The following is a 57,671-nucleotide window of genomic DNA, read 5'->3' on the forward strand; positions in this document are numbered from 1 at the left end:
ACGGTGTAACAGGTGTGACAGGAGTGGCAGGAGCAACAGGCGCGACAGGAGTAGCAGGAGCAACGGGTGTAACGGGCTCCACAGGAGCAACAGGAGCCGACGGTGTAACAGGTGYGACAGGAACTGCTGGRGCAACAGGYGCGACAGGAGTAGCAGGAGCAACGGGTGTAACGGGCTCTACAGGAGCAACAGGAGCCGACGGTGTAACTGGAGCGACAGGAACGACTGGGGCAACAGGCGCGACAGGAGTAGCAGGAGCAACGGGTGTAACGGGCTCCACAGGAGCAACAGGAGCCGACGGTGTAACTGGAGCGACAGGAACGGCTGGGGCAACAGGTGCGACAGGAGTAGCAGGAGCAACGGGTGTAACGGGCTCTACAGGAGCAATAGGAGCCGACGGTGTAACTGGAGCGACAGGAACGGCTGGGGCAACAGGCGCGACAGGAGTAGCAGGAGGAACGGGTGTAACGGGCTCCACAGGAGCAACAGGAGCCGACGGTGTAACAGGTGCGACAGGAACGGCTGGGGCAACAGGCGCGACAGGAACAGCAGGAGCAACGGGTGTAACGGGCTCCACAGGAGCAACAGGAGCCGACGGTGTAACTGGTGTGACAGGAACGGCTGGGGTAACAGGCGCGACAGGAACAGCAGGAGCAACGGGTGTAACGGGCTCTACAGGAGTAACAGGAGCCGACGGTGTAACTGGAGCGACAGGAACGGCTGGGGCAACAGGCGCGACAGGAGTAGCAGGAGCAACGGGTGTAACGGGCTCCACAGGAGCAACAGGAGCCGACGGTGTAACTGGAGCGACAGGAGTGGCAGGAGCAACGGGTGTAACAGGCTCCACAGGAGCAACAGGAGTAGCAGGAGCAACGGGTGCAACAGGCTCCACAGGAGCAACAGGAGCCGACGGTGTAACTGGTGCGACAGGAGTGGCAGGAGCAACGGGTGTAACGGGCTCCACAGGAGCAACAGGAGCCGACGGTGTAACAGGTGCGACAGGAGCAACAGGAGCAACGGGTGCCACTGGAACGAATGGCGTAACAGGAGCTACCGGTGCCACAGGAGCAACAGGAGCAACAGGAGCAACTGGAACTACGGGAGCCACAGGTGTAACAGGTGCTGAACCAACGGCTGATTCGAGTTATGCTGGCAATACGACGGGTGCACTTATCGCTGTTGTGCTCGGAGGAACGAATGTACCACTCCCGAGCTCACAAAACCTAAGCCCAAATATTACCGTAAACGGAGCTAATGATACCTTTACAGTTGTTAATGCAGGCAGATATTATATCACTTATCAGATCAACATCACGGCTGCCTTACTTCTCAGTACTCGTCTTCTAATTAATGGTGCAGCGAATCTTCCTTCTACGATTGCTCCAGTTCTAAGCGTATCAAGCTTTAATAATGATGTTATTGTTACTTTGACAGCAGGCAGTACCATAACGCTTCAAATGTTTGGATTATTAGGAGCAGCAACGCTGTTAGGCGGCGGAGCGGGTGCGGCTTTGACCATCATTCGGGTTAGTTAATAAAGCAGAAGTAACAGGACAATGGCATGAGAATATGATGTATCAATCTAATCGACTCGCGGGAGTGTGGTTTTGTTGATTTCCATCAGCTTGTGCCTCATTGTCAAAAATGAAGAGAAAACGCTCGGTCGATGTCTAGCTTCCATGAAGGATATCGCTGATGAGATTATTATTGTGGATACGGGTTCTACGGATTTAACGAAGCAGGTTGCGAGCGAGTTTACCAATCGCATCGAACATTTTACATGGATCGATGATTTTGCGGCAGCTCGCAACTATGCTTTTTCTTTAGCAACCAAATCCCATATTATGTGGCTGGATGCAGATGATATTTTGAAGGAAATCGATCAGCAGAAACTGCTGGAGCTAAAACAAAATGTAGATCCTGCCGTCGACTCCATTTCTATGGAATACCACTTGGCGTTTGATGAATTCGGTAATGTAACTTCAAAACTAAGACGAAACCGAATTGTAAAAAAATCGCGTGCTTTCAAATGGATTGGTCCGGTGCATGAATACCTTGAAGTTTATGGGGATATATTGAGCAGCGATATCGCCGTAACCCATAGCAGTATACATCATGACAGTGATCGCAATTTGAACATTTATGAGAAACGACTGGCTAAAGGGGAAATCTTTTCTCCGCGCGATTTATTCTATTATGCCAATGAACTTAAGGACCATGGGAAATATGAGGCTGCTATAAGATACTACGAAAAATTTCTTGCGACGGGCAAAGGATGGATTGAGGATAACATTGCTTCCTGCGGCAGGCTTGCGGATTGTTACAGCGAGCTTAATGAAGTACGCAATGTGGTCGATTCGATCTTCCGCTCTTTCCATTACGACAAGCCTCGTCCGGAATTTTGTTGCCGCCTCGGTTATTATTTCTTACAGCGTCAAGAGTATAAGCTGGCAATTTATTGGTATAAATTGGCGCTGAGCACAGAGAAGCCGGAGCAGAACTGGGGCTTTGAGAATTTAGCTTGTTCTACATGGCTGCCGCAGCTTCAGCTATGCGTTTGTTACGATGGCATAGGTGATTACGAAGCCGCATACGATCATAATGAGAAAGCAGCACAATTTAGGCCGACAGATGAGCGCATTTTGGCAAATCGTGATTATTTGAACAAACGGTTAGGAAAGAAAACAATCGAGATTAGTCTAGAACCCTCAACTTAATGGGTAACAGAGCGAATTTCTAAGATCGAATGAGGATTCCTATTTAAACTGAATATAATTAAACAACAAGATTTCTTCCCTTCAGTTTGGGAGGAAATCTTTTTTTGTTAGTTCAGCATATTTCACTTCGCACTATTGACATCGCCTATGAGCGAGTGTATATTATATTTTATAAAATTATATTGTATAAAATACAAAATCTTCACTGCACCAAATTGCATGAGGAGAATAGAGAAGGCTCTCTTTGGCAATAAGAAAACAAGATGTTATTTCAAGTAACGGAGGTTAAATAAAAGGCCATTGTCGATAAGGTGCTTTTTCATGAGGAGCTTCAAGGTCTAGAGCTTGCAAAGTAACGTACTAAAATAAAAACTAAAATGGAGGAATTAATGATGCAAAACTTATATACAGCTACGGTAACGGCAACAGGTGGAAGAGATGGCAAGCTTGTTTCAAGCGATAATATTTTGAATGTAGATGTGAGAGCCCCTAAAGAGCTTGGAGGAGTGGGTGGCGCAACGAACCCGGAGCAATTGTTTGCAGGAGGTTACGCAGCTTGCTTCGAGAGTGCTCTTAACGTTGTATGCCGGATGAAGAAAATTAAAGTGGAGAAAACCGAAGTAACCGCTCATGTTACGCTTGGCAAGGATGCAGATGGCGGATATGAGCTGGCTGTGAAGCTGGATATTGCGCTTGAGGGCGTTGAAGCAGACGTAGCGAAGGAATTGGTCGAAGCCGCTCATCAGGTATGTCCGTATTCTAGAGCCACTAGAGGCAACATTAATGTAGAACTCAATCTTCTTTAATCTAAAATAGTACAAGCCCAAAGCACAAAAAAAATCCGGAGAATGATCTCCGGATTTTTTGTGATGTTCTTATTTCGCGATGGTTTGTTTGCCCGACAGCTCAATAGATCTTTGTACAAGCACCGTCATTGCATCTACACAAAAGGCTGCGACGTCTTTTTGGATCGGTATGCAGGATAATTCAGTGCATGCGATGATCACACAGTGGCACTCATCCTGCACGAGCAAGTGGTTAATGATGCCTTCAAACTCGGAAGGCTCAACAGGCAAATTGCGTTTGACCTTGTTGTATATAATGTCCATCACATGCTCCTGAATGACTTCTTCAGGCTCGTGAAGGTGCATATTATACTGATTGCAGCCATGACGATACACGCCGCTGCTAACCGTTCCATTTGTAGCTAAAATACCAATCTTACAGTGTTCTCCAAAGGTGTCATGGATCTTTTTCAGCGTCTCATCCACCATGTTGATTATATTTATGCTTGTCATTTGCTGCATATCATTATAGAAATAATGCGACGTATTGCAAGGAATCGCAATATTAGATACGCCTGCTGCCTCAAGGATTTTGAAATCTTTAGCAACCGCTTTGAGAAACAACTCGCCTTTGTTTTCTAATATGACACCTGTTCGATCTGGCAAAGTGGCATGATTGAGAATGACGATATCAATATGCTCTTGATCACGGTCTGCTGCCGTTTGCTCGATAATCATATCGAAAAATACGGATGTTGCTTTTGGGCCCATCCCGCCTATGATGCCTAAGCTTTTAGCTTCCATTGCCTCAACCTACTTTTGATGAAGTGTTTAATTGAAATGATTTAGTTATTCAACGATCATAGCATGGCTTCCCATTGCGTCATAGCTGTTAAAAAAAGTGTCTGCATCGTAAGTAACTTGTCCTTTTAACGGATTCATTACATGTACTTTACCATCTTCATATCCATTTAGGACAACCACGTGCAAATTAATAGGRGCTGAATAATATTCACCAGTATCACTGAAATACCAAGCGTAATTCATTTTTGGCGGCGTGAGATCAAGCGTAATCCAAGTTACGACAGGGATCCCATTATTAAGCTGCTCGATAATTTCCTCTCGCGTGCTGCCGCTAATATCTGAAGTACTGTTGCTGCGCCCTGCGACATCAAAATACAAGTTAGCCGCCTCCACGATAGGAGGAGCAAAACTGAAAAATCCGCCCTTTAACGACCTAGGTTCGCCAGCGTATGATTTATAGGGATCAGGCCCATACAATTTATTGTTTTTGGTGATAAAAGCTTGCTTCGGCAAATAATTATCCGACATTTCTGTTTTGGTAACGTCATATCCGTAATAATTGAGTACCGCGGTTAATGAAGTAATTTCACAGCCGTTAGGCAGCTCAGGCTTCTGCATGATGGTATCGACATCGATATAAACCTTCTTAATAGTTATGGAGCCATCAGCTGCCCGCTCATAATCCTTCACATATTCAAACGTTTTGTTGGTGGTTGTCAGCTCTTGTGCAGGGCCTTTAACCGCTATTTGATGCTCTTCCTCCGACAGCTGATAAGGCCTGCCGACCTTCTGTTGTTTTATCTTATAGCTGGTACCGTAATCGAGCAAAATAGATGTTGCTTTACCCATTTCGTCTGTTGTCATGGTGCCGATAACCGATCCGCTATTAGCAGCGGTTATTGTATATACAGCATCTTTAATCGGCTGCTGCGTTGCTTCGTCTTTGCTTATTATTGTAATTGTTCCTTGCTCTATTTCTGGAGTAGGGGCAGTCGTTTGTGTAGAATCGACTTTCTCATTGAATACAGGTTTTGCATCTTCTTTCGTAAACAATGTATAAATAAAAAATATAATACCCAATAACACCAGGAGCTTGATCATTCTCTTCATGTTGGTGGCTCCTTCACTTTATAGCCGTAATAGTTATGCGACAGTGTGTAACGAGCAGGCAGCCGGTGGCTGCCCCATGCCTGTTACGCTTGCTCGAAGAACGTCTTATGCCATATAAGGAACACATACACTGTCCAAATGTATCTAGCGTAGTTCTGCTTGCCTGAATAATGCGAATCCAGATATTTCATCAGCTCATCGGTATGAAAGAACAGCTTCGCTCGGTCCGAGAGAAACATGTCCTTAACGAGCTTATAATATTTCTCTTGTCTTAGCCAGTGCCTAATAGGTACAGGAAAACCAACCTTTGGTCGATTCGCCCATTCATCGGGAAGTACTTCCTTCGCAGCTGTACGCAGTGCATACTTCGTATTGCTTGGATGTACACGAAGATCAGTAGGCAGCTTGGAAGCCAGATCCATAACCACTTTGTCTAAAAATGGAACTCTCAGCTCAATGGAATGGGCGAGGCTCATTTTGTCTGCCTTAAGAAGAATATCTCCCGGAAGCCAAAGCTTCAGATCGAGATATTGCATTTTGGTTATATCATCTTTGCCCCGCACTTGATCATATACAGTCTTCGTAATGCTTTGTACGGATGGTCCTTGCTTATATTCGTCCTTCAATACGGCTAAGGCATCAGCTTCTTCAAACACCTGCGCTTGACCGATAAAACGTTCCTCAACCCGCTGTCCGCCTTTTACGACAAAGGAGGTGATTCTGTTTTTGGACAGCTTGCCGCTTAATAATGATAACGGCCGCCTGATTGCAAACGGAAGCTTCTTGTATTTTTTCATCGCTGGTGTCGTATCGTACCAATCATAACCGCCAAAAATTTCGTCTGCGCCTTCTCCAGAGAGCACCACGGTCACATGCTTGCTCGCAAGCTCTGCTAGGAAATAGAGGGGCACGGAGGATGGGTTGGACTGCGGTTCGTCCATATGATACTGAATCGTTGGCAGCATCTTGAAGCACTCATCCGCTGAAACCAGTCGTTTATAGTTTTCGATGTTTAAAATTTCTGACAAATCCTCTGCGAGGTTCGTCTCATTAAAGTTGCCTTCATAATCCTCAAAGCCGACGGAAAATGTTTTGTTTGGTTTTAGCAAAGCGGTAATATAACTGGAATCAATGCCTCCGGACAAAAAAGACCCGACCGGCACATCGCTAATTTGGTGATAGGCGACTGATTCTTTTACTGTGCTTTTAATTTGGTTTACGTAATGGGACAGACTGTTCGGTTCTTCTGCAAAGTTAACGTCCCAATAAGGCTTCACTTCTAGCTTGCCTTGTTTGTAAAGCATATAGTGACCAGGCTTCAGCTTGTACACGCCTTTAAAAAACGTTTCATCAAGCACGGAGTATTGAAAGGTCAGGTAAGGCTTGAGCGCATCCTTGTTCAACTCTTTGCGAAAGGCAGGCTGCTTTAAGAAAGCTTTGATTTCAGAGCTGAATAGGAAGGAATTATCCGTTGTGTTTTGTGTATAATACAACGGCTTTATGCCAAAGAAATCCCTGGCGAGAAACATCGTTTCCGTATTCGTATCCCATATCGCAAAAGCAAACATGCCTCTTAGCTTCTGGAGCAGCAAGGTTCCATACTCTTCATAAGCATGAATGATAACCTCGCTGTCCGTATGGCTAACAAAGGTATGCCCGCACTGAATCAACTCTTCGCGCAGCTCTTGATAATTGTAGATTTCTCCATTAAATACAAGAACACAGCTTTTATCCTCGTTGTAAATCGGTTGGCTGGCTTCTTCAGACATATCTATAATTTTGAGGCGTCTAAACCCTAAAGTTACTTCCTCATCTGAATAGATACCGCCACTATCGGGACCTCTATGAACGATCATATCCATCATGTCTTTAATAATGGCTACTTGATCAACGTCGGGACGACTATCTGCAAAACCTACAAAACCGCACATGTGGAATACCTTTCATTAACTATATTGTTTTAAGCGCAGTCACATCGTTTTTAATTTGATTTCCCTGACGATTTCCGATTCATTAAATGGGATTTCCGTTTTCCCAATAATTTGCGACGTTTCATGACCTTTGCCGGCTATGAGAATGACATCGTCTTTTCTGCTGATATCAATGGCAAAAGCAATAGCGTCTCTCCTGTCGATAACGGCCTCATAAGCTCCGTTATAAGCTTCGACTCCTTCAATAATTTCCCTAATAATCAGGTTATTATCCTGCTCCTTGGGATTATCAGAGGTGATTACGGAAAAATCAGCAAATGTAGCGGCTACCTTAGCCATCGCTCTACGTTTCTCTGTGCCTGATTCCCCATCAGATGCGTAAACGCCGAACACGAGAATGATTTTGCCTTTGGTAAAAGGCCTGATTGTTTTTAATGCCTTCTCTAGGCTGTCCTCGGTATGAGCAAAATCGACGATGATCTTCGTATCCTCATCTTGATAGACAACTTCCAGCCGGCCTTTAATACCCTCAACAGCCAAAATGCCGTCTGCGATTTGCTGTAGAGTAAATTGATTGCAATAAGCCGTTGCAATAGCGGCTAGACTATTATATACGTAGATCGTCCCAGGCAGGTTTACTTTAATTGCGATGCTGCCCTTTGGCGTATTTACATTATAAGTCGTATAGTCGGCATAATAAGTAATATCCGTCGCGTAAATGTCAGCTTCCTGCTCAATGCCATAAGTAACCAGCTTTGGACCTTTATGCTGCAAGCGGTCAATGAGAATACGGCCAAATTTATCATCTGCATTAATAATGTTAAAGTCCGTCGTCATGTCGAACAGCAAAGCCTTCGCTTCGAAATATTCCTCCATCGTATGGTGAAGCTCCAAATGATCCGGCGTTAGATTTGTGAAAATGCCAGTTTTGAAGCTGGAATGAGCAACGCGTTTCAAATTGAGCGCATGCGAAGAAACCTCCATGACGCAATGCTTCATATGTGATTCGATCATATCGGCGAAGATTCGTTGCAAATACAGCGATTCCGGCGTCGTATTTTTATTTTGAATCAGCTTGTCGCCGATAACTGTGCCGATCGTGCCGATAATTCCGAGGGCTGTCCCCGTTTGCTCGAATATAGATTTTAGAAAATATGTGGTCGATGTCTTCCCGTTTGTTCCAGTGATGCCGAGAAGATTCATTTGCTCAGTCGGGCGATGATAGAAGTTTGCAGATACCAGGGCGAGCGCCTCACGCGTGTCGTTAACTTGCAGCACCGTTATTCCTGCTGGCACATGAACATCCTTCTCGACAATAACGACGGTCGCACCAAGTGCGATTGCTTTTTCGATGAAATGGTGTCCATCAACCGAAAAGCCCGTTATCGCGACAAATACGCCATTGGCTGAAGCTTCCCTCGAATCAAAGGCAATGGAGCTTACTTCAATATGCAAATCGCCTTTCACGAGCGTGTAATCCAGATCTTTCAGTAAGGAGGTCAATAACATACGATCAGCTCCATTCTATTACCTATTACTATTTTTGCAGGCTATCTTCTTAGAAGCTTTTTCGTAAGCTTGCCACCGATGATAGCCGCATAGGAAAAGGCTGGTTTCGGGTCCTTCCAATCCCAGATCGCATAAGCTTTCGGTTTAAACAAGGATACGAATACTTGCTTCCAAGTCAATTGACCCGTCTTGATGTAATCGCGAACAGCAAGCATGTCCTCATATCCGTACCAGAAAACACGGTTCGTATTCTCTTTGACGGCTTTGGGAGGCACAAGGTTGCCGCCAGTTAACTCTTGGTAAGTAATCCATGGAATATTTACCCCAACTCGGTACAGCAGGTTGTTCAGGTTGGTAATCCGGCAATTGACTTCGATTAAATAAAAACGGCCAGTTTCGGCGTCTTTTTTGAATTCAATTTCCGCGAAGCCTTTCCATTTCATCTTCTCTAGAAAAGGAGCTCCGATATCGAACAGCTCTTGTACGTATCTCTGCCCTGTATACACCGATGCGCCGAAGTTAATCGGATATTGGCGGAATTTTTGACAAGTGACCCAGTGAGTGACCTTTGAATCTTGGTTTAAATACGCGTCGAACGTATACATATGATCGTCGAAACCTGGGATGATACGCTGTACGATGACTTCCAAGCTCGCTTCCTTCGCTTTGGCCAGCGCTTGTTCGAGCTCAGCGCGGCTATGTACCTTAAAGAGCTTGCGTCTAAACTTGGCAACGAAGGATGGAGAATCTGTTGGTTTGACGATACAAGGATATTTAATGATTTCGTCGATCTTCTCAAAAAAACGATCTTCGTCTACACGGACCGTTTCGGGAACAGCTACACCATTTTCTAGAGAAAGGCGCTGCAGCACCTCTTTATTCATCATATCCGAGTATATGCCCGGAATGTCTTGTGGTATGAGATAGTGTTCTCTAAGCTCTTCCAAATGCTCATCGATAACCTCAAGATAAGAATCGTGGCATGGAATAAGGACAGGAGGAGCGCTTTGCTTGAGGGCATATTCCTTCAAGAAACGAATGAACGCTGCCGTGTCTTCTTTATAATGAGGAGAGATTAGTCTCTCAGAAGTATATTTTGAATCGGCGCCATAGGTATCTTTAGTCGAATAATCTACGGCAACCGTATGTACACCGTTAATGCCTAGGCAACGAATGGTGCTTAAACCTATATAATAATTACAACCCAAAATTACTGCTTTATTATTCACAAAGGCACATCCCGACATCCTAATTTATGTTCATTTCCCTGTATTACGACTAATGTTTTAAATAATTTTACTTCATACTTTCTTATAATACAAATGGATTTATCCTCATAATAGCTACAAAGATGTGGAGGATTTGAACCAAATCCGAGGTGCATGCTGCCGCTTAAAACAGCTTCTTTAACAGCCGTTTTTTCTGGCATTCGACACCATTACCCGTAAATCGCTGAAACCATTTATCGGAATTTTTAACATTAAAGCACTTGATGAGCGTTATTAGCATATTTGTGATTTTATTAACATTTTTCAATTATTCATATATATGTATATTTTACTATTCTATATTTAACGCAAGTAACTTTTTCCATATATTGATCGATTTTACTAGTTAAAAAGAACTAGAAATTGGATAAAATAGCTTCATTTTGTCGAATAATGCCCGAAAATTGTCTACGTTCGTCGACAAGTTTTTACAAACTCCTTATTGCTCTACGAGTATAATAGAAGCATTACCACACGAGTGCTAGATAAGGAGCGTGCCCCGAAGCGAGCTATGGACAAAAAACACTTGCTTAAACAATTGCAGTCGTTGCGGCTAAAGCTTCATGAAATAGCCGAAGCGCGCGGCAGTCTGACAGATCCGGATGTTCTAGCGATTAGCGAAGAGGCCGATCAACTAATTGTTGCGTTACAGCATATACAAAGAAACGAGCTAACACATATTACGATACGCCGCGACGATATGTAGAGAATATTATCTCTCTCGAAGCCGTCGGAAAAATTGAGTCAACAGGTTTGAGCATTCAGGCTGTAAAATACCACTAGTGAGCTCCGTTTCATGGTTGAAACGGGGCTCTTGCAGTAAATTCATGAGCGTCCCAGCACATCCAGCCTTCGGGTCGGTTGTTCCATAAACGACACGTTTAACCCGAGATTGAACAATGGCGCCGGCGCACATTGGACAAGGCTCCAACGTGACATACAATGTACAATCTAATAATCTCCATGCGCCGATGCGATCGCAGGCGTCACGAATAGCTACCATTTCGGCATGAGCGGTTGGATCAAACCTCGTCTCACGCAAATTGTAGCCTCTTCCGATGATTTCATTGTTTCTGACGATAACAGCCCCGATAGGAACCTCTCCAATTTGCTCGGCTTTTTTGGCTTCTTCAATAGCTTCCAGCATCCATTTCTGATCTTCTTGCTCTCTTGTCATATACAATAACTCCTTTACTATTTATTCATTATACAACGAACAAATATTCCGTTGTTAACATGTCGTGGATAACATTGTGGATAACTATCATGATATACACATAAATACTCACAATTTATTCAGAGCTGTGCACAGTAATTGTGGATATTGTGTATAAGTTGTTAATAAAAACGTTTTTGTGTAAAAGGATGTGTCATTCATTGTCAATAAAGATGAAATTTTCAGTCTTGATCACGCTTATCGTTTTGACGTTTTTTATATTCCAACACATGCTTAGTGAGTATTCGATGATTCAAAGCATGCGTGAGCAAGCAAAACGAGCGATGCACGATACTTCCATGCATGTGGCGAACACATTTTCCTCTTACGAGAAGAAGTCAGGTTCAGGCTATATCTTTCCGGAGAAGGATCGCTCAGGCCCTGGGCATATCTTTGATATCGTAAAAACATTAAATCCAAATATAAATGAAATTACAGTATTTGAGCAAGATACGTTGGCTGTGCGTTACGGTACTTACACGTATTTGGATTCAAATAGCGATCAATCTATTATAACCGATGTGAAGAAAACAGGTTTTGAGCTTCGAAAGATGGAGATCAACGGAAAATGTTATTTTAGAAGTTATTATTACACGAAGCAGATGGGTAATTACATTATAAGTGTCGTTTATGACAGAAAGGGAATTAATGAGCTTATCGCGGAGAAGCGAAATGATTCATTCATTTATACGGGCATATCGATGGTGCTCGTCCTCTTTATTAGCTATTGGCTGGTAGGAGTAATGATTAGACCCTTAAAAGATATATTATGGAAGGTTAACGAGGTTTCATCTGCAAGGTTTCAACAGCCGATTCGAATTAAACGTAAGGATGAATTCGGCTTGCTGGCTCTTAAGGTCAATGCGATGTCGCAAAATCTAAGTATATATATGAACAAGCTGCGCAGAGCGTTTGAGGAAAACCGCCGGATGAAGGAGCATTTGGAGTCATTTATTAATCACACGAGCGATGCGATTCATCTTATTGATTTGGATGGTAAGGTTATTCAAGTAAACCGTGCTTTCGAGCTGCTCTTTGGTTATGAGGAAGAAGAAGCAATTGGTCTCATAAATCCTATTCTTCCCGACTCTCATCATGCAGAGATGAGGGATATGTTAAACCAGATCTTGTCGGGCAAAGTACTGCCAGCTCAGGAAACGATACGAATGACAAAGCTTGGAGAGCTGATACCTGTAAGTGTAACCATATCGCCAATTCGTGATTCGGACGGAACGATTCGTGCCTTTGCCAGCATTTCAAGAGACATGAGGAGCCGTAACAAAATGGAAGAGCTGCTGCGCAGGTCGGAGAAGCTGACGACAGTAGGGCAGCTAGCAGCAGGCGTAGCCCATGAAATTCGCAACCCGCTGACGACGCTGCGCGGTTTCCTGCAGCTCCAGCAGGAGAGCAAGAAGCTGGCACTTTCCCACGTAACGCTTATGTTATCGGAGCTTGACCGGATCAATCTCATTGTTGGCGAGTTTCTCATTCTTGCGAAGCCGCAAGCGACGAGGTTTGTCACCAAGGACATACGGGATGTACTGCAAGATGTTATTGCGTTAATGAACAGTGAAGCACTTCTTCATAATATCGAGTTTTGTGTTACTCTAACCGATGATTCTTGCTTAATTTCATGTGAAGAAAATCAATTGAAGCAAGTGTTTATTAATTTGCTGAAAAATGCGATTGAAGCGATGCCAAATGGTGGACGAATCCATATTCATATTAATCATAAACGGGAATACATTTCGATCACGATAACGGATGAAGGAATGGGCATCCCGGACGATATGATACCGAAAATTGGAGATCCCTTTTTTACAGCGAAGGAAACGGGCACAGGGCTCGGCATTATGGTTAGTCAGCGTATTATTAACAGCCACCGCGGAACGATGGATATTAAAAGCCAGGTTAATGTCGGAACAACGATACATTTGCTGCTGCCAGCTTTGAAAGAAACACGGGAGAGCGGTATACTGGAAGCATAAGCACAGATCGGGCTTCTAACGGAAATGTAAGAGGAGGGATTCTCGTTGAAGCAGGAATCTTCTGTAGATGGTTCATGGCAAAAAGGGAACGTGCTTCATGATGCTTCAGGCTACAGCGCCTTACTTGTAGGAGCTACTGGTTTGATCGGAGCAGCTTTGCTCCGTCAGCTGCTTCGTGATTCGCTGGTGACGATGGTAACCGTTATTGTAAGGCGGCCGCTAGAGACGAAAACTTTGGGCAGCGCGAATGAGCTCTCCAAACTGAATATGATCGTCACCGCCTTTGATGATTTGGATAAAACGCTGGAGCAGGTACATGCAGACGTCATATTTTGCACGCTTGGTACGACGATCAAGGTTGCGAAGACGCAAGAAGCCTTTCGCAAAGTAGATTATGAATATCCGCTCACGCTTGCCCGGTTTGCAGAACGCACGAATGCTTCTTTATTTTCTATCGTGACGGCTATGGGGGCTTCCTCCAGCTCAAAAATATTTTACAGCAGAGTGAAAGGTGAACTGCAGGATGCGATTGCTAAGCTGAGCATTCCGCTAGTTCAAGTGTTTCAACCCTCGCTTCTGCTTGGCGAAAGACCGCAGGCTCGACCTGGTGAAGCGTTTGGAGCTGTCGTTTCGAAAGGGCTGCAATTTGCGATGGTTGGTCCGCTGCGCAAGTATCGGCCGATTAAGGGTGAGGATGTAGCTTTGGCAATGAGAAGAGCGGCGGGACAAGCTGGACAAATGAAGGCAGCAAGCAAGTCATCGATGATTCAGTATTATTCATCGGACAAAATTGCCGACTTGGCATTACATACAACGGGGTGAAGCAGCTTTGAGAATCAATAAGTTTATTAGTGAAACAGGTTATTGCTCCAGACGTGAGGCGGATAAGCTCGTAGACAGCGGACGTGTTACGATCAATGGAGAAAAGGCACAGCTCGGCAGCCAAGCTGAAATAGGTGACGATGTACGTGTTGATGGCCGCAAAATCGGCGAGCAAAAAAATCATGTTTATATTGCGCTTAATAAGCCGGTAGGCATTACCTGTACAACCGAGCTTCATATTAGAGGCAATATTGTTGATTTTGTTGGTCATGAGGAGCGTATCTTCCCGATCGGGAGGCTGGACAAGGATTCGGAGGGATTAATTCTCCTCACGAATGACGGTGATATCGTCAATCCGATTCTACGCTCGGAGGGCAAGCATGAGAAAGAATATTTGGTTACTGTAGATAAACCGATGACAGAAGCGTTCTTAAAAGGAATGGCAAGCGGAGTTCATATACTAGGCAGCATGACATTGCCATGTGTTGTAACAAGAGTGACGGACCGCGTATTCCGCATTATTTTAACGGAAGGCCGCAATCGTCAAATTCGTAGAATGTGCGAAGCATTCGGTTATCATGTTCGGAGACTGCAGCGGCAGCGTATTATGAACATCCAGCTCGGCGGTCTTCATGTTGGCAAATGGCGTGATTTGAGCGAAGCCGAGAAGGCGACTTTGTTCGAGACATTAAGTTATGAGCCGGTCTAAGCAGGAAACATTCATTCGTATAACGACAAAAAAACCTGAATCACACGCTTAGGGCGAGTTGATTCAGGTTTTTAATTATGGTTTTTTTACATTTAACTGCTGGGCATTCGTGACATCAGTGTACGTATGGATGATCGAAACCTCTACACGACGGTTTTTGGATTTGCCTGCAACCGTCTCGTTGTCGGCAACAGGACGATATTCACCGTAGCCGATAGCGCTAAAGCGCTCGGGTTTCAGTTGTTTATTTTCGAGCAAAACGTCCAAGAAACGAATCGCCCTCATAGAGCTCAAATCCCAGTTTGATTTAAATTGGTTAGTCGAGATCGGCGTTGTATCGGTATGACCGGAAACGATGACCTCATAATCAGGGTACTGCTGCAGCATTTTGCTGATCGCAACGGCAAGCTCCTTCGATTCAGGCTTAACAGTTGCTTGTGCCGGTGCAAATAATGCGTTGTCGCTAATCGTAATCATCAGCTGTGAGAGATTTAACTTCGTCTCAAGATCAGATGTCAGGCCGTTTTTCTTAATATAGGCATCTACTTTTTTCTTCAGATCCTCGAGATCCTTCTGCTCCTGCTTAATAAGCTCCTCGCGAGCTTTCTCTTCATCTGATTGATTTTTGTTTACATCCTTGTCGGGAAGCTTGCCGCCTTCTTCTTTTTGCTTCTTCCCGTCATCCTCGCCGCTTTTCACAGCGGACGTTTCGGTTAGAATACCGCTGCCAGTGCTGAGTGCTAAACTAAATGCTTTCGACATTTCTTCAAACTTCTTTACGTCGACGGAGTTCATGGAGTACAACACGATAAAAAGTGCTAGCAGCAGGGTGAGCAAATCGGCGTAAGGAATGAGCCATGATTCATCCACATGCTCCTCGTGTTCTTCATGTCTATGCTTTCTGCTCAACGGCGCCTTCCTCCTTTTCCCTCATCTTCAATCTTTCTGTAGGTGTAAGGAAAACAGACAGCTTCTGATTAATAGCGATCGTTGATACGCCGGATTGAATAGAAAGAAGGCCTTCCACCATCATAAGACGGATTTGAATTTCTTTCTTAGACATGCGCTTCAGTTTATTAGCAATAGGATGCCATAATACATAACCTGTAAAGATACCAAGAAGTGTTGCGATAAAAGCTCCTGCGATGGCATGTGCGAGTTTTCCCATATCGCTCATATCAGCAAGTGCGGCAACGAGGCCTACAACTGCACCGAGTACCCCAAGTGTAGGGGCATATGTACCTGCTTGCGTAAAAATAAGTGCTCCCGCTTTGTGGCGGTCTTCTGTTGCGGCAATATCCTCAAGTAAAACATCGCGTACAAAATCTTGGTCATTTCCGTCAATAATCATACGCATGCCGTTACGAAGAAATGTATCTTCAATCTCGTCAACTTTTGCTTCAAGAGCGAGCAAACCCTCGCGACGTGTAATGGAAGCCCATTCCATGAAGCGCTGAATCAGCTCATCACGCATAGGCAGCTTTTGCTCAGTGAACACCATTTTGAATAGTTTACCGACTTTGGATAGCTCGGACATCGGGAAGGCGATCATGACGGAGGCTATAGTTCCCAAAATAATAATCATAAAAGCAGCTGGATTTGCAAGAGAGGACAGGTGTGCTCCCTTTAAAACCATGCCTCCAAGTACAGCGACTAATCCTAGCACCAAACCAATAATTGTTGAATTTTTCATCATACACCCCGTCCAATACATTTTCGACATTTCTCTACTTCTTATATTATCGACAAATGGGTATTCTGAAGTTAGAGTATATGGAATGATTTAAGGCGAATGCGTTAAAAAATGATAAAATGCGGTAGAATAGTAGAGAGATATGTACAAAAAATGACGATAGCAAAGGTGGTACACGCAAATGGGCGTAAGACATGCAAGAGAATATTCAGATATATTGAAGGATTTTACAGCAGCTGTGGCTGAAATTGAGAATAGCTATACTTTTTTTGAAATGGAACCAGATGAATGGGCTCAGCTGCCTGTAAGCGATCGGCATGAAGTGATGGAGGCTTTGGCGGATGATGTTTTCTTTGGGCTAGGAGAGAATCCGGTCATTGAGGTAGGCAGCGGTGTCATTACGTATAATAGCAAACATCACATCATAGAGGTTTCACAGGACGATAAGGTGACCCAAATCATTAGATTGATATAAGCATTCGGCATAAAACTTCATATAAGTAGTGCTCTTGTCGGATCTTTACATTTAATGTCGACTCTATTACAATGTTATTCAATACAATATGACATATAATTTGACATTGATCTAACATAGAGGAGAACGACATGAATGAGTGCTCATCATCGTTGCTGTTGCCGAAAGCGCTTGAATTAGATGGTGAAACATTAGCAGCATTTTATCAGCCCATTATAGCGATGGATACAAGACGCATTATGGGTTACGAGGTGCTTGCTCGAGCTGTAAAGGGTGATTCCGTGCGGAGTCTTGGACCTTTCTTCTGCAATGAACAAATTCCAGAAGAGGACCACATTATAGTGGACCGGGTACTGCGGGAGCAGGCATTCTCGAAGCTGGCTTCAATGGAAGAAGAACAGCCCATGTTATTCATTAATTTGAAGCCGTCTTGGATTTATCGGTATGAGGAGATCGGCGAGCTCTACACGTTGTCGCTGCTTGATAAGTACGGAATTGACCCTAAACGAATTGTCATCGAGATAACGGAGGAAAGCTTCCAAGGTTCCATGGATAGGCTTCGTTCTGTTGTCGACATATACCGGGCAAGGGGCTGTTTGATTGCAATCGATGATGTAGGCAGTGGTTTTAGCAATACGGATCGGATTGCTCACATTCAGCCCAACCTGCTCAAAATCGATATTCATATGATTAAGAAAAGCGCGACTCATGACGGCTATTTCGGTGTGCTGCGATCCTTCTCTGATTTAGCAGAGCAAATTGGAGCTTCGCTGCTCGTCGAGGGAGTGGAGACAAGGGAGGATTTGGCCCGCGCAATTCAGGCAGGCGCCCGTTACGTCCAAGGCTATATGTTTGCAAGGGCAGAGCCGGAGTTTCGTGAGCCTGCTTGTTTTGCATCTCTAATTGAAGCGGAGCTTGATCAGCATCTGCTGCATTTCGTTGGAACTGAACGCTATTGGCAGCGGCAATCGGAGAAGCTGGCAGAGCAGTGGGTTGCGCTTGTTCAGGAGACGCGTTACCTGGATCATGAGGATGAATGGATAGAGGGGCTGCTTCCCGAGCTTTACGACCATTGCATTCGGGTTTATTTGTGCAATGAGAGCGGTATTCAGCTCTCATCCAACTATTATCGCGATGCGGACAAGGCTTGGAGGCGAGAGGAGCAATACCGCGGTGCCAACTGGTGTTGGCGTCCCTATTTTGTTCCTAATCTCGTCCAGCTCAATGAGCATCGACGTGCAATCGTTTCGCGCGCCTATACTGATCTCGATTCTCACGCATGGATTAGAACCGTATCTGTTCTAGCAGCGCCTGGTCTTATTTTACTTATGGATTTGAGGGATTCTGAGCGCGGAGCCCAGCGTCGTTAACGTGCGGCTGCTGGCTCATAAACCATACAATGGCATTCGGCAAAGCCAGTAGGAGTAGAACGCGCATAGGTGTCTGTAATATGGAAGCCGGCTTGTTCATAAACGCGCATCGCACGAGTATTCCAAGTAAGCACCTCCAAATCAATTTCGTTTTGAGGGGTGCGCCTTATTGCCTCTGCGACAATGAGACGTGTGAAGGCAAGGCCGAGGCCTTTACCGCAAAGATCAGGCCGCAATCCGAGCCCGAGCCGCGTTACGCCTGTTAAAGGAAAAAACTGCGCAAACCCAATGAGCGCAGACTGAGCGTCTAGGACAGCCATATATTGGGCAGCACGAAGGACGGGATCGCCAAATTCGATTTCGTCTTTTTTCATTTGCTCCCAAGTCGGCCAATTATAAACATCAAATGGAGCCTCGTAGCGCCAGCCGCATAGTTGCTGTGCATGGCCGGTTTCGAGCGGGCATATGGTCATATCGCCTTCATCTCGATTATAATGAATAGAGCTTTGATGGCTTGTCATTTGTTTTTACCTCCGCTTGAAAAAAAGTAGCTGAATAGAGCGAATGTCGAATGAAATAGGTTTATTATAACAGATAGGCGTGCGTTGATCGCGCGTAAATAAGGAGAAGCATCAAAATGAAGAAGTTGATCTGGCTAGGCTGCTTGTCATATTTAGTCATCGGCGTTGCCCATGTTGTGGGCGGATCTATCTTGGAACAGCTCATTGCTCATTATGGTTTAACCTATAAAGATGGCGGGCAATGGATTATGAATCAATTCCTCGGGTTCCTGGTGGGTGTTCTGTTAGCGCCATCTATTACTTCGAGAGTTGGAAAAAGAGGCGCAGTACTGATTGCGATGGGCGTACTGACGCTCAGTGAGGCGGCATACAGTTTGCTGCTGCCATGGGGCTGGATGCTCGCGATTGCTCCGCTTGCGGGTCTTGGCTTTGGGATGACGGAAGCGGTCGTCGGCGCAATGATTATTGATATGGCGAAAAACGGCAAGGCATCGGCGATGAGCCGATTGGAAACCTTTTTTGGCGTTGGCGCATTGTTGATTCCAATTGCAGCGGCTTATCTGATTCAGCATAGCATTTGGCAGGTTTCCTTTCCGATTCTGGCAGCGATGTCAGGCATCACCTTTGTTCTCTGGCTGACGATGTCCTTTGGAGAGCTGGATGATGAGCTTGGTATAGTTGCTCGAACACCGGAAGTGAAGGAAGGCCATTCGAATGAGTTGGAAGGATCGCAAACCACTCGCGGATCTGTCTTTTTTGGCTATCCGCGCAAAGCACTTCCATTTCTCTTGTTATCGGCTTTATTTTTTATGATTTATGTAGGAATGGAAATGAGCTTCTCCAACTATCTGCCTTCTATTCTCATCGTTCGATCAGGTGTAGGAGATTCCAGTGCGGCAGCGGTGCTCAGCTTGTTCTGGGGAACGATGGTGCTAGGGCGTCTATTTGCGGGACTGCTGGCTGACCGAATGGGTTATTCGCGTTACTTGCTTATTGCTACAGCGGGCGCCTCGGTCGTTTTTGTTTTAATGGCTGTTATGGGTCAGCTTAGCTGGATGCTTGCCTTTGTCGCACTTAGCGGATTGTTCTTCTCGGGTATATTCGGTATCGCTCTTGTTTATGCCAATGAGCTCATTCCGGGTATGACGGAGAGGACAACGAGTTTGCTTGTAGCATTCGGCGGGCTTGGAGGAGCGATTTTTCCTCGTTTGACTGGCTGGATAATGGATCAGTACAATGTGCAATCTACGTTATGGTATATAAGCAGCTTAGTTATACTGATGCTGCTTCTGTTAGCGGCGATGCTCCTACTCGGAAGAAAACAAGTTCACAGCATACGATCCAAGGCTTAGCTGAACTGCAAATTATAAAAAAACCTCCACATTCGCTGTTTCAAAGCGGGTGTGGAGGTTTATTTATTATTAAACGTGTTATTCTAAATGCTTTCAGCTATTTAAGAATGGTTTTGTATACCTCTATGGCGCGCGCGCGTGATGCTTTCAAGTCGACGATGGCACCGCTTTGCGGCTGATGAATCTCTTTGTCTGTCAGATGATTCAAATGAGGCAGCCAGCGCCTAATATAGCTGCCGCTAGGATCATGCGTCTGTGACTGAGTTGCGGGATTCATGATGCGGAAGTAAGGCGCTGCGTCATACCCGAGTGAAGAGCACCACAGCCAACCGCCGCGATTAAGCGTGTTGTCATAATCGCTTAAGTGAAGGCGGAAATATTGTTCGCCAAGCGTGAAGGGACATAGCAGATTTTTAGTTAAAAACATAGCTGTTACCATTCGCAAGCGGTTGGGCAGCTCACCTGTACGATTGAGCTGCGTCATGGCCGCATCAATGATTGGAATGCCGGTGGCAGCTGCAGCCCATGCTTCTAGATGAGCATCTGAGAGCTTGGATATATCAGCGAGCTGCTCGTAACGAAAGAAATCATCATGATACATCGCTTGATATAAATAAAAATCACGCCATGCCAGCTGCCGTATCCATGATTCAGACCCCGGAAGCCCTTGGGTCATTTCGTAGGCTTGGCGGGCGGAGATGGCGCCCGTATTAAGGAAACGTGCAAGCTGGCTTGTATGATCATCGGCATAAGCGTCCCTGCTCTCCGAATAAGAGGCAAGGCGTTCTCGTACGAACCGTTCCAGCTTGGATAATCCTTTGGACGATCCTTGCACGTTTGTGCCGCCTAGGGCGCATGAAACGGATTCGGGCAGAGCGAAGGACTGCGCAACCTTGGCATTAATTTCGCTTAAGGTAGCAAGCTCATGAATCGTCGTTTCACTCATTGGGCTATAGCACTCCAGCATAAAGCTGCTCCACTTGCGATAAAAGGGTGTGAAAACCTTGTATGGCTCCATTTTTCGAGCAAATGCCGGGAAAGCATCTAGATCAGCAAGAGGTGAATCGGCAATAGACATCCATCGGCGGCCAAGGCTGCGTGTGGTTAGCCCAAGCTGCTCATCTCGCTGCCGTGAGTAAGGCGTATAGTCTGTGTGAACAATAACCTCATCAATAGGATGCGCATGCAGCAGTGCTTCGGTGATCGCAGCAGGATTACCATAAAGCACATGCAGTTCCTTTCCTGCATTAGAATAGCTGTGCAGAAGCGAGGCGGCTTGCGCCATGAAATTCCGGCCGCTATGACTAGTTAAACGGCCATCTCCTGTAATAACGGGATCTATGATTAGCAAATGAATGCCTTGTTTCTCTTTTTTCTTCAAATAATCAAAAGCGCGCAAATCTGCAATACGCAAATCCTTGCGGTGAATAAACAAATACATCAGTGATAGCTCCTTCCATAAGCGCAACATTGAACGGCCGCATTCCAGCTGGAATGAAACAGCAAAGCCGCAAGTCATTTGTCGTCAGAGGACAAAAAACTGCGGCTTTGCTAGATGAGTCTACCCGTTCAACCCTCAAGAAGAGGGATTAGGTTGCTCTATTTTACGTCAACGTTGGCTTGGTATGAATCAGCATCCATGATACGACGAGCAGTTACATATCGTCCCTCATAGTACTCGGAGTTAAGTTTGTCAGTTACAACGCCTCTGCTCGAGGATGAATGTACAAACTTTCCATCTCCAATGTAAATGCCAACATGGGATACGGCGCTATTATTGCCGCCAACTGTGTCGAAGAACACAAGATCTCCCGCAATGAGGTCAGCCTTAGCGACCTTTGTACCTTCTTTTGCTTGCGAACCAGAAGTACGTGAAAGCTCAATGCCCATTTTCTCGAACACATAGCTCGTGAAGCCGGAGCAATCAAAGCCTTTCGACGACGTTCCGCCGCTTTTGTACGGAGTGCCAATAAGATCATTAACAATTCCGTTCAATTTTGAGTCAGCGAAAGCGCTTCCCGCTTGAAAAGCGAGCACGAGAACGAGACCCAGGATTAATGTGGTAATCTTCTTCAATTGTGAAACTCCTTCCAATGCCGACGAGGTTAGCTGTGGGGTTCGGTTGAAGGCTCCCTATGATTCCTCGGGCGTTTGAAAAAAACTCAAACGTCGGAATCAATTCACCCAAAGTGGTTCCCCCGTATCCCAATAGGGAATTAGGCAGTTTTTTTATTGCTTTGAGAAATATTCGATTATTTTCAATGATCTCCTGCCTTTAGTGGCAATTTCTAATAATTCTCATGTAACCTTTTGACAATTTGCTTCGTTAAACCGTTCTTTCTGTAATATAAACACGCCATAGTAGTGCTTTCTAACTAAATACATGGAGTCAATTTCATTAATTATGTGGATGTTGTGTAAAATATACCGTTTTGTCCTTTAGGCGCTATATCGCAAGGACTAGCTTAAAGTGCCGTAAACGGCGGTATTTCACCATTTTGCTCCTCATAAATTAGAAAAATCTCATCTATATCACTCGTGAATAAGCGTAGATTCAGACAGCCTAGCTGCTGCTCCAGATAGAGCGGCAGAAATAGACAAAGGAGGCTGTTCATGAGAACAGCCCCCTTTGGGCAATCGAAAAAAAGATTTATTTTGCAGTAACGATTTTTTCAGAAATGAGCTGTGGATCGTTGTTTTTTTGCTGCATCCAAAACTGTACCTTGTATTTTCCGGCATTTTTGAAATCGTAGGAAACGAGCTTGGAGCTGAACCAAAAGGTGTCTTTTTCGACGAACTCTTTAAAATCATCATCATCCTGGCTGCGGCTGTCGATTGTCGTTTCCTTATCATTAGGATCAACGATGGTCACTTTGAACTCTGAAATCGCCATATTCAAATTATCGATTTGTGCTTGCACTAAAAATTTCTGAACACTGCCTTTATCAACCTGTCCGAACATAGCTCGCTTCTCGTTCATTAGAAACATATGCACATTGGGCTTCTGAATAATGAGCTTCTTATCATTGCTCTTCCATTGGACGAAGGCTTGAAGGCTGTCACTTAAAGAACGAATGCTAATATAAACCTTATCATCCACAACGACAGCATCGTCAGTGGATTGCTTATTATTATAAAGGAGCGTTACCTTTTGAAATAGTTTGTCTGCTGCAACCAATGAACCGCCCGATAAGAGCAATACCATGGATATAATAACTAGTTTTTTACGCATCATTTGTGAATATCCCCCATTTTTGATTTTCTTTCAGTTATTTATACAGAACTGCCATCATTTAGTTGCGGTTAGTTGTAAAAAAAACCTCCACACCACAGCAAAGCGTGGAATGAAGGTTTATTTTTGCTTCAGCATCTAGAGGACGCTGAAGGCTTTTTTGGTTTGCTACATTCTTTTCGTTTCCAAAAAGTCATATTGCGCGGCAATCGTCCAAACCTTCATCAGTGTTTGAATGAGATAATAGCCTTGATGCAGAATGAGTGCAATCAGCCCGGCCCACAGCATGGAGAGACTTGTCACCACAAGCCCAGCAGCCGCTCCAATCCCCCACATGATGAGCGACACAGCTGCATAGGTGAGGAAATTTCGGAGAGCGTGCCATAAGGAACGGAATATGCTTCCTCCTGATGCAGCGCTGAATTGCATGGCTAGAAACAGCAGATGYAGTACTGTGCCCCATAGGAGCCATAGAAGGGCGCTAGGCAGCACCGTTTGCAGCAGCTCTGGAATAGAGCCGCTCTCTAGAAGCGCATCCAGTGAGCGCGGCAGCACATACCAAGCAGGAGCCACAGATAAAATAACCTCGATCCAGTAAAGCAGAACTACAGGCTTCCAAGCTTTGCGAATACCTTCTAGAAATCGTGTCCCTCTATTCGATCTGGACTGATTTAACGAATAGAATAGACCGGCATTGAATAAGGGAGTGATCAGCATTCGGGCAACAAGGAGACCGCCCAGCGTCCAGACGTAAGGATTAATGAGATCGGTCTTGAACAGCTGGAATTGTGCTTCGGTCATGAATAGCTGAACGGCTGCTTCTGAAGGAGCGGAGCTTGGATATCGACGCAGCAGCGGAGCTACGACCGAATCAATGAAGCGGTAAAGGAAGAACCCCCAGATCAGCTGATAAAGAAATAATAAAACAACAATGTAAAAATGTTTTACCGCTAACCGCCAGCCTTGCTTCAAATGTATTTTCATCGTTTATCGCTCCTTGAACGCAATTACTTACCAGCTCAGCGACCCGAGCAGTCCTTCAATTAGTTGGACAACGCCGAGGCTCCATCTTGTGCGTTTATCCTCTGGCAGCTGAGCCTGCATGTAGTTGTTAATGAGCTTATTATCAAGCACATTGCTGTTGTTTGGGTCAACGACTGCCCATTCAAGCGGAGCGGAATGCAGCTGTTTATATTGCATATGGGATTCCTGAGTATCCCAAAGCTTTGTTATTTTGGTGCCGTCAGTAAACTTCATCAACACTTTAATCTCTCCATTGCTGCCGCCGTTTTTCTTAACGAGTACAACAGATTCATACATCTCAGCACCATCTTGGGTGACTGGGCGTACATGAATCGATTCGATCGAAAAGTCGGCCATTTTGTTGCCGTAGACATATTGGCTGAAATAATCATTCCATTTCGTTTTTGTTACCTGTTCGACAACACGCTGGAAGTCTGCTGTCGATGGATGCTTGAACTTATACTTTTGGAAATAGGTTCGCAATATTTTTTGCATCGTTCTGGAGCCGACCTGATTCTCGATACCAATGAGCACCAGCTTTGCCCTCAGATATACATTCTCGGCATATTGCGAGTGGCTGGCGTATGACCAAGATTGCTGCTTGAGCGGTGCAGGGTTGGTCATATAGCTCGCTTCCATGCGCAAATTCGGCTCCAAGCCATATGCCGTCTCCATTACTTTATCCTCGGCATAGGACGTAAACCCCTCGTCCAGCCATGCCTCCTCGAATTCATTAGAGGCGACCATTCCGTACCAATATTGATGGCCAATCTCATGAACGACCGTACGTTCAAGATCGTAGCCTGGGTTATCATTTTCTGCAGCGAAAGCGGTAATGAGTGTTGGATACTCCATGCCGCCAGCTCCGTTCGCTCCTTTGGGCGGAACGACGATCGACAGCGTACTGTAAGGATATTCACCATACCACTTGGCGTAGCTTGAGAGTGCGGACTTGGCTGCATGCATGTAGCGATCCTTAAGGTCAGCATGCGCAGGATCAAGATACAGCTTAATGCGTACACCGGGAATGCCGGTATCTGAATAAGCAGTCTCTTCATAAACGAAGTCCGGTGAGGCCGACCAAGCAAAATCATGAATATCATCAGCATAAAACTGGTAAATCTTTGTTGCTTCCTTGATCTCGATAGGCTTTGTTTGGAAGCCCGTTGCAGCGACGGTGTAGTTCTCAGGCACATTAATCCGAACGCTGTATATGCCGAAGTCGCTGTAGAACTCAGAATTGCCATGATACTGATGGACATTCCAGCCCTCAGCTGTACGTCCGCGCATGCCGGCTGTCTCATATACAGCGAGCTTTGGAAACCACTGCCCAGCCATCACGAAGTTGCCGGAATAGCCCATTCTTGCGAATACCTCTGGGAGCTTCACCTCGTAGCTCATTCGCAGCGTTACGGAGGTGCCGGGAGCGATAGGCTCCGGCAAGCGGATTTTGGCCAAAGTAAAATCATTGGCATTGCCATCGTCAGGTTGTACATATTGAAGACGTGGCAGAAGGCTCTCACCGTTCAGCGTTTCTAGCGTAAGCAGGTTCATATAGCCTTGGCTATTGGTTGTTGCTTTGTCCTGGCGCAGCTTGCCGCCGGATTCTTTCATAAACGTGGTTTTGCCCGATTGAAAGGCGTTCGGGTACAGATGGAAATAGAGCTCGGACACTGTTTTTTTGCCAGGGTTAGTCCAAGTTACGGTTTGCTCACCGTTCAGCTGCTTTGCATCATTCGTTAAATGCACGTTGATATGGTACTCAACGACACGTTTGCTCAGCTCTTGCGGTTTAGGTGTGATGACCGTATTCGGCTCCTGCACGGCAGGCGGCTTGACCGACTTTTGAGCAGGCGCTAGTGCTTGCTTGGCGTTAGCGGCGGGGGCGAAAGCATAAGTATATTGGGATTGCCAAGCAGTCCCGAAGTCATGCTGCATCGATATGCCGAGCAGCGCGACTGCGAGTATTACGAGTAAAATTCGTTTGAAATAGCGTGGAGTCATTGAACGTTTCCCTCCCGTTGACAAGCATCTACAGCATGTATATGTTTGCTTTTCGATGATTATTAGCTAAAATGGAATTATTGTATCGGGGAAGGTGTGAATACGCATGACGGAAGAACAAGGACAACCGGCGGAGCCGGTTAAGAAAGAAAAGAAATCACTGTCGCTCAACGTAGTGAGCAGCAAACAACATAAAGGTTTTGGGGCAGGAACGATCGATTTGAGCGCGGTATCCTGTGTTATTATTGATGATGGCGTTGCTTATATTGATGTTGGCGCTATGCATGCAAAGAGTAAAGTAGAGCGTGGCATTAAGTTTACGCCTAACAAAGAGGATACTCCGAACGGTCGTCAATGCTGGATCGTATGGGTAGCGGTTGACCGCAATGAAGAAGGCTCCTATTACGCGGGCGCTACGGCATGCGAGATGCTGATTGATTCCGAGGCGCGTCGCGGGTGGAAGCTTCTCCCGGATCACGTGAACAAGCTGGATCAATCACTCAAACGCCGCTATAACTTGTCCGAGCTTGGCGATGTCGATAAATCGGCGCTTCGCAAGCTGCTTGTGGAGCATAATCTTGAGTGGTGGGATCGCTCCCCAGATGAGCTTAAGCAAGCTTTGAACGTATAACAGCTGGCGTTATTAGCAGCAGATTGAGTTTATTGTGAATTATGGATGAGAACCTCATCGTTCGTAGGCTAGTCCTATCGAATGATGAGGTTTTCCGCGTTGATAGAGGCTGTTAAAGCATTTAAAAAATTTTTTTGGCAGCAAGTGCAGGGTATGCGGGACAAGCTGGCGTCTATTAGATTGGGAAGGAGGGGAGCGACATTCAAGACGAGGATTGGATCAGAGAGGTACAGAAGGGCGGGCCCGAGCATTTTGGTCCTTTTGTACAGGCATATGGTCCTTATATATATAGAACAGTCTTCGCAGTGCTTCGTTCACCGCATGATGCGGAGGATATTACACAGGAAGTGCTGCTGCAAATTTATCGCTCCCTTCCGGATTGTCGATTGGATGGGCTCAAAACATGGATTACCCGTATTGCCGTCAATCGAGCGATCGATTTCAAACGCAGCCGTGCACGAAAGCCAGAGGAGCTAATGGATAGCGAAGCGATGTCTGAAAAAGTACATGAAGAACTTGTGTCTGCTCCTGCTGCAGAAACATTAGCCATCGAACAGGCGGATAGGCAGCAGATACGAGAGCGAGTTGATGAAATGCCGGAAAACTATCGTGAAGTCATAACCGCTTATTATATGGAAGACAAGTCATATGAACAAATCGCAGCCGAAACTGGACTAGAACGCAAAAGCGTAGAGTCCAGGCTGTACCGTGCAAGAGGCTGGATGAAGCGCCATTTTCGGAAGGAGGACTTCGAATGATGATTGAGCATATCTCTTCTGATCAAATGTCCCGTTACGTAAACGACAGACTGGTTGAGGCTGAGCGTATACCGGTTGAGCAGCATTTGGCTGCTTGCGACTTCTGTTTGCAGCTGTTCGTCATTGCGATTGAAACAGCTGAGGGCGAGATGCAGCGGGCAGATTCTGATTTAACCACGCCGATGCCTAACATGGAGCAAATAGAAAAGCGTGTCGTGGAGCAATTGATGATGGAGCAGGAACATGATCATAGAGAAGTCGGGCCACATGTTGTGACGAGTACTATACAAGAGAAGCCTCGCCGTCTGCGGACATGGCTTCAGCATCCGGTAACGCATTACACCATAGCTGCTTCGATTACGCTGCTGCTGCTTGCCAGCGGGACTTTTGCCTCCTTCTCACAGAAGCTGGCTCAGCTTGATATGAATGAGAATAAACAGCAGGATATAAGGCCGAATCCACCAGCGGCGGCAGGTGGACATTCCGAATCTTGGTCAGACAGAATGGTTGATCAAACCGGATCGTGGCTCGATGGCTTAAAAGCTTCTCGATTTAGATAAATGAAAAAAAGAAGACAGAAGGGAATGAATAAATGATGAATAAAAGCCCGTTAGCGGCGTTCTTTCTTTCTTTTTTACCTGGCGTAGGACATGCCTATGCAGGTCGCCCAGTACGTGCGGTTTTGTACGGGGGAGCTTTCTTTGGTTCGATAGGATTGTGTATGCTATTTGGATTAATGGGCGGGTATATGGAGGATACAGTTTATATCTTTTTGTTTTTTATAGCGGCGATGGCGGGAATCATCAATATGATTGATATGGTCATCTTCCTGCTGCTAGGCAAGGGATTGCCGTCAGGCGGGGCAAACCAGCATCCATTCGCGCATCCTGCTGATCATTTCTCGCCAGGCTTTGTTCCTTTGGAGCAAGAGCGCCAGCGCGAGAAGTCGCGGACGATCATGTTCTCTCTGATTCCGGGTCTAGGGCATATGAATATGGGGCTTATGCAGCGGGGTATTACCTTCCTCATTTCCTTCATTGGCTGGTTTGCGATTATCGTCTTCTTAGGCACGATAACGCACAGGGCAGAGCTGCTCGTGTTTCTTTTGGCGCTTCCTGTTATTTGGATATACAGCATGTTTGACGCAATTAGCCAGCTGCATGCCAAGCAGCGCGGGGAGCATGTGGCGGACCGTGCTATATTTGAGGACGTGGAATCGTATATCGCCTCTGGGCGTAAAAGCAAAGTGCTGGCTATCGCATTAGCTATTTTTCCAGGTGCAGGACATCTGTATCTAGGTTTGCAAAAACGCGGCCTGCAGCTAATGGGTGGTTTTCTTCTCGCCGTCTATATTATGGACAATTTGCGCTTGTCGCTGTTTTTTTTCCTGCTTCCGCTGTTCTGGTGCTTTGCTTTCYTCGATGCGCTGCAGCAGACGTCTCGTTATGAGCGTCAGGAGCTTACCGATGAACCGGTATTGACGCAGCTTGTCCCTTATCAGCGCTGGTTTGGTTTTGGGCTGCTGGGATTCGGCGTTTATTACTTGCTCGATCGTGTAGCTGTAGAGGTTACTTCTCATTTCTCAAGGGAGCTTTATTCCCAATACATGCAAATTAAATATATGATACCAACGGCGGTTGTCGCATTTATTATGATTATTGTAGGCATGCGTCTAGCTTTCGGAAGCAAGGCATCTCCGGTAATGAGCAAAGGTAAACCGCCAGAGCTTCATAAGCCGATGCCAAGAAAGTACGAGGAGGATTCGCATTGAACACCAACACGGTAAATATGGCTGAACCGTCTGTCAATCAACCATCAGGCGTTCGCACTTGGCGCGTCGGCTCATTATCGATGGGCGTGACACTGATTCTCGTGGGGACAGCGTTAGCTGTCTCTCTATGGCAGGACATGGAGGCTTACGAGGTGCTCGTGTGGGTCGCGCCCGTCGTTTTCATTATGCTCGGAGCGGAGCTGCTGCTTTACTTGAAGTTTTCTAGCAGTGCGCGTACTATCGTTCGTTATGACTGGATGAGTGTCTTTTTTGTAGGAATGGTTGGAACAGCCAGTCTCGGGCTTGCACTGCTCATGTCAACGGGCTTGTTCGATGAGCTGCAGCGAGGGCTACAGATGACGCAGCGATCGGCATTCGTGGAAACGAAGAAAATAGGGGTGCCTGCTGATATTAAGAAGATTGTTGTGCACACCTTGGATGGCGTGACGCTTGAGCTTACGGAAACACGTGAGCTTAAGCTGTTTGGCCAAATTCGTTATTGGTCATCCGAGAAGTATGAGCGATTGGACAATAAAATGCTGAAAACCGATGTTGTTGGCTCAACGATGTATGTCATGATTGGTTCCGTCGATCACCGGGACGGCGGCCTCATCTCAGACACGGTCAGCCCGGAGCTGACATTAATTGTACCGAAGGATGTAGAGGTTGTGGAACAGGGGCGTTAGTAGCGGAATTGGAAAAGCAGCTTGAAGCGGGATGTTCTCGCTTCAAGCTGCTTTTTTTTAGAGAGGGGATATGAGGAGATCTCGTTCATTGCTGTACTTCGATGGGCAACTTACTCAACACCTCTTGAAGAGGAGCTAGGACACGATAAGAGCCGCGAAGAGGTATATAACCTAACTTGCGATTAATGCTGAGAATAGGTGCATTTGTTGAGTCATTATCTGTACGGATGTATGCGGCTTGATGCTGCTGAGCAAGCTCAATTGCTTTGAGCTTTAAAGCAAAAGCAATCTTCCTGCCGCGATAAGCTCTGCTTACGCCGGTATATTCATGATACATCCCGTTTGTTTGTGGATTAAGCAGGACATTAGTAACCCCTACGAAGCGGTCGCCGTCAGCAGCGATAATCACTTGCTCAGGCGCATAGCCGTCTACTTTCAAATACCATTTGCGCCATTCGACGAAATCAGGGACTTCACCAAGATAACCGGGAATGTCTACCAGTGTTTCTTTATAGATCTCATACAGCTTCTGTTCGCTTTCTTCACCGGGTTCATCGGCAAGCGTTAGGAAGCGTAGCGCCCCAAGGTCTGGCATGCTTGGAAATTGCGGTTGTTGCGCTCCATCATGTTCACCAAGTGTAAGGACGGACTGGAAGGCATGGCGTTCAATTACAAAAGCATGTCGCTTTGCAAACTGAATCGCATCCTCATTATCGTCCCATACTTCAGTAATGAGCGTAGAAGCGCCGATTTTCAAAGCCCATTTTCCAATGTGAGCTAACAGCAATTGGCCGATTCCCTGCTTGCGATAAGACTCTGATACGACAAGCGTATTGCATAAGTAGCCAGGCTCTGTCCAAGGCGCCCGCCACGTCCAGGCGTAGCCGACAATATCGCCTTGCTCATTTACTGCAACCTGCCGCTCGCGATCGTATCCGGCAAGCAGTCCGTTCTCATCCATCCATGTATGTCCAATCTCATAAAGCTTCTTATCTGCATCATGCAGGTTCTCAGCAGTCGTCGGTTCTGACCACACTTGATTAAGCAATTGTGCAAGCTGCTCGTAGTCCTCTGGCAGCTGCAAGGGGCGTAGTGTAATGGACATGGCGTCCCACCTCATCTTTCGTTTCGGTATTCATATAAGATGATTATGGCACGGATGAAGCAGCCCTAGATAGGGAGAGTTTGACTATAAACATTAAATAACAAACGAAAAAAAGCTGCGCCAAAGTCAGAGAGACTTTAGCACAGCTTTATATTTATTCATATTGCCGATTATGAAGCGACGGCAACGGCATTGTAAGTCATAATCCATACAGAACCTGCGACGATCGTCAGCAAAATAACGAGGCCGAATATAAGCGCCATCAGGTTGAAGCGAGGTTTCTCCTCATCCCGTATGTGCATAAAGAAGATAAGCTGAACAGCAAATTGCAGAACTGCCGTCACAAGGATGAGCAGCGTTGCAGCTTTTTTGCTGAGCAGGTCATTCATTACTACGACAAGCGGAATGATTGTCAGAATGATGGAGAATAGGAAGCCGATCACATAAGACTTCATCGATCCGCCGTGGGACCCGTGTGCGTCCTGCGAATGTGTGTTATGGTTTTCCATCCTACATCACCCCCATCAAATAAACGATTGAGAATACGAAAATCCATACGACGTCCAGGAAATGCCAGTACAAGCTGATGATGCCGACTTTGCGCTTCGTAACGGGTGTAATGCCGCGGCGTCTAATCTGAAGAATTAGTGCAATCATCCAGACTAAGCCAAGCGAAACGTGAAGTCCGTGTGTGCCGACGAGAACGAAGAAGGCTGACCAGTAAGCACTTGTTCCGATATTAGCGCCTTCGTGCACCAAATGCATGAACTCATTTACTTCAAGATAGATAAATGAAGCGCCGAGAACTGCTGTAATAGCGAGCCAAAGAATAAGGCCGCGCTTGTTGCCTTTGTTCATTTCAAGAACGGCTATACCGCTTGTAAAGCTGCTTGTCAGTAGAATGAAGGTCGAAATGATAATACCGTTCATCTCAAGCAATTCGGCACCTGTCGGTCCGCCGTCAGTGTTGAGACGGAGGACGACATAGGTTGCAAATAACGTACCGAACAAAATAACGTCGGTTATAAGAAACAGCCAGAAGCCGAACATTTTCATCGATTCTTGATCGTGATGATCGTCATGGTGACCGCCGCCGTGTCCAGCGCCGTGTCCGCCATGCGCTCCTGCTGGAGTGGAAACTGCATGTGCCATTATTTTGTCCCCCTTAACGCTGCTTCCGTGCGTTCAATCTCATCCACCGGAATGTAATAATCGGTATCGTAAGAGAACGAACGAACAAGCATACATACGGCTACGCCGACTAGACCTGGTATGGCCATCCATAGCCAATCCCATACGAAGCCGAAGCCTGCAATAAACCAGCAGATCGACATAATGAATGGAATACCTGAATTTTTCGGCATATGAATCGGTTCAAGCGGCGCAAGTGGTTTAGCAGGCTGACCATTCGCAATGCGCTGCTTTTCTTCCCACCACTCGTCTTGGCTAGTAACCTGTGGCAAGCGAGCAAAGTTATATAGCGGCGCAGGTGATGGTATCGACCATTCGAGTGTACGGCCATCCCATGCATCGCCATCCTTTTCTTTCTTGAAAAACTTGATGCTGTGAGCGATTTGCCATACTTGGAAAATAAACGCGATACCCATCAAGAATGCTCCAACAGTAGAGACGACGTTCAAAGGCTGCCAGCCCATATCGAAGTCATATTCGTTGAAACGACGCGTCATACCCATTAAGCCAAGTGCGTATTGCGGCATGAAACAAACATAGAAGCCGATGTTCCAGAACCAGAATGCCCATTTGCCAAGACCTTCATGCAAACGGAAGCCGAACATTTTTGGCCACCAGTAGTAAAGGCCTGCGAAGTAACCGAACACAACGCCGCCGATAAGCACCTGATGGAAATGCGCGATCAGGAAGTAACTGTTATGGAACTGGAAGTCAGCAGGTGCGACAGACAAGAGCACCCCGGTCATCCCACCGACAACGAAGCAGGGAATAAATGCTACCGTCCACATCATCGGAGTCGTAAACCTAATTCGGCCTCGATACATCGTAAACAGCCAGTTGAATATTTTAACCCCGGTCGGTATTGCGATAATCATCGTTGTCAAAGCGAAGAAAGCATTGACGTTGGCGCCTGAACCCATTGTGAAGAAGTGATGCGCCCATGTAAAGAAGGAGAAGAAGCTGATCGACATAAGCGCGAATACCATTGACTTATAACCGAACAATTTTTTCTTCGAGAAAGCCGAAACGATTTCAGAGAAAATACCAAAAGCCGGCAAGATAACAATATATACCTCAGGATGTCCCCACATCCAGATGAGGTTGATATACATCATCGGGTTGCCCCCGCCGTCGAGCGTAAAGAAGTGAGCGCCTAGATAACGGTCGATGAACAATAGGAACAAGGTAACAGTCAAAATTGGGAATGCGAAAATAATAGTTACACATGACGACAAAACAGACCATACGAACATCGGCATTTGCATGAGCTTCATGCCTGGTGCGCGCATTTTTAGAATCGTAACGATAAAGTTAATACCTGTAGCCAATGAACCGATACCTGAGATTTGAATACCCCATATATAGAAGTCCTGTCCGAGTCCCGGACTTCCTGACAGCTCAGAGAGCGGCGGATAAGCGAGCCATCCTGCATCAGGTGAACCGCCGATAATGAAGGATACGTTAAACAGCATGGCACCGAAGAAGAACATCCAGAAGCTAAGGGAGTTCAAAAACGGGAATGCAACGTCGCGGGCACCAATTTGCAGTGGAACGACGATATTGAATAAACCGAACATAAGCGGCATCGCCATGAACAAGATCATGATTACGCCGTGCGTCGTAAAGATTTGGTTATAGTGATCCGGCTGCAAAAACTCCACTTCAGGCGCTGCGAGCTGAACACGCATGAGCAGCGCATCAACGCCGCCGCGGAACAACATAAGAATAGATGCAATGATATACATAATACCGATCTTCTTATGATCGACGCTGGTCAGCCATTCCGTCCAAAGCCAGCGCCATTTTTTGAAAAAGGTAAGCGTGAATATAATCGCCACAACCGACAGGCCGATGGATACTTGAGCCCCTAAAATAAGCGGATCGCCTGTGACGAAAAATTCGGACGCGAAATCTTTAATTTTGTCTAACATGAGGGGTCCTCCTAAAAGTTTGTGGCACAAACTCGCCTCTTAAGCATTTGCTTGAAAGCGGGTTAATGACCCGCATGAATATGAGCATTTAAATCTGGTTTGCTTTTCGTTTCTTTTTGCGTCGCAGACGTATCCGCTGTAATGGATTCTTTATCCGTTTCTGCGGCGGGCTCTGTTGCGCCTCCACCATGATGCTGGTGAGCGCTGCCGTCGCCTTTTACATATTGCGTTACAATTTTATTGAACAATCCTTCAGGGAAGCTGGAGAACAACTGCACATTAGAAGGACCTGGTTCAGTAAGCTTCTCGAACCCTTCCATTGTCAGTTCAGGCGACGATGCTTTAACCTCGCCTACCCAAGCTTTATAGTCCTCTTCGGACGTAGCATCCACCTTGAATGTCATTTTGGCAAAATCTTTTCCTGTGAAGTTAGCACCGGAGCCATAATAGCTGCCTTGCTCATCAGCCTGTAGGAATAAGGTCATCGCCATCCCTGACATGGAATAAATTTGTCCGCCGAGTTGTGGCACCCAGAAGGAGTTCATCGCCGTATCCGATGTTAACTGGAATCTAATCGGCGTATCTTCAGGAATCTTCAAATAGTTGACGGTCGCAATATCCTCTTCTGGATATTTAAACAACCATTTCCAATCAAGTGAAGTAACCTGAATCGTAATTGGCGCCTTAGCCGACTCAATCGGTTTGGAAGGCTCGAGCGCATACGTGTATTTGACGGTGACTATAGCAAGAACAAGGATCGCTACAATCGGAATGCTCCACCAGGTAATCTCTAGCTTCGTGCTGTGCTCCCAGTTAGGCTTATAGGAAGCTTTACTGCCGGGCTTATCACGGTACCGCCAGACGATAACAGCTGTCAGGATAAGTACGGGCACGATAATAACCGCACACAGAATGGTTGAAAAATAAATCAAATCTTTCTGAGACTCGCCGATTGGCCCTTTCGGATCGAGCACGATGAATTGCTCGCCGCAGCCGGAAAGCATAACGGCCATTAGCATAATCAGTGCGGGTGTCAGCATACGAAGAAACGGTCTCATCATCAGTTCAACTCCTCAAAATTACTGCTTACGACTACAATAGCAGATCCACAAGGTAATAACTGCGGGGTTAACAATTACGTCAATAATTCGTCTTTATTCTGTAATAGAAAGTTCACGGCTTAGACAACTGTTAGATTTAGGAGCGTTCAGACAGTGAATTGTTCTTACATATAGTAACTTTACCCAAATAAAATTGTTTTGTCCCAGTAAAAGCAAATAGACAGTCGCATCTGGTCATTGACCGAATGTGACTGTCTATTGGTTAAGAGTGATGAAGTTAATTTTAATTATTGAGGATCGTTAAAATCCTTTGACGACTGCTCTTGGTTAAGGCGTGCATGAACAAGTCCGATCGCTGTGCCAATAACATAAATATGAACGCTGCCGATTAGGAATCCGATGCCGACCATAAGTCCAACATTTTTATCGCTGAAATGGCTTAAGTTAATGAGGCTTAATAAAACGCCAATAGATAAAACGATCCAAGAGATGGCAGTCATTGCCTTTACGAGGCGCTTGACATCTGATTTAGAAGGCTGAATGTTGCTGATTGTTGCGGTTTTTGTTGTCATATTTAACACTCCCGATCAATTGTAAGTGTTTTCTTATCCATACTATACCACAACTTTGTGGTTTTGTTCAAAGAAAATTCACTTTTTGATCATAAGTTGGACAAAAATGCGCAAAGATCACGGTTGGTTCAATATTGGAAGGAACAAAAGCCCTCCTCATTAAAGGAAGGCTGCTGTTTGTTTAGTCTGTCCACCAGCGTTTCAAGTCATTCCACCAAGAGCGTCGTCCTGCTGTACCAGATCCATTTTGAGTGGCGTCACTGTCGTTATTTCCTGCACCCGCAGGCTCGCCGCATACATCAGTCGGCTCCGTTCCGCTGATGAAGGTTTCTAATCGTCTGTGCGGACAGCTGCTTTCTGCAAGCTTGCCGCTTGTCGGATCGATATACACGTTCACGATGCCTTCCGGAATCGGGAAAATCTTCGGCGGTATAGCAGACAGCGCTTGCTCAGTAAATTTGGCGAAAACCGGAGCAGCGCGGTAAGCCTCGGCAACGGTTAATTTGCGATCCTTATCGTAACCTACCCACACTGCTGTCGCTAGTTCAGGCGTATACCCGACAAGCCATGCATCTGTTGGGGTCGTACCCGTCTTGCCTGCTATCGGCCGCTTAATAATAGAAGATACGCGGAAAGCTGTTCCGCCTTCTTCAAATACACTCTCCATTAAACTGGTCATAACATAGGCTTCGGCTGGGGTGATGGCTTGCACTGATTTTTGTTTTGCTTCATATAATACCTGTCCCTTTCGGTCCTCAATGCGGAGAATCGCAATCGGCTCCATGTGAATGCCGCCGTTTGCGAAAGTACCAAATGCAGAAGCCATTTCGAATGGGCTAACTGGAAAGGTGCCAAGCGCAAGTGAAGGGACCGGCTTCATCGGACTTTCAATTCCCAGCTTCTTTGCCGTTTCAATAACTTTATCAGCGCCGACGGTCATGATGGTGTTAACCGCATAAATATTATCCGAGCTGGCCAGCGCCTGTCTCATATCAATCAGCTCATTCAAATACTTGTCACCGTAGTTGCGTGGTTCATACGTCTTCCGTCCCTCATCATAAGTKAATACAGTTGGTTCACTCTTATAACGGGTAACAGGCGACATAAAACCGCTTTGCAAGGCGGTTAAATATAAGAAAGGCTTAAAGGAGGAGCCGGGTTGGCGCGTCTTTGCAAACACTCGATTATATTGGTTGTTTTTATAATTTCTTCCGCCAACCATCGCTTTGATATATCCGGTGCGAGGATCTATTGCAATGAGCGCCGCTTGCTGCTCGGAGTTTTCGGGAAAGCCCTTTGCAATGACCTCTTCAGCCGTTGCTTGCGCGGACGGATCAAGCGTTGTATAGATGGTAATTCCGCCCTCATTCAGCAAATGTTCATTAATACCCAGCTTGTCGACAGCAATATACCTGATGTAATCGCGAAAATAAGGCGCAAACCCTTCCTGGTCGCCAGAGCCAAGTGTCTGGAAGCTCAGCATTTCCTTATAGGCGGCATCAGCCTGCTCGGATGTAATTGAGCCGCCTTCAAGCATCGCCTGCAAAATAGTAAGCTGGCGGTCCTTTGCATTCTTCATGTTAAGGTACGGCGAATAATACTTAGGACCCTTCGGAATGCCGGCAAGCATCGCGCTTTCTGCAAGCGTGAGCTCGGAAGCGTGTTTATTGAAGTACATCATCGCCGCTGCTTCAATACCATAGGAGCCGTGGCCATAATAAATTTGATTCAAATACATGCCCAGAATTTCGTCTTTGGAGTAATTCATTTCAAGCTGAACCGTGTACATCGCTTCCTTCAGCTTGCGCTGCCAGGTTCGCTCATGCGTCAAATATAGATTACGTGCGAGCTGCTGAGTAAGCGTGCTTGCGCCTTGGCGTGCCGAGAAGCTTTGGACGTTAACCATAACGGCTCGCGCCATTCCCTTCATATCGAAGCCGCGATGATCATAGAAGCGGCGATCCTCAATAGCTAAGGTTGCTTCAATTACATAATGCGAAATGTCGGATAACTGTACAGAACGGCGGTTCTCTCCTGCATGAAACGTATCGATGACATTGCCATGCAAATCAAGCATTTGAGATGTTTGGCTAATTGCGGTGACTGGCAGCGATTGCGTACGTAAAAAGATAAGTGTACCGGCCAAGATGAGTATGAAAAGGGTGAATGCGGCAGCTGCCCATCTCAACCATTTCTTCATTTTCAGAAATTGGGGAAGGAACCTCTCGGTTATAAATGGAAAAGCAGGCCTGCGGCGCAGCTTACCCTGCTGGTTGGAATTTTTTTTCATGGAGCAGGCTCCCTTCAATGCAAAACTTCACTTTTCCTTAGTATGGAAAAACGAAGAACACCCTATTCACGAAGAGGAGCGTAATCGTAAATAATTGTAGAAGAGGATTAAATAGTATTCATTATATAGATTGATATTCGGACTTTATTCAGTAGCGTGGTATAAGAATTAGCAGCCTGCAATACAAGAATAATCGGCTAGAAATTAGGATGTTGACGATAAGGAAAACGCATGATAATCTCTGATTAAAGGTTTAACCACGAATGACAAGTGTTATTTGGTTAAACGTTTAATTGGTTATCATAATCGTAAAATAAGGCATGGTATTATGCAAAGATCCGTGAACCTTCCTTACTATGCTGCTAATGGATCAAAAAATGTTCTATTGAAAGGTGGTGTTGCCTGACATAGTGGATATCGATTTATGAATGCGTTTACATTAGAATCGCACTTATTCAAATCAACGCAGGTAAATGAGCTTCTATTATATGAAAAGGATCGTGATGATTAATGACGATTAGTCTTAAGAAACGTCTATCCGTACTCATTATTATGAGTATGGTGCTCACATTCTTCGCGCAGGCACAAACCAGCTATGCAGCTTCTTACGAGGCGGAGTCGGCTTCACTCTCAGGGGGAGCCGTATATGCGAATGATCATACGGGTTATTCCGGGTCTGGCTTCGTTGGCGGTTTTACAGATGGCAATAAGGGAAATGCAGCTGCTCAGTTTACGGTAAGCGCGGCAGCAGCTGGGGTTCATAACGTAACCGTGCGGTATGCGAATGGGAATGGCAGTGCGAAGACGTTGAGCCTATACGTAAATGGCGTCAAAATGAAGCAAACGACGCTGAATGCAACCGCGAATTGGGACAGCTGGACGACCAGCACGGAAGCATTGACGCTCGCAGCAGGCAGCAATACGATCCGCTACAAATTCGACGCGACAGACACAGGAAACGTAAACTTAGACAAAATTGATGTTGAAGCAGCGCCAGCTGCGCCAAACACCCTTGAAGCAGAAGCGGCGACTCTTACGGGAGGAACAACTATAGCTAACGATCATACGGGCTATACGGGAACCGGATTTGTCGGCGGCTTCACAGATGGCAACRAAGGAAGCGCGGCATTACAATTTGCAGTTACGCCAGCCGCAGCCGGAAGCCGTGAGCTGACGTTCCGATATGCAAATGGAACAGGCAGCGATAAAACATTAAGCCTTTATCTGAATGGAACGAAGCTTCGTCAGGTTACGCTTCCAGCTACATCGAATTGGGACACATGGGGCACCAAGCTGGAAGTTGTTACTCTGAATGCAGGCAGCAATGCCGTTCGGCTTCAATTTGATACGACGGATTCTGGAAATATCAATTTGGATAACCTCGTTGTAGGTGCTCTTACAACAACGCCGACACCAACCCCTACAGCAGCTCCAACACCAACCGTGACACCAACGCCTACGCCTACTGTAACACCAACACCAACGCCGGGCACGGGATTTGTGTATCAAGCGGAGGATCAATTTTTCTCAGGTGGAGTAACCAAAGCATCGACCTATTTGCAGAACTTTACAAGCGTCGGTGCGAGAGCTATTTTCACCGTTAACCGGACTGCGGAGGGGAACTCGGCCGTTGAGCTTCGCTACGCAAATGGAACAGGGACGAGCAAGACGATAAATATTTACGTGAATGGCGTGTTTGTTAAAACAACAACGCTCTCAGCAACTGGAGGAGCAACCACTTGGGGCAGTCAAAGCGAGACGCTGAGCCTCCGCAAAGGTTTAAATACGATTACGTATCAATATGACAGCGGAAATAGCGGCGGAATAGCGATCGATTACATTTCCGCAGCAGGTGGAATCGGCTTGGCGGCGCGGGGAGCAACCGTACCTTATCAAGAGCTGGAAGCGGAGAGCGGCACGACGAACGCTCAGGTGCTTACAGCAAACCGCACTTATTTGACTATTGAATCAGAATCGTCGGGAAGACGCGCTGTAAAGCTGACATCTACTGGGCATTATGTGCAGTGGACAGCGCCACAAGCTGCTAACTCTGTTGTCGTCAGGTACAGTATGCCTGATTCGGCAGGGGGCGGCGGTACGAATGGAACACTTAGCCTTTATGTGAACGGAACTAAAACACAGACACTTAGCCTAACGTCACGTTATGCATGGACGTATGGCGCTTATCCATACAACGACAATGCTGCGAATGGCGAAGGGCATCGTTTCTATGATGAGAGCCGCTTCCTTGTCGGAAACATTCCTGCGGGGGCTACGGTGAAGCTGCAGAAGGATTCTGGCGATACAGCTTCTTACTATACGATTGATCTTATTAACTTGGAACAAGTAGATGCCGCCTACACAATGCCTGCTAATTTCGTGAGCATTACCTCCTTCGGAGCTGTAGCGAGCGATGCAGGTGATGATACGCAAGCGATTCGCGACGCTATTGCTAATGCGAAGTCGACAGGCAAAGCAGGCGTGTGGATTCCATCAGGCACCTTCCGAATGAATGACCGAGTGAATGTGAACGGTATCCATATTCGCGGCGCTGGCATGTGGTACTCTAATTTGCAAGGCACTAACGGGAAAGGCGGCTTTTATGGCGTAGGCGGTAATGTAACGATTACCGATCTTGCGATTACGGGAGATTCGCTGTATCGGAACGACGGTGCGGACCACGCTGCTTTCGAAGGAAACTTTGGAACAGGCTCGCTTATTCAAAATGTATGGATCGAGCATACGAAGGTGGGCTTCTGGCTGCAGTCTGGAACGGACGGTTTATATGTAGTCGGAGGTAAGATTCGCAATACATGGGCGGATGGTGTAAACCTTCACGGCGGTGTCAAAAATACAACGATCAGCCATTTCAGTGTACGCAATACAGGGGACGACGCCTTCGCGATGTGGTCGGACGGCTCACCGAATGAGAACAGCATGTTCCGCTATAATATCGCCCAGGTTCCTGTTCTTGCAAATACTTACGCCCTTTACGGCGGCAAGGACAACAAGATATGGGATAACATCGGTGCAGACACGGTGACGGCTTCTGCAGGCATCGTGGTCAGCACAAGGTTCAATGCCGTTGCGTTTAGCGGCACGACTGAAGTGAAACGAAATACGTTGAACCGTACAGGCGGCTGGGAGCGCAACTGGAACACGAGCTTCGGCGGTTTATGGATCTATGCAGAAAATCAGAGCATTTCGGCTCCAATCGTTGTCGATAATGTTCAAATTAATGACAGCACCTATGAAGCTGTGAAATTCAGCTACAATCAATCGATAACAAACGTGAGCTTTAATCAAGTGAATATCAGCGGCGCCGGCACCTATGGGATTTTGTTCGATTCCGTTACAGGATCAGGGACGTTTAGCAATGTAATGGTCACAGGGGCTGCATCGGGAGGCCTATCGAATCCGAATAATCAGTTTGTAATAACTAGAGGTGCAGGCAACAGCGGCTGGTAGTATGAAATATAGGGGAAGCAGGCTGGCTCGCTTGAGCCGGTTTGCTTCTTCTTTTTTTATATTTTCGGAGTACAAATTTTAGTGCCTCCACAAATAAGCTATACTATGATAAAACGTTTAACTCAAGGAGCCGGATGGGCTTTGAGACGAAAGAGAGCGATAAGAGGATGAAAAATGAAGTAAGCATCGTAGACGTTGCCAAGGTGGCTGGTGTATCGATTGCGACGGTATCTAATGTTATTAACGGCAAGGGAAGGGTATCGGGCACAACGAAAGAAAATATCGAGCGGGTAATTATCGAGCTTGGCTACACGCCAAATCTGCCTGCTAGAAATCTAAAGACTCGGCGTACGCATCTTGTTGGACTCGTCGTACCGATGATGCAGCCTGGGAGGCTGCAGGACAACCCATTTTATTGGGACCTGCTTACAGGTGTAGAAGAAGGGGCACGTGATCGCCAATTTCATATTATTTTATCGGGTATTGATGAGAGCACAGAAACATTCACATTCGCCAAGGAGCGTCGATTGGATGGGTTAATCGTGATGGGGACGAATGAGGGCTCGCAGGCAGTTGATCGCATTGTAAACTTAGGCATGCCTGCCGTCTTTATTGATAGCTACTTGAAGCGGGAGGATCTATATCAAGTTAATTTAGAGGACAGAAAAGGAAGCTATCGCGCGATTCGTTATTTAATCGACCAAGGACATCGACGAATTGCACTTTTAATTGGAGATATTCCGCTTGAGCGCATCACATATTACGGTGTTTTGCATGAGCGATGGTTAGGCTATAAGGATGCGCTGGCAGAAGCGGGTATTCCATACGATCAAGCCTTAATGATCAGGCTCCCGACATCGCTTGATGGTGGCTATCGCGCTGCGGATCAGCTCATCAAGCTTGCGGACGTGACGGCGATCTTCTCGTTTTCGGATGTAAGTGCGATGGGTTTGCTTAAACGGCTGCGAGAACTAGGCAAAAAGGTGCCGGAGGACTATTCGGTAATCGGCTTTGACAATTTGTCCATCTCTAGCTTTACTTCGCCTGCGCTAACGACCGTCTCTCAAAATATTTTGGAGAAAGGGCAGGAAGCGATCCGCATGCTGCTCGATCAGATTGATGGCAACCCTGTTCAGGAGAGGTGCAAGGCTTTGCCGGTAGAGCTGATCATTCGTGAAACGACAGGCTGCGTGAAGCTGGCAAATGGTTGAGAAGGACATTATACAAAAGAACAGGTATGACCTTTTCAAGATGAATAAAGGCTGTCCCATGTTATGTGGGACAGCCTTTGTTGTGAAACAGCATCTACATATCGTACGGAAAATCAGGATATTATACTTAATAAAATCTTTGAAAAACGTTAATGCACGGATTGTCTAGAGTACTTGTAGTGATTTAATAATTTTACTATAATACAGGTTGAACGATTGAAGGAAAGAAGGGATTTAACACCATGGAATTGTGGTATACGGAAAAACAAACAGATAGCTTCGGCATAACGGCGAAGATCACTAAGACTTACGTTAATGAACAAACAGATTTTCAACAGCTTGATATGATCGAAACGGAAGAGTTTGGAACGATGCTTGTTCTCGACGGTATGGTTATGACCAYGGTTAAGGATGAGTTCGTTTACCACGAAATGGTTGCGCATCCTGTACTTTTCACGCATCCGAATCCGGAGTACGTGCTCGTTGTTGGCGGCGGAGACGGCGGCGTTATTCGTGAAGTAATGAAACATCCGAAGGTGAAGAAGGCAGTTCTTGTCGACATCGACGGTAAAGTAATCGAGTACTCCAAAAAATACTTGCCATCCATCGCTGGCGAGCTCGACAACCCGCGTGTTGAAGTGCTTGTAAACGACGGCTTTATGCATATTCATGATCATAAAAACACCTATGACGTTATTATGGTTGATTCCACTGAACCGGTTGGCCCTGCGGCAAACCTATTTACGAAGGGCTTCTACCAAGGCATCTACGAAGCATTGAAAGAAGACGGTATCTTCGTTGCTCAAACGGACAACCCTTGGTTTAAAGCGGACCTGATCCAAAGCGTAAACAAAGACGTGAAGGAAGTATTCCCGATCGTTCGTGTATATGGCGCCAACATTCCTACTTACCCAAGCGGTCTGTGGACGTTCACAATGGGCAGCAAAAAACACGATCCTCTTGCTGTTGATGAGACAGCAATTCCAGAAATTGATACAAAATATTACACGCCTCGTCTTCACAAAGCAGCATTCGTGCTTCCTAAATTTGTTGAAGATCTTGTGAAGTAACAAGCGGCTACGCTTCAGGAAAGAGAGGGACATACCTCATGAAATTAGATCAAAAATATTCAGGCAATGTCTTCATTTTGAGCTCTGACAACTACGAAGCTTCCAAAGCGGTTATCTACGGCATGCCGATGGATTTCACGGTTAGCTTCCGTCCAGGCTCCCGTTTCGGCCCTCCTCGCATTCGCGAAGTGTCGATTGGACTTGAAGAATACAGCCCTTACCTAGATCGCAGCCTCGAGGACATTGAATATTTCGATGCTGGTGATTTGCTGCTTCCTTTCGGAAACGCAGCGCGCAGTCTGGAAATCATCGGCGAATTCGTTCGTGGTGTGCTAGACGACGGTAAAATTCCTGTTGGTCTCGGCGGCGAACATCTTGTTTCTTGGCCGATCTTCCAAGAGGTGTACAAAAAGTACCCTGATCTTGCGATCATTCACTTCGACGCTCACGCTGATTTGCGCGAGTCGTATGAAGGCGAGCCATTGTCTCACTCTACGCCGCTGCGCAAAGCAGCTGGTCTTATGGGTGGACAGAACATTTACCAGTTCGGTATTCGTTCAGGATCGCGCGAAGAGTGGCAATATGCACGCGAGAACATCAACTTCCATCCGTTCGAGGTTTTGGAGCCGCTTAAGAAGGTGCTTCCTGAGCTCGAAGGACGTCCGGTTTATTTAACGATCGACATCGATGTGCTTGATCCATCTGCAGCACCAGGTACTGGTACAGCGGAAGCGGGCGGCATTACGTCGAAGGAGCTTATTGAATCCGTTCATGCTATTGCACGTTCCGGCGTGAACATTGTGGGCTTCGATCTCGTTGAGGTTGCACCAGCTTATGATCCGACGGAGCAAACGCAAATTGTTGCGGCGAAGGTTATTCGCGAGATGCTTCTAGGCTTTTTGAAATAGTCATTAAATAGAGTGAAGGCTTCACTGCCAGCGGTCATTTATCCGCGTGGCGTGAAGCCTTTTTTTTATTGTAAAAGGGTACTTTAGATTAACAAAATAAATAAATGACAATTCAGAATATTTAAATTAATATATTGTAGGAAAACATTATTTCATCTTGTGCTTGCAGCAGAGCATCTTATTAATAGAAAGAGAATGAAGGAGGCGTTTTTGTTGGTTAACAAATCGGTGTGGAAGGGTGCTTTAGCTGCTGCTATTACCGTTAGTCTAGGGGCTATGCCGTTCACGGCAATGGCTGATGCGGGTGCAGGGAATACAGTGCAACTGCGAATTATGGAAACGTCGGACCTGCACGTGAACATGATGAACTATGACTATTTTGCGGACAAGCCTACTGATGAATATGGGTTCGCGAAGACGGCAACGCTCATCAAGAAAGCGCGGGAGGAAGCTCCGAACAGTCTATTATTTGATAATGGCGATTTGATTCAAGGAAATCCCCTAGGTGATTATGTCGCTACGGTTGATAAGCTGAAGCAGGGCGAGACGCATCCGGTGTACAAAGCTATGAATTTGCTTAACTACGATGCAGGCAACTTAGGCAATCATGAATTCAATTATGGCTTATCGTTTCTGGACACCTCGCTCGCGGGCGCAGACTTTCCTTATGTAAATGCAAACATTTATAAAGTAGATGGAGACAAGGATGAGACGAATGATGTTAATTTGTTTAAGCCTTATCTCATTATTGATAAAGAGGTAACAGACAGCAAGGGCGCGAAGCATAAGCTGAAAGTAGGCGTGATTGGATTTGTGCCTCCGCAAATTACAACATGGGACAAAGCTCATCTAGAAGGCAAGGTTATCGTTAAGGATGTTGTCAAAACGGCAGAAAAGTTTGTACCGGAAATGAAAGCGAAGGGAGCGGATATCATTGTTGCGATTCCGCACTCGGGCTTTGAAGATATCCCGCAATCAGAGCTCATGGAAAATTCGGTGCTTTATTTAAGCAAAGTTGCTGGCATTAATGCGATTTTGTTCGGACATGCGCATAAAGTATTCCCTGACAAATCGTTTGAAGGAAAAACGGGTGTCGATCTCGCCAAAGGAACGATTAACGGAGTGCCTGCGGTTGAACCGGGCTTCTGGGGAAATAATCTTGGGATTATTGATTTAACACTGGAGAACAAGGATGGGAAATGGGCCGTTGTCGATTCCAAGAGCACGGTTAAGCCTATCTTTGATGCGGTAAATAAGGTACCTCTTGTAGAAGCTGACAAAGCTGTTGTCGATGCGGTGAAAGAGGATCATGAGCATACGCTGGCGTATGTGCGAGGGCCTGTCGGCAAGACGACAGCGTCAATCAACAGCTGGTTTGCTCTTGTTCAAGATGATCCATCCATTCAAATCGTTACGAATGCACAAAAATGGTATGTAGAGAAGCAGCTGCAGGGAACGGAATATGAAGGGCTTCCTGTTCTTTCGGCAGGAGCACCGTTTAAGGCTGGCGGCCGCCAAGGACCGAACTATTATACCAATATTCAGGCGGGCGATATTGCAATCAAGAATGTTGCCGATTTGTATTTGTACTCGAATACTGTGAATGCTGTACTCGTCACAGGAGCGGAGATTAAAGAATGGCTCGAGTGGTCAGCTGGTCAATTCAAGCAGATCGATGCAGCGAGCACAGAGAAGCAAGAGCTGATCAATTATGATTTTCCAACGTACAACTTCGATGTCATTGACGGTGTGACCTATCAGATCGATGTTGCACAACCGACGAAGTATGAAGCTGGCGGCGCGCTCAAGAACGAAAGCGCAAAGCGGATCGTTAATTTGCAGTTTGAAGGAAAACCAATTAAGGCGGATCAGAAGTTCGTTGTTGCAACGAACAACTACCGTGCATCTTCCAGCAAATTCGCTAACCCGGACGGCAAACGTATTATCCTTGCTTCCCCGGATGAGAACCGCCAGGTTGTCATTGACTACATTCGCTCCTTCAAGACGATTGATCCGGCAGCGGATGGCAACTGGTCGCTAGCGGCAATTAATGACACCGTGAACGTGACAATCAAGACATCACCGGAAGCAAAGAGTGCAGCGGAAGCGAATAAGTTGACTTCCTACACGGGTGATACAGCTGATGGCTATGCAGAGTTTAAGCTTAATCTAAGTGCGAAGTCAGTAGTGTTGCCGGTAGAACCAACAAAACCGACAACACCAACAACACCGACGAAGCCGACAGAGCCAGCTAAACCTGAGAAGCCAACGACTTCTGTTCCAACGACTCCTCAAGCTTCGGTTTATACGGTTAAAGCAGGGGACACTCTCTATGCAATAGCTTTGGAGCACGGAACGACGTGGCAGAAATTAGCCAGCTACAATAAGCTAAAGAACCCGAATAGAATCTATCCGGGTCAAAGCATAAAGATTCCGGCCAAATAATCGATTCGCATTGATAAAAAGACGTTTTCCGCGTAATCTTAGCGGGAAGCGTCTTTTTCTAATACAAACAGAAAAAGCGATCGTATGATCGAGGCTAGAATGGGCTTATAATAAGACGTTATTGCTGATTTTAAAAATAGATTAGGGGGCTATACGACATGCGCATTTATTCGTTTCCGCCTGTTATCGATGAGCGATCACGCGTGCTGATTCTTGGGACAGCACCAAGCGTAAAATCGCTTGAGCATAAGCAATTTTATGGACACCCGCAAAACTTTATGTGGAAAATTATATATCGTTTATTTAATGAGTCAGACCCAGACCCTGTATATGACAACCGTCTCACATTCTTAAAGGAGCATCGCTTAGCGTTATGGGATGTTATCGAATCTTGCGAGCGCGAAGGCAGCTTGGATGTGAACATACGTGGAATCGTACCGCAGAAGCTGCCGGAGCTTGTAGCCAAATATCCAGAGCTGCGCTGCTTTGCATTTAACGGAAGCAAGGCATACGATACCTTTCAGAAATTTTATAAAGGGCATGAAAGCTTTCGAAGCATCACGTTACTCAAGCTGCCTTCCTCCAGTCCGATTCCAACTCCGCGTATGCGAACGCTCGAGGATCGTGTGGAGGCATGGCGTGATATCGTACCGTTTGCAACAAGTTAACCGGGCTCTAGCGTTGAAATTCGGAGCCTACCTGTATATAGTAGTTACATAAGATTAGACTGATAACAGGAGCAAGATGATGGCAGACAGCAGGAAAGTGCGAATTACATTGGAGAGTGTGCAGGATGGAAGCTCGCATACTCATGCTTACAAAGGGGATTGGTTCCGCAAGGAGAAATCCATATTTATCCGCTACATTGAGCCGGCAGTGGAAGGCGATACAGAAGCTGGTGAAATACGGACGCTTATTCGATTCCGGCCGGAAGAAATGTCAGTTGTGCGGCGCGGCGCTATAGAATCGGAGCAGCTTTTTGTTCCTGAACATAGGAGAGCTGGCAGCTATCAATCACAAATGACATCTTTATCGCTTGAAGCAGAAACGCTGCGGCTGCGGCTTCATGCGCCGGGTGAAGATGGTGTAATGAAAGCGATGGACACATTGCCCGATCAGCTGCCTTTTACACTTGAATGGGAGTATGAATTGTACGTTGGTGATCAAATGTCGGGTCGGTTTCATATCCGGCTCCATATACAGGAGGAACAAAATTAATGAATGCAAATGTATTAGAGAAGATGTATGAACAAGTCAAAGCAGCGATCGCTGATGCAGCGGTAGCGGCTGGTTTGGCAGCGCGGGAAGAGCTTCCAGCGTTTGTGCTCGAAGTTCCTAAGGATAAATCGCACGGTGATTTGGCAACAAATGCAGCGATGCAGCTGACGAAGCTGGCGAAGAAAAATCCTCGTCAAATCGCTGAGGCGATTATTGCGCATTTGGATACGAAGCAAGCTTCTATTCAAGCAGCGGAAATTGCAGGCCCGGGCTTTATTAACTTCCGTATGGATAACAGCTATCTCTATCCGGTTGTGGCTGCAGCGCTTGAAGCGGGAGAAAACTACGGACGTACTTCGGATGGTTCCGGCAAAAGTGTACAGGTAGAATTCGTGAGCGCGAATCCTACGGGCAGCCTGCATCTTGGACATGCTCGCGGTGCCGCAGTTGGCGATGCATTGTGCAATGTACTTGATTATGCGGGATATGATGTTACGCGCGAATATTATATTAATGATGCGGGCAAGCAGGTGGAGAACCTAGCTGTATCCATCGAAGCTCGTTACCGTCAAGCGCTTGGTCAAGCAGCGGAAATGCCGGAGGATGGTTATTATGGCGAGGACATTATTGGTTTTGCAAAACTTCTTGTCGAGCAAGAAGGCGATAAGCTGCTGGAATTGCCTGATCAAGAACGTTTTACGTTTTTCCGCCAGTTTGGCCTTGAGCGGGAGCTTGATAAAATTAAACGCGATCTCGGAAGATTCCGCGTCGGTTTTGACGTTTGGTACAGTGAAACAGCATTATACGAGAGCGGACAAGTGGAGCAAGGTCTTGCAACGCTGAAGGCGACAGGGCATGTCTATGAAGAAGAAGGAGCGACATGGCTGTCTACCATGACTTTTGGTGACGACAAAAACCGCGTGCTCGTGAAAAATGACGGCTCATATACCTATTTGACACCGGATATCGCCTATCATATGGATAAATACGGACGCGGCTTCGATCAGATGATCAACATTTGGGGTGCCGATCACCATGGCTACATTCCGCGTGTGAAAGCAGCGATGGAGGCACTAGGCAACGATCCGAAGAAACTGACCGTGTTAATTGCACAGATGGTCAGCTTGTTCCAGAACGGCGAGAAAATGAAAATGTCGAAGCGTACGGGCAAAGCAGTTACTATGCAGGATCTGATGGATGAAGTGGGCATCGATGCGATTCGTTACTTCTTCTCCATGCGGAGCATGGATTCGCATCTTGATTTCGATATGGATTTGGCGATCTCTACTTCAAATGAGAACCCTGTGTTCTATGTTCAATATGCGCACGCTCGGATTTGCAGTATTTTCAGACAAGCGGAGGAACAAGGCATTGTTCTTAAATCCACGGACACGATCGATTTCAGCAAGCTGACTGCCGAGGGCGAGTTCGATCTTCTTCGTAAAGTTGGTGAGCTGCCGCAGGAGATCTCTGAGGCAGCAGCACAATATGCGCCTCATCGTCTTATTCGTTATGTATACGAGCTGGCTTCCCAGTTCCACAGCTATTATAGAGCGGAGCGCGTCATCACAGAAGATGCTGAGCAATCGCAAGCGCGCTTAGCCTTGCTTGGAGCCGTACGTATCGCTATTGCGAACGTGCTTCGTTTGGTCGGTGTTTCTGCTCCAGAACGCATGTAAGCTTTGTTTCATAAAAATAAACCGTGGACTCATACCTTATCCACGGTTTGCATCATACGCATCACGTCAAGCTCGCCGATCGTTCGGCGGGCTTTACTGCCTCTAAGGGGCTGAACGGATCGTTTAATAATTGTCTTGATCTCGGTAGGCGTAAGTCCCGGCTTATGTGCGAGCAGAAGCGCGATTGCTCCGCTGACATGCGAGGTGGCCATGGAGGTTCCACTCATTTCATTGTATTTGCCGCGCAGCCATGCGGATACGATTTTGTCGCCAGGCGCGTAAACGTCAATATAGGAGCCTCGATTGCTGAAAGGTGCAACGCGGCGGAGTTTATTCGTTGCGCCAACAGCAATCGTTTGAGGGTAGCGTGCCGGATAATCAACGGAACGGCGCTTCCCGTCATTGCCGGAGGAAGCAACGATAATGACGCCTGCATTGTGAGCATTAATGACAGCTCCAAGCAGCGCTTTGCTTTTTGTCTTCATACCGAAGCTCATGTTGATGACGTTCATGCGATTGCGGATACACCATTCAATACCGAGAATAATGTCGGATACGAAGGCGCTCCCATTATGGTCAAAAGCTTTGACAGGCGAGATTAACGCCCGCGGGGCTACGCCAATCATGCCCTGTAATTGATTTGCTGCGGCGATGGTACCTGCAATATGTGTACCATGACCGTTATCATCATGAGGGAGCATGCTGCGATTGAGAAGGTTGATGCCCCTAGAAAGTGATTGGCGGAGATCTGGATGGCTGAAGTCAGCTCCTGTATCGATGACGCCGACCTTGACCCGGTGACCGGTTGTCGTGCTCCAAGCCAGCGGGGCTTTAATCTGGTTTACACCCCAGGGGATGCCCTTATCTACAATAATCGACTTTTGTGGAGAAGAATGCACGCTGATTTTACAATCTTTCTCAATCCAAACACGCCCGGCGAATCGCTCTAATGATTCCTCGGCCGGCAATGTACAGGCTATTCCAAGAATGCTGGGCATTTGTCTAATGCTTTTTTGCGGTAAAGATGATGAAGTGACTTTAGGCAATTGCTGTAGGAAGTATCGGTAGTCGCTCGCACGCTGAAAGCGAATGATACGCTTAACAGTCGTTGTGTCCGTGCGAGCCATCGTATCCTGCAACATACGGATAAAAGCGACGGTGTCCAAACTTGGCTTCCCCTCCCGACGGACCATGCTGAACTATTGTATGAACGAGCGCTCTGTAACRCATGAGCAACTTGCCTTTTTTCACATAATTAGGCTGAAAACCGTGTCAAAAATCGACTGGGGACATACGATGAACAAAGAGTTCTCAGGGGCTCTTACGACCAAGGTGCGTTGCCTCGTGTCATGGCCGGATGGATACAGTCAAAGCGGAAGGACTATCCTTTCGCTTTTTGCATAGAAGTCCAAGCTATACTGCAGCAGCGTGGTCCGCTTGCTTTTTTGCAGGAAATAGGTTTTACTATACTGTGACTAGCGTAAACGACGGGTGCGAGCCTCTGGCAGTTACCGATCGTTTTGCGATTAAATGTGAGCGGTGTATAAGAGAATAACGTACACGATCCTTGCATTTTATAGGTAAGAACGAGTACATAAATTGAATGGCAAGAGAGGATGTGTCCATATGAGCAGCAGCAATTTCACGTTAAAGCTGGATCCTGAACGTATGAAGGAAATGCCTATGGTCGATTTGGCCTTTGAAGTGCTGAAAGCGGCTAATACGCCTTACTACTATCGCGATCTAATGATGGAGATCGCTAAAATACGCGGTCTTTCCGCAGACGGAATCAACCAGTTCATCGCCCAAGTGTATACAGAAATCAACATTGATGGACGTTTCGCTTGCGTTGGCAGCAACATGTGGGGACTGAAACGCTGGTATCCAGTTGAGCGTTCTGAAGATCCTGTAGGTAATGCGAAGCGTACGCGTATCATTAACGATGATGATGATCTCGAAGATGATGATGTATTTGCGGACGAAGAAGAGGATACTTACGCAGAGGCTGAAGAAGACTACGATGTATTCGACGAGGACCGCGAGGACTTCGAAGAGGCAGAAGAGGAAGCTGAAGTCGATGAGGAAGTTGGAATCGACGACGAGGAGCTGGACGAGGAAGAAGTCGACGGTGAACTCGATGCGGATGATGATGAGTCGGATGATGAGGAATTTGAAGACGGCGACGAGTCTGACAAGTAAATGTTTGCTGAAAGTATAAGGCGGTTTAAGCACCCAGCTTATCCTCCTTCTTATACTTTTCTGCGGTACGAGCTCTGCTCAATACAGATGGCTTAGTCGTTTGAACTGGAGTGAGGAATATCCATTCAGTTTCGCTTGACAGTTGCTAGGAGCGCAGAGTAAACTATCTCATGGGCTTAAGATTCGGTTAACAAATAACGCATACAAGCGCAAACGACTCGTTTTCGTCTTTTGACGAGAAGGTCAAGTTTCGCGGTGAAATAGAAGTAGAGCATAACGCATTGCTGATGCTTGCTTGTATTTTTATATATGCCAAAAAAGGAAAAGTGCCCCGTTGCTACGGGTGTCACTTTTTTTGTTTGTGAGGGATGGGTCTGTAGGATGCATTCCCACAAATTGGATGGATAGGCGGAGTGTATCCGCATCCATGTTTATCGAGTAAATGGGCAAACCTAAACATTAACCATAGGGCTTGGAGGGTATCATCACAGTGACCAAATATATTTTTGTAACCGGCGGCGTAGTGTCGTCCTTGGGCAAAGGGATAACAGCAGCCTCGCTTGGCCGATTGCTGAAGAACAGGGGCCTCAAAGTAACGATTCAGAAGTTTGATCCATACATCAACGTCGACCCAGGAACGATGAGTCCATATCAGCACGGAGAAGTATTCGTTACCGATGATGGTGCAGAAACAGATTTGGATCTTGGTCACTATGAACGGTTTATTGACATTAACTTGTCGAAGAACAACAATGTGACGTCCGGCAAAATCTATTCCAATGTAATTACCAAAGAGCGCCGCGGCGACTACTTGGGTGGAACTGTTCAGGTAATCCCGCATATTACGAACGAAATTAAAGACCGTGTATTCCGTGCGGGCAAAGAAGCGGGTTCTGATGTTGTTATTACAGAAATCGGCGGTACGGTTGGTGATATCGAAAGCTTGCCTTTCCTTGAAGCTATTCGTCAAATCAAAAGCGATATCGGGCGCGACAATGTAATGTACATCCACGTAACGCTTATTCCTTATATCAAAGCGGCAGGTGAAGTGAAAACAAAACCAACGCAGCATAGTGTTAAGGAATTGCGCAGCATCGGTATTCAACCGAACGTAATCGTATGCCGTACAGAGCATCCGCTTGCTGAAGATTTGAAACGTAAAATTGGCTTGTTCTGCGATATCGATGCGAATGCAGTCGTGGAATGCCGCGATGCGTCCACTTTGTATGAAGTGCCATTGATGCTTCGTGAGGAAGGCCTCGACGAGATCGTTGTTAATCATCTGAAGCTTAAGACAGAACAGCCGGATATGCGCGAATGGGAAAGCCTTGTTCAGCGTGTGAAGTCGCTTCATAAGAAGACGGAAATTGCAATTGTTGGTAAATATGTCTCGTTGCATGATGCGTACCTCAGTATTGTAGAGTCGCTTGAGCATGCGGGTATTGCTTCCGACTCAGAAGTGAAAATTCGTTGGCTGCATGCAGATGAGCTTACGGAAGAGAACGCCCACCAGCAGCTTAGAGGCGTTAATGGTATTCTTGTGCCAGGCGGCTTTGGCGATCGCGGTATTGAAGGCAAGATTACAGCGATTAAATACGCACGTGAAAACAAAATTCCGTTTTTCGGTATTTGCCTTGGCATGCAGGTAGCTGTCATTGAATATGCTCGAAATGTGGCGGGATTAGCTGGTGCGAATAGCTCTGAAATTAATTCATCCACTCCATATCCGGTTATTGACTTGCTGCCGGATCAGAAGGATGTTGAAGATATGGGTGGCACGATGCGTCTTGGTCTGTACCCTTGTAAACTTAAGCCAGGTACGCTTGCTGAGCGTGAATATGGCGACGAGCTCGTTTATGAGCGTCATCGTCACCGGTATGAATTTAACAATGAGTACCGTGAAGCGATTGAATCTGTTGGTCTTACTATTTCTGGAACTTCTCCAGACGGCCGTCTTGTTGAGGTTGTGGAAATGGCTGATCATCCTTGGTTCTTGGCTGTTCAATTCCACCCGGAATTCAAGTCTAGACCGAACCGTCCGCAGCCATTGTTCCGCGGATTTGTACAAGCAGCGCTTAACCATTCCGAGTAATATATTGCATTTTTGATCAATGGCAGATTCTTTAACAACAACAGATAAGTTTTTCTCTTAACGAGAAGGATTATATACCCACTTTAGCGAATATATTAACGATTATGGAAGAGTTGGCCATTTTTTGGGTAAACTCATTTGCGGGGGGATTTGGAGTTGGATAAGAAGAAAGTGTTGATCGTTGATGATCAGAACGGTATTCGCGTATTGCTTATGGAAGTTTTCAGCAGCGAGGGCTATAATACGTTCCAAGCGTCTAATGGCAAGCTGGCTTTGGAAATCGTCAAGAACGATGCTCCAGATCTTGTTCTGTTGGATATGAAAATTCCCGGCATGGATGGTCTGGAAATTTTAAAGCATGTGAAAGCTATCGACCGAAACATTAAAGTCATCATGATGACCGCATATGGTGAATTGGATATGATTAAAGAAGCGACGGATCTCGGGGCATTAATGCACTTTACGAAACCTTTCGACATCGATGAGATGCGAATTGCGGTTAATATGCAGCTGCGAGGCGGCAACTCCACAAGTCGTTTTGCAATAGGCTCCTGATTTAGCAAATAAACGGCATCGTCTCTTACTTGAAGGCGATGCCGTTTTTTTCATTTATTGGCAATAGCAAAACAAGCTTTACTATTCCAAGGCTCATTATGTTATAATGTCTCAGAATGACAAGTCGGACCGAGCTGGAGGAAGAAAGATAACATTTACGAGGAAGACAGCGATCTTGTTAGTTCCTATGAATGAATTTTGCCAGGCGCTTATAGCAAGCGAGAAACAGTAGTCCAGTTCAACACAGACATCAGGGTAATTACACAAACGATTGTTGAAGCTGCTAAGGAAGAAAAATCACCGTTTATTTGGAAGGTCAGCGAAAGCGCCTTGAAATATATGGGCATTCAATTCACTGCTGCAATGGCGTGTGCCGGGGCCAAAAAAAATCTAGTCTTCCAATCGATTTGATTTTGATCATGATATTAATTTCAGTTGCAGTATCCCTTTGAGAGAAACATGTTGCTTTTACAAATACAATTTCAAGAAAACAAATAGCTAACGCTGATTCATTGGAACTACGCCAATACATGACAGCTGTGCGAATTGAGAAGCTGGCTGTTACTAACAAAAATCCGTTTGTTCGGAAGTAACAACTAAGTGTAATAACAGGAGCAAAGGAATAAACCGCCTCATAACGGCAAGTGGGTTTAACACTCGCTTGCTTTGGCGGTTTTTCCTTTATTCTCTTCCAATCTACGGGAGGAACTATAATTAGATGGAGAAATTGATGATACGCGGTGGACGGCCGCTTCGCGGTACCGTTCAAATCAGCGGAGCCAAGAACAGCGCGGTGGCTCTTGTACCTGCTGCTATTTTAGCAGAATCAGAAGTTGTGTTGGATAATTTGCCTATTATAAGTGATGTAGCTGTATACAGTGAAATTTTGCAGGAGCTTGGTGCTGTCGTAAAGCGTGACGGCGATATGATGCGCATTGATCCTTCCGCGCTTGTCTCCAAACCGATGCCAAACGGCAAAGTGAAATTGCTGCGCGCATCCTATTATTTGATGGGGGCAATGCTTGGTAGGTTTGGTGAAGCGACAATCGGAATGCCAGGGGGCTGCAACTTTGAGCCTAGACCAATCGATCAGCATATTAAAGGGTTTGAAGCACTTGGTGCCACGGTAACTAATGATCATGGATCTATTCGAATTCATGCTGAGCAATTACGAGGCGCAAAGATTTACCTTGACGTTTCAAGTGTTGGAGCAACGATTAATATCATGCTAGCTGCCTCGCGGGCCAAAGGAATAACGATTATTGAAAATGCGGCAAAAGAGCCTGAAATTATAGATGTAGCTACTCTCCTTAATGCCATGGGCGCAAAAATCAAAGGTGCTGGGACTGAGACGATTCGTATTGAAGGCGTCGATCAGATGCATGGCTGCCGCCATTCCATTATTCCCGATCGAATTCAAGCCGGTACGTATATGATTGCAGCTGCAGCAACGCGCGGCGATGTCCTTATTGATAATGTTATTCCGAAGCACTTGGAAGCGATGAGCGCTAAGCTTGAAGAGATGGGTGTTCAAGTTATTGAGATGGATGAATCCATCCGAATTATTGGCGGACCTAATTATTCGTCCATTGATGTAAAGGCACTTGTGTACCCTGGTTTCCCTACGGACTTACAATCTCCAATGACAACCTTGCTTACACAAGCGAATGGAGTCAGTATTTTAACTGATTATGTATACGGTACTAGATTTAAGCATGTTCCTGAGCTCACTCGCATGGGAGCGGATATTCGTGTTGAGGGCCGTTCAGCTGTTATTGAAGGCGGCAAGCTGAGTGCTGCAAAAGTTAAGGCTGCTGATTTACGCGCAGGGGCTGCACTTGTTGTCGCTGCTTTGACTGTTGAAGAAGGCGTTACTGAAATTTCGGGCGTCGAATATATTGACCGAGGTTATGATAATCTAGTAGAAAACTTATGCCGCCTGGGTGCGGAAGTATGGCGTGAAACGGAAGCCACTTCATAAGGAATAGGACGATGCAGACGCTGTGGAATAGACGGCGTCTAATTCGGCAATGATGGATAATCAATCCTATGATTTTACTAGATATACAAAATCATAATGAAAATTAAATAAAGTGGTGAGAACATGACAGACCTTCAGATCGCAGATCTAGAAGAGATGAAATTGACCGACCTTTATAAATTGGCGAAGCAATTTCAAGTTCCCTATTACGGAACACTTAAGAAGAAGGAATTAATTTTTGCAATTCTTCGAGCGCAAGCAGAGAAGAGCGGCCTTATGTTCATGGAAGGCGTCCTCGATATTTTGTCAGAAGGCTTCGG

General features: G+C 46.1%; 53 protein-coding genes and 1 riboswitch (1 of these 54 running past the window's edge). Of the genes, 29 read left to right on the top strand and 24 right to left on the bottom strand.

Annotation, left to right across the window (positions count from 1 at the left end):
- The 3 genes from AC1DPK_RS26590 to AC1DPK_RS26600 form a co-directional block, all read left to right on the top strand.
- Positions 1 to 1,535, top strand: a 1,535-nt coding sequence (locus AC1DPK_RS26590; protein WP_477512174.1) for a BclA C-terminal domain-containing protein, incomplete at its 5' end; no start/stop codon positions are given.
- 75 nt (positions 1,536 to 1,610) lie between these two features.
- Entirely contained in the window at positions 1,611 to 2,717 is a 1,107-nt protein-coding gene (locus AC1DPK_RS26595; protein ID WP_477512206.1) for a glycosyltransferase, read from the top strand.
- Positions 2,718 to 3,109: 392 nt separating this feature from the next.
- Positions 3,110 to 3,523, top strand: coding sequence for an organic hydroperoxide resistance protein (locus AC1DPK_RS26600; protein ID WP_076271553.1), 414 nt, complete (start codon positions 3,110 to 3,112; stop codon positions 3,521 to 3,523).
- Positions 3,524 to 3,592: 69 nt separating this feature from the next.
- Here the strand turns inward: AC1DPK_RS26600 and AC1DPK_RS26605 are convergent, their stop codons facing one another.
- From AC1DPK_RS26605 to AC1DPK_RS26630, 6 genes are all read right to left on the bottom strand, one after another.
- Positions 3,593 to 4,306 (bottom strand): aspartate/glutamate racemase family protein, encoded by a 714-nt coding sequence (locus AC1DPK_RS26605; protein ID WP_477512175.1) that lies wholly within the window; start codon positions 4,304 to 4,306, stop codon positions 3,593 to 3,595.
- 45 nt (positions 4,307 to 4,351) lie between these two features.
- Entirely contained in the window at positions 4,352 to 5,416 is a 1,065-nt protein-coding gene (locus AC1DPK_RS26610) for a C39 family peptidase (RefSeq protein ID WP_477512176.1), read from the bottom strand.
- A gap of 83 nt (positions 5,417 to 5,499) precedes the next feature.
- Positions 5,500 to 7,347: an asparagine synthase (glutamine-hydrolyzing) gene (asnB, locus tag AC1DPK_RS26615; protein ID WP_477512177.1), complete on the bottom strand. Its 1,848-nt coding sequence runs from the start codon at positions 7,345 to 7,347 to the stop codon at positions 5,500 to 5,502.
- Between the two features lie 39 nt (positions 7,348 to 7,386).
- Positions 7,387 to 8,856 carry a UDP-N-acetylmuramoyl-L-alanyl-D-glutamate--2,6-diaminopimelate ligase gene (locus tag AC1DPK_RS26620; RefSeq protein WP_339205952.1) on the bottom strand — a complete coding sequence of 490 codons (1,470 nt, stop codon included), beginning with the start codon at positions 8,854 to 8,856 and terminating at the stop codon, positions 7,387 to 7,389.
- Between the two features lie 41 nt (positions 8,857 to 8,897).
- On the bottom strand, positions 8,898 to 10,085 hold the full coding sequence (locus AC1DPK_RS26625) for a carboxylate--amine ligase (protein ID WP_477512178.1): 1,188 nt from the start codon (positions 10,083 to 10,085) through the stop codon (positions 8,898 to 8,900).
- Positions 10,082 to 10,285, bottom strand: coding sequence for a hypothetical protein (locus AC1DPK_RS26630; RefSeq protein ID WP_477512179.1), 204 nt, complete (start codon positions 10,283 to 10,285; stop codon positions 10,082 to 10,084). The genes AC1DPK_RS26625 and AC1DPK_RS26630 overlap by 4 nt, the downstream gene beginning before the upstream one ends.
- Positions 10,286 to 10,635: 350 nt before the next feature.
- Between AC1DPK_RS26630 and AC1DPK_RS26635 the strand changes: the two genes are divergently transcribed.
- A complete protein-coding gene (locus AC1DPK_RS26635; RefSeq protein ID WP_076271559.1) occupies positions 10,636 to 10,830 on the top strand; it encodes an aspartyl-phosphate phosphatase Spo0E family protein in 195 nt (64 codons plus the stop codon).
- Positions 10,831 to 10,836: 6 nt separating this feature from the next.
- Here AC1DPK_RS26635 and tadA read toward each other — a convergent pair whose 3' ends face one another.
- A complete protein-coding gene (tadA, locus tag AC1DPK_RS26640; protein ID WP_076271560.1) occupies positions 10,837 to 11,301 on the bottom strand; it encodes a tRNA adenosine(34) deaminase TadA in 465 nt (154 codons plus the stop codon).
- 200 nt (positions 11,302 to 11,501) lie between these two features.
- On the opposite strand from tadA, the gene AC1DPK_RS26645 reads away from it, so the two are divergent.
- From AC1DPK_RS26645 to rluF, 3 genes are read left to right on the top strand one after another with little or no spacing between them, the layout of a single operon-like run.
- Entirely contained in the window at positions 11,502 to 13,328 is a 1,827-nt protein-coding gene (locus AC1DPK_RS26645; RefSeq protein WP_441884828.1) for an ATP-binding protein, read from the top strand.
- 45 nt (positions 13,329 to 13,373) lie between these two features.
- Positions 13,374 to 14,150 (top strand): NAD(P)H-binding protein, encoded by a 777-nt coding sequence (locus AC1DPK_RS26650; RefSeq protein ID WP_477512180.1) that lies wholly within the window; start codon positions 13,374 to 13,376, stop codon positions 14,148 to 14,150.
- Positions 14,151 to 14,157: 7 nt separating this feature from the next.
- Positions 14,158 to 14,859 (top strand): 23S rRNA pseudouridine(2604) synthase RluF, encoded by a 702-nt coding sequence (gene rluF, locus AC1DPK_RS26655; protein ID WP_477512181.1) that lies wholly within the window; start codon positions 14,158 to 14,160, stop codon positions 14,857 to 14,859.
- 75 nt (positions 14,860 to 14,934) lie between these two features.
- Here the strand turns inward: rluF and AC1DPK_RS26660 are convergent, their stop codons facing one another.
- Together AC1DPK_RS26660 and motA are read right to left on the bottom strand one after the other, a co-directional pair.
- Positions 14,935 to 15,768, bottom strand: a complete 834-nt coding sequence (locus AC1DPK_RS26660; protein ID WP_477512182.1) for a flagellar motor protein MotB — start codon at positions 15,766 to 15,768, stop codon at positions 14,935 to 14,937.
- Entirely contained in the window at positions 15,752 to 16,552 is an 801-nt protein-coding gene (gene motA, locus AC1DPK_RS26665) for a flagellar motor stator protein MotA (RefSeq protein ID WP_054027115.1), read from the bottom strand. Before motA ends, AC1DPK_RS26660 begins: the two co-directional genes overlap by 17 nt.
- A 181-nt stretch (positions 16,553 to 16,733) precedes the next feature.
- Between motA and AC1DPK_RS26670 the strand changes: the two genes are divergently transcribed.
- On the top strand, positions 16,734 to 17,027 hold the full coding sequence (locus tag AC1DPK_RS26670) for a hypothetical protein (RefSeq protein WP_076271564.1): 294 nt from the start codon (positions 16,734 to 16,736) through the stop codon (positions 17,025 to 17,027).
- A gap of 131 nt (positions 17,028 to 17,158) precedes the next feature.
- Complete coding sequence (locus AC1DPK_RS26675; RefSeq protein ID WP_477512183.1) at positions 17,159 to 18,397, top strand: EAL domain-containing protein; 1,239 nt, start codon at positions 17,159 to 17,161, stop codon at positions 18,395 to 18,397.
- Here the strand turns inward: AC1DPK_RS26675 and AC1DPK_RS26680 are convergent.
- On the bottom strand, positions 18,394 to 18,918 hold the full coding sequence (locus AC1DPK_RS26680; protein ID WP_477512184.1) for a GNAT family N-acetyltransferase: 525 nt from the start codon (positions 18,916 to 18,918) through the stop codon (positions 18,394 to 18,396). The genes AC1DPK_RS26675 and AC1DPK_RS26680 overlap by 4 nt on opposite strands.
- A 116-nt stretch (positions 18,919 to 19,034) precedes the next feature.
- Here AC1DPK_RS26680 and AC1DPK_RS26685 point away from each other — a divergent pair, with 116 nt between their 5' ends.
- Positions 19,035 to 20,270 carry an MFS transporter gene (locus AC1DPK_RS26685; RefSeq protein ID WP_477512185.1) on the top strand — a complete coding sequence of 412 codons (1,236 nt, stop codon included), beginning with the start codon at positions 19,035 to 19,037 and terminating at the stop codon, positions 20,268 to 20,270.
- A gap of 97 nt (positions 20,271 to 20,367) precedes the next feature.
- On the opposite strand, the gene AC1DPK_RS26690 is transcribed toward AC1DPK_RS26685, so the two are convergent.
- The 6 genes from AC1DPK_RS26690 to AC1DPK_RS26715 all read right to left on the bottom strand — a co-directional run bounded on the left by AC1DPK_RS26690 (position 20,368) and on the right by AC1DPK_RS26715 (position 26,529).
- The gene (locus AC1DPK_RS26690; protein ID WP_477512186.1) at positions 20,368 to 21,711 is read right to left on the bottom strand and encodes an FAD-binding domain-containing protein; all 1,344 of its coding nucleotides are present in this window, start codon (positions 21,709 to 21,711) and stop codon (positions 20,368 to 20,370) included.
- A gap of 158 nt (positions 21,712 to 21,869) precedes the next feature.
- Positions 21,870 to 22,346, bottom strand: coding sequence for a C40 family peptidase (locus tag AC1DPK_RS26695; protein WP_477512187.1), 477 nt, complete (start codon positions 22,344 to 22,346; stop codon positions 21,870 to 21,872).
- Between the two features lie 3 nt (positions 22,347 to 22,349).
- A riboswitch (cyclic di-AMP (ydaO/yuaA leader) is annotated at positions 22,350 to 22,503 on the bottom strand.
- A 232-nt stretch (positions 22,504 to 22,735) separates the two neighbouring features.
- A complete protein-coding gene (locus tag AC1DPK_RS26700; protein WP_477512188.1) occupies positions 22,736 to 22,885 on the bottom strand; it encodes a hypothetical protein in 150 nt (49 codons plus the stop codon).
- Between the two features lie 35 nt (positions 22,886 to 22,920).
- Positions 22,921 to 23,505 carry a hypothetical protein gene (locus AC1DPK_RS26705; RefSeq protein WP_441884810.1) on the bottom strand — a complete coding sequence of 195 codons (585 nt, stop codon included), beginning with the start codon at positions 23,503 to 23,505 and terminating at the stop codon, positions 22,921 to 22,923.
- A gap of 165 nt (positions 23,506 to 23,670) precedes the next feature.
- Positions 23,671 to 24,486 (bottom strand): hypothetical protein, encoded by an 816-nt coding sequence (locus AC1DPK_RS26710; RefSeq protein ID WP_477512189.1) that lies wholly within the window; start codon positions 24,484 to 24,486, stop codon positions 23,671 to 23,673.
- Positions 24,487 to 24,513: 27 nt separating this feature from the next.
- Positions 24,514 to 26,529 (bottom strand): M1 family metallopeptidase, encoded by a 2,016-nt coding sequence (locus AC1DPK_RS26715; protein ID WP_441884806.1) that lies wholly within the window; start codon positions 26,527 to 26,529, stop codon positions 24,514 to 24,516.
- A gap of 106 nt (positions 26,530 to 26,635) precedes the next feature.
- Here AC1DPK_RS26715 and AC1DPK_RS26720 point away from each other — a divergent pair, with 106 nt between their 5' ends.
- The 5 genes from AC1DPK_RS26720 to AC1DPK_RS26740 all read left to right on the top strand — a co-directional run bounded on the left by AC1DPK_RS26720 (position 26,636) and on the right by AC1DPK_RS26740 (position 30,375).
- Positions 26,636 to 27,160, top strand: a complete 525-nt coding sequence (locus AC1DPK_RS26720) for a YwhD family protein (RefSeq protein WP_430053929.1) — start codon at positions 26,636 to 26,638, stop codon at positions 27,158 to 27,160.
- A gap of 305 nt (positions 27,161 to 27,465) precedes the next feature.
- Complete coding sequence (locus AC1DPK_RS26725; protein ID WP_339205969.1) at positions 27,466 to 27,918, top strand: sigma-70 family RNA polymerase sigma factor; 453 nt, start codon at positions 27,466 to 27,468, stop codon at positions 27,916 to 27,918.
- Positions 27,915 to 28,478 carry a hypothetical protein gene (locus AC1DPK_RS26730; protein ID WP_477512190.1) on the top strand — a complete coding sequence of 188 codons (564 nt, stop codon included), beginning with the start codon at positions 27,915 to 27,917 and terminating at the stop codon, positions 28,476 to 28,478. Before AC1DPK_RS26725 ends, AC1DPK_RS26730 begins: the two co-directional genes overlap by 4 nt.
- Positions 28,479 to 28,510: 32 nt before the next feature.
- Positions 28,511 to 29,689, top strand: a complete 1,179-nt coding sequence (locus AC1DPK_RS26735; RefSeq protein ID WP_477512191.1) for a hypothetical protein — start codon at positions 28,511 to 28,513, stop codon at positions 29,687 to 29,689.
- Complete coding sequence (locus tag AC1DPK_RS26740; protein ID WP_477512192.1) at positions 29,686 to 30,375, top strand: hypothetical protein; 690 nt, start codon at positions 29,686 to 29,688, stop codon at positions 30,373 to 30,375. The genes AC1DPK_RS26735 and AC1DPK_RS26740 overlap by 4 nt, the downstream gene beginning before the upstream one ends.
- 85 nt (positions 30,376 to 30,460) lie before the next feature.
- On the opposite strand, the gene AC1DPK_RS26745 is transcribed toward AC1DPK_RS26740, so the two are convergent.
- The 7 genes from AC1DPK_RS26745 to AC1DPK_RS26775 all read right to left on the bottom strand — a co-directional run bounded on the left by AC1DPK_RS26745 (position 30,461) and on the right by AC1DPK_RS26775 (position 38,525).
- Positions 30,461 to 31,480 (bottom strand): GNAT family N-acetyltransferase, encoded by a 1,020-nt coding sequence (locus AC1DPK_RS26745; protein ID WP_477512193.1) that lies wholly within the window; start codon positions 31,478 to 31,480, stop codon positions 30,461 to 30,463.
- 170 nt (positions 31,481 to 31,650) lie between these two features.
- On the bottom strand, positions 31,651 to 31,989 hold the full coding sequence (cyoD, locus tag AC1DPK_RS26750; RefSeq protein ID WP_076271578.1) for a cytochrome o ubiquinol oxidase subunit IV: 339 nt from the start codon (positions 31,987 to 31,989) through the stop codon (positions 31,651 to 31,653).
- 1 nt (position 31,990) lies between these two features.
- Positions 31,991 to 32,632, bottom strand: a complete 642-nt coding sequence (gene cyoC / locus AC1DPK_RS26755; protein WP_076271579.1) for a cytochrome o ubiquinol oxidase subunit III — start codon at positions 32,630 to 32,632, stop codon at positions 31,991 to 31,993.
- Positions 32,632 to 34,602 carry a cbb3-type cytochrome c oxidase subunit I gene (locus tag AC1DPK_RS26760; RefSeq protein WP_076271580.1) on the bottom strand — a complete coding sequence of 657 codons (1,971 nt, stop codon included), beginning with the start codon at positions 34,600 to 34,602 and terminating at the stop codon, positions 32,632 to 32,634. The genes cyoC and AC1DPK_RS26760 overlap by 1 nt, the downstream gene beginning before the upstream one ends.
- A 62-nt stretch (positions 34,603 to 34,664) precedes the next feature.
- Positions 34,665 to 35,663: a ubiquinol oxidase subunit II gene (cyoA, locus tag AC1DPK_RS26765; RefSeq protein WP_441884792.1), complete on the bottom strand. Its 999-nt coding sequence runs from the start codon at positions 35,661 to 35,663 to the stop codon at positions 34,665 to 34,667.
- Positions 35,664 to 35,950: 287 nt separating this feature from the next.
- Positions 35,951 to 36,235 (bottom strand): hypothetical protein, encoded by a 285-nt coding sequence (locus AC1DPK_RS26770; protein WP_477512194.1) that lies wholly within the window; start codon positions 36,233 to 36,235, stop codon positions 35,951 to 35,953.
- Positions 36,236 to 36,416: 181 nt separating this feature from the next.
- On the bottom strand, positions 36,417 to 38,525 hold the full coding sequence (locus tag AC1DPK_RS26775) for a transglycosylase domain-containing protein (protein ID WP_477512195.1): 2,109 nt from the start codon (positions 38,523 to 38,525) through the stop codon (positions 36,417 to 36,419).
- Between the two features lie 510 nt (positions 38,526 to 39,035).
- Here AC1DPK_RS26775 and AC1DPK_RS26780 point away from each other — a divergent pair.
- From AC1DPK_RS26780 to argS, 8 genes are all read left to right on the top strand, one after another.
- On the top strand, positions 39,036 to 41,993 hold the full coding sequence (locus tag AC1DPK_RS26780; RefSeq protein WP_477512196.1) for a carbohydrate-binding protein: 2,958 nt from the start codon (positions 39,036 to 39,038) through the stop codon (positions 41,991 to 41,993).
- A 167-nt stretch (positions 41,994 to 42,160) separates the two neighbouring features.
- Positions 42,161 to 43,204 (top strand): LacI family DNA-binding transcriptional regulator, encoded by a 1,044-nt coding sequence (locus tag AC1DPK_RS26785; protein ID WP_477512197.1) that lies wholly within the window; start codon positions 42,161 to 42,163, stop codon positions 43,202 to 43,204.
- 242 nt (positions 43,205 to 43,446) lie between these two features.
- On the top strand, positions 43,447 to 44,274 hold the full coding sequence (gene speE / locus AC1DPK_RS26790) for a polyamine aminopropyltransferase (RefSeq protein ID WP_477512198.1): 828 nt from the start codon (positions 43,447 to 43,449) through the stop codon (positions 44,272 to 44,274).
- Positions 44,275 to 44,312: 38 nt separating this feature from the next.
- A complete protein-coding gene (speB, locus tag AC1DPK_RS26795; RefSeq protein ID WP_076271583.1) occupies positions 44,313 to 45,182 on the top strand; it encodes an agmatinase in 870 nt (289 codons plus the stop codon).
- Positions 45,183 to 45,377: 195 nt separating this feature from the next.
- Positions 45,378 to 47,627, top strand: coding sequence for a bifunctional 2',3'-cyclic-nucleotide 2'-phosphodiesterase/3'-nucleotidase (locus AC1DPK_RS26800; protein WP_477512199.1), 2,250 nt, complete (start codon positions 45,378 to 45,380; stop codon positions 47,625 to 47,627).
- Between the two features lie 158 nt (positions 47,628 to 47,785).
- A complete protein-coding gene (locus AC1DPK_RS26805) occupies positions 47,786 to 48,295 on the top strand; it encodes a DNA-deoxyinosine glycosylase (protein ID WP_477512200.1) in 510 nt (169 codons plus the stop codon).
- 79 nt (positions 48,296 to 48,374) lie between these two features.
- Positions 48,375 to 48,845 carry a YwiB family protein gene (locus AC1DPK_RS26810; protein WP_477512201.1) on the top strand — a complete coding sequence of 157 codons (471 nt, stop codon included), beginning with the start codon at positions 48,375 to 48,377 and terminating at the stop codon, positions 48,843 to 48,845.
- Positions 48,845 to 50,524, top strand: a complete 1,680-nt coding sequence (gene argS, locus AC1DPK_RS26815; protein ID WP_441884779.1) for an arginine--tRNA ligase — start codon at positions 48,845 to 48,847, stop codon at positions 50,522 to 50,524. Before AC1DPK_RS26810 ends, argS begins: the two co-directional genes overlap by 1 nt.
- A 29-nt stretch (positions 50,525 to 50,553) precedes the next feature.
- On the opposite strand, the gene AC1DPK_RS26820 is transcribed toward argS, so the two are convergent.
- Entirely contained in the window at positions 50,554 to 51,690 is a 1,137-nt protein-coding gene (locus AC1DPK_RS26820) for a S8 family peptidase (RefSeq protein ID WP_339205988.1), read from the bottom strand.
- 460 nt (positions 51,691 to 52,150) lie between these two features.
- On the opposite strand from AC1DPK_RS26820, the gene rpoE reads away from it, so the two are divergent.
- From rpoE to rho, 6 genes are all read left to right on the top strand, one after another.
- Positions 52,151 to 52,723, top strand: coding sequence for a DNA-directed RNA polymerase subunit delta (gene rpoE / locus AC1DPK_RS26825; protein ID WP_477512202.1), 573 nt, complete (start codon positions 52,151 to 52,153; stop codon positions 52,721 to 52,723).
- Positions 52,724 to 53,213: 490 nt separating this feature from the next.
- Positions 53,214 to 54,815 carry a CTP synthase gene (locus tag AC1DPK_RS26830; RefSeq protein WP_339205989.1) on the top strand — a complete coding sequence of 534 codons (1,602 nt, stop codon included), beginning with the start codon at positions 53,214 to 53,216 and terminating at the stop codon, positions 54,813 to 54,815.
- A 156-nt stretch (positions 54,816 to 54,971) separates the two neighbouring features.
- Positions 54,972 to 55,370: a response regulator gene (locus tag AC1DPK_RS26835; protein ID WP_076271590.1), complete on the top strand. Its 399-nt coding sequence runs from the start codon at positions 54,972 to 54,974 to the stop codon at positions 55,368 to 55,370.
- 198 nt (positions 55,371 to 55,568) lie between these two features.
- The gene (locus AC1DPK_RS26840; RefSeq protein ID WP_477512203.1) at positions 55,569 to 55,781 is read left to right on the top strand and encodes a class II fructose-bisphosphate aldolase; all 213 of its coding nucleotides are present in this window, start codon (positions 55,569 to 55,571) and stop codon (positions 55,779 to 55,781) included.
- A 307-nt stretch (positions 55,782 to 56,088) separates the two neighbouring features.
- Positions 56,089 to 57,351, top strand: coding sequence for a UDP-N-acetylglucosamine 1-carboxyvinyltransferase (locus AC1DPK_RS26845; RefSeq protein ID WP_076271592.1), 1,263 nt, complete (start codon positions 56,089 to 56,091; stop codon positions 57,349 to 57,351).
- Between the two features lie 123 nt (positions 57,352 to 57,474).
- A protein-coding gene (gene rho, locus AC1DPK_RS26850; RefSeq protein WP_339205993.1) for a transcription termination factor Rho crosses the window boundary here: on the top strand, positions 57,475 to 57,671 show its beginning. 1,138 nt of this gene lie beyond the right edge of the window; 197 of the gene's 1,335 nt are visible here — the first part of the coding sequence; its start codon is at positions 57,475 to 57,477; its stop codon lies beyond the right edge, outside the window.

Source organism: Paenibacillus sp. 01T424, from assembly GCF_056398745.1.

Excerpts from the sequence above, each read along its gene's own strand:
- AC1DPK_RS26600 (WP_076271553.1), top strand. The coding sequence starts at position 3,110 with ATGCAAAACTTATATACAGCTACGGTAACGGCAACAGGTGGAAGAGAT.
- AC1DPK_RS26605 (WP_477512175.1), bottom strand. The coding sequence starts at position 4,306 with ATGGAAGCTAAAAGCTTAGGCATCATAGGCGGGATGGGCCCAAAAGCA.
- asnB (WP_477512177.1), bottom strand. The coding sequence starts at position 7,347 with ATGTGCGGTTTTGTAGGTTTTGCAGATAGTCGTCCCGACGTTGATCAA.
- AC1DPK_RS26620 (WP_339205952.1), bottom strand. The coding sequence starts at position 8,856 with ATGTTATTGACCTCCTTACTGAAAGATCTGGATTACACGCTCGTGAAA.
- AC1DPK_RS26630 (WP_477512179.1), bottom strand. The coding sequence starts at position 10,285 with ATGCCAGAAAAAACGGCTGTTAAAGAAGCTGTTTTAAGCGGCAGCATG.
- AC1DPK_RS26635 (WP_076271559.1), top strand. The coding sequence starts at position 10,636 with ATGGACAAAAAACACTTGCTTAAACAATTGCAGTCGTTGCGGCTAAAG.
- tadA (WP_076271560.1), bottom strand. The coding sequence starts at position 11,301 with ATGACAAGAGAGCAAGAAGATCAGAAATGGATGCTGGAAGCTATTGAA.
- motA (WP_054027115.1), bottom strand. The coding sequence starts at position 16,552 with ATGAAAAATTCAACAATTATTGGTTTGGTGCTAGGATTAGTCGCTGTA.
- AC1DPK_RS26670 (WP_076271564.1), top strand. The coding sequence starts at position 16,734 with ATGGGCGTAAGACATGCAAGAGAATATTCAGATATATTGAAGGATTTT.
- AC1DPK_RS26675 (WP_477512183.1), top strand. The coding sequence starts at position 17,159 with ATGAATGAGTGCTCATCATCGTTGCTGTTGCCGAAAGCGCTTGAATTA.
- AC1DPK_RS26680 (WP_477512184.1), bottom strand. The coding sequence starts at position 18,918 with ATGACAAGCCATCAAAGCTCTATTCATTATAATCGAGATGAAGGCGAT.
- AC1DPK_RS26685 (WP_477512185.1), top strand. The coding sequence starts at position 19,035 with ATGAAGAAGTTGATCTGGCTAGGCTGCTTGTCATATTTAGTCATCGGC.
- AC1DPK_RS26690 (WP_477512186.1), bottom strand. The coding sequence starts at position 21,711 with ATGTATTTGTTTATTCACCGCAAGGATTTGCGTATTGCAGATTTGCGC.
- AC1DPK_RS26700 (WP_477512188.1), bottom strand. The coding sequence starts at position 22,885 with ATGAACAGCCTCCTTTGTCTATTTCTGCCGCTCTATCTGGAGCAGCAG.
- AC1DPK_RS26705 (WP_441884810.1), bottom strand. The coding sequence starts at position 23,505 with ATGATGCGTAAAAAACTAGTTATTATATCCATGGTATTGCTCTTATCG.
- AC1DPK_RS26715 (WP_441884806.1), bottom strand. The coding sequence starts at position 26,529 with ATGACTCCACGCTATTTCAAACGAATTTTACTCGTAATACTCGCAGTC.
- AC1DPK_RS26720 (WP_430053929.1), top strand. The coding sequence starts at position 26,636 with ATGACGGAAGAACAAGGACAACCGGCGGAGCCGGTTAAGAAAGAAAAG.
- AC1DPK_RS26730 (WP_477512190.1), top strand. The coding sequence starts at position 27,915 with ATGATGATTGAGCATATCTCTTCTGATCAAATGTCCCGTTACGTAAAC.
- AC1DPK_RS26745 (WP_477512193.1), bottom strand. The coding sequence starts at position 31,480 with ATGTCCATTACACTACGCCCCTTGCAGCTGCCAGAGGACTACGAGCAG.
- cyoD (WP_076271578.1), bottom strand. The coding sequence starts at position 31,989 with ATGGAAAACCATAACACACATTCGCAGGACGCACACGGGTCCCACGGC.
- cyoC (WP_076271579.1), bottom strand. The coding sequence starts at position 32,632 with ATGGCACATGCAGTTTCCACTCCAGCAGGAGCGCATGGCGGACACGGC.
- AC1DPK_RS26760 (WP_076271580.1), bottom strand. The coding sequence starts at position 34,602 with ATGTTAGACAAAATTAAAGATTTCGCGTCCGAATTTTTCGTCACAGGC.
- cyoA (WP_441884792.1), bottom strand. The coding sequence starts at position 35,663 with ATGATGAGACCGTTTCTTCGTATGCTGACACCCGCACTGATTATGCTA.
- AC1DPK_RS26770 (WP_477512194.1), bottom strand. The coding sequence starts at position 36,235 with ATGACAACAAAAACCGCAACAATCAGCAACATTCAGCCTTCTAAATCA.
- AC1DPK_RS26785 (WP_477512197.1), top strand. The coding sequence starts at position 42,161 with ATGAAAAATGAAGTAAGCATCGTAGACGTTGCCAAGGTGGCTGGTGTA.
- speB (WP_076271583.1), top strand. The coding sequence starts at position 44,313 with ATGAAATTAGATCAAAAATATTCAGGCAATGTCTTCATTTTGAGCTCT.
- AC1DPK_RS26800 (WP_477512199.1), top strand. The coding sequence starts at position 45,378 with ATGAAGGAGGCGTTTTTGTTGGTTAACAAATCGGTGTGGAAGGGTGCT.
- AC1DPK_RS26805 (WP_477512200.1), top strand. The coding sequence starts at position 47,786 with ATGCGCATTTATTCGTTTCCGCCTGTTATCGATGAGCGATCACGCGTG.
- AC1DPK_RS26810 (WP_477512201.1), top strand. The coding sequence starts at position 48,375 with ATGGCAGACAGCAGGAAAGTGCGAATTACATTGGAGAGTGTGCAGGAT.
- argS (WP_441884779.1), top strand. The coding sequence starts at position 48,845 with ATGAATGCAAATGTATTAGAGAAGATGTATGAACAAGTCAAAGCAGCG.
- rpoE (WP_477512202.1), top strand. The coding sequence starts at position 52,151 with ATGAGCAGCAGCAATTTCACGTTAAAGCTGGATCCTGAACGTATGAAG.
- AC1DPK_RS26845 (WP_076271592.1), top strand. The coding sequence starts at position 56,089 with ATGGAGAAATTGATGATACGCGGTGGACGGCCGCTTCGCGGTACCGTT.